General features: G+C 72.6%; 51 protein-coding genes and 1 riboswitch (1 of these 52 running past the window's edge). Of the genes, 7 read left to right on the top strand and 44 right to left on the bottom strand.

What is annotated here, in order from left to right:
* Positions 1 to 138 precede the first annotated feature (138 nt).
* The 13 genes from metK to pyrR all read right to left on the bottom strand — a co-directional run bounded on the left by metK (position 139) and on the right by pyrR (position 14587).
* Complete coding sequence (gene metK, locus ACFVHV_RS12970) at positions 139 to 1347, bottom strand: methionine adenosyltransferase (RefSeq protein ID WP_380351159.1); 1209 nt, start codon at positions 1345 to 1347, stop codon at positions 139 to 141.
* 152 nt (positions 1348 to 1499) lie between these two features.
* Complete coding sequence (gene coaBC / locus ACFVHV_RS12975) at positions 1500 to 2729, bottom strand: bifunctional phosphopantothenoylcysteine decarboxylase/phosphopantothenate--cysteine ligase CoaBC (protein WP_380351161.1); 1230 nt, start codon at positions 2727 to 2729, stop codon at positions 1500 to 1502.
* 234 nt (positions 2730 to 2963) lie between these two features.
* Entirely contained in the window at positions 2964 to 3230 is a 267-nt protein-coding gene (gene rpoZ, locus ACFVHV_RS12980) for a DNA-directed RNA polymerase subunit omega (protein WP_030240625.1), read from the bottom strand.
* A gap of 37 nt (positions 3231 to 3267) precedes the next feature.
* Positions 3268 to 3825, bottom strand: coding sequence for a guanylate kinase (gene gmk, locus ACFVHV_RS12985; RefSeq protein WP_359897418.1), 558 nt, complete (start codon positions 3823 to 3825; stop codon positions 3268 to 3270).
* 49 nt (positions 3826 to 3874) lie between these two features.
* Complete coding sequence (mihF, locus tag ACFVHV_RS12990; RefSeq protein ID WP_030056187.1) at positions 3875 to 4201, bottom strand: integration host factor, actinobacterial type; 327 nt, start codon at positions 4199 to 4201, stop codon at positions 3875 to 3877.
* A gap of 349 nt (positions 4202 to 4550) precedes the next feature.
* Positions 4551 to 5384 (bottom strand): orotidine-5'-phosphate decarboxylase, encoded by an 834-nt coding sequence (pyrF, locus tag ACFVHV_RS12995; protein ID WP_359897419.1) that lies wholly within the window; start codon positions 5382 to 5384, stop codon positions 4551 to 4553.
* Positions 5385 to 5416: 32 nt separating this feature from the next.
* Complete coding sequence (locus ACFVHV_RS13000) at positions 5417 to 6520, bottom strand: quinone-dependent dihydroorotate dehydrogenase (RefSeq protein ID WP_380351164.1); 1104 nt, start codon at positions 6518 to 6520, stop codon at positions 5417 to 5419.
* A gap of 141 nt (positions 6521 to 6661) precedes the next feature.
* Positions 6662 to 9970: a carbamoyl-phosphate synthase large subunit gene (gene carB / locus ACFVHV_RS13005; protein WP_359897422.1), complete on the bottom strand. Its 3309-nt coding sequence runs from the start codon at positions 9968 to 9970 to the stop codon at positions 6662 to 6664.
* Positions 9963 to 11120 carry a glutamine-hydrolyzing carbamoyl-phosphate synthase small subunit gene (carA, locus tag ACFVHV_RS13010; protein WP_359897424.1) on the bottom strand — a complete coding sequence of 386 codons (1158 nt, stop codon included), beginning with the start codon at positions 11118 to 11120 and terminating at the stop codon, positions 9963 to 9965. Before carA ends, carB begins: the two co-directional genes overlap by 8 nt.
* Positions 11117 to 11680 carry a hypothetical protein gene (locus tag ACFVHV_RS13015; protein ID WP_359897426.1) on the bottom strand — a complete coding sequence of 188 codons (564 nt, stop codon included), beginning with the start codon at positions 11678 to 11680 and terminating at the stop codon, positions 11117 to 11119. Before ACFVHV_RS13015 ends, carA begins: the two co-directional genes overlap by 4 nt.
* Positions 11680 to 12984: a dihydroorotase gene (locus tag ACFVHV_RS13020; protein ID WP_380351166.1), complete on the bottom strand. Its 1305-nt coding sequence runs from the start codon at positions 12982 to 12984 to the stop codon at positions 11680 to 11682. The genes ACFVHV_RS13015 and ACFVHV_RS13020 overlap by 1 nt, the downstream gene beginning before the upstream one ends.
* Positions 12981 to 13958, bottom strand: coding sequence for an aspartate carbamoyltransferase catalytic subunit (locus ACFVHV_RS13025; protein ID WP_359897430.1), 978 nt, complete (start codon positions 13956 to 13958; stop codon positions 12981 to 12983). The genes ACFVHV_RS13020 and ACFVHV_RS13025 overlap by 4 nt, the downstream gene beginning before the upstream one ends.
* Before the next feature lie 5 nt (positions 13959 to 13963).
* Positions 13964 to 14587 (bottom strand): bifunctional pyr operon transcriptional regulator/uracil phosphoribosyltransferase PyrR, encoded by a 624-nt coding sequence (gene pyrR / locus ACFVHV_RS13030; RefSeq protein WP_359897432.1) that lies wholly within the window; start codon positions 14585 to 14587, stop codon positions 13964 to 13966.
* A 331-nt stretch (positions 14588 to 14918) separates the two neighbouring features.
* On the opposite strand from pyrR, the gene ACFVHV_RS13035 reads away from it, so the two are divergent.
* On the top strand, positions 14919 to 15422 hold the full coding sequence (locus ACFVHV_RS13035) for a transcriptional regulator (RefSeq protein WP_030056198.1): 504 nt from the start codon (positions 14919 to 14921) through the stop codon (positions 15420 to 15422).
* Between the two features lie 153 nt (positions 15423 to 15575).
* On the opposite strand, the gene ACFVHV_RS13040 is transcribed toward ACFVHV_RS13035, so the two are convergent.
* The 6 genes from ACFVHV_RS13040 to ACFVHV_RS13065 form a co-directional block, all read right to left on the bottom strand.
* Positions 15576 to 16493, bottom strand: coding sequence for a hypothetical protein (locus ACFVHV_RS13040; RefSeq protein ID WP_359897434.1), 918 nt, complete (start codon positions 16491 to 16493; stop codon positions 15576 to 15578).
* 133 nt (positions 16494 to 16626) lie between these two features.
* Positions 16627 to 17451 (bottom strand): thioesterase family protein, encoded by an 825-nt coding sequence (locus ACFVHV_RS13045; RefSeq protein WP_359897436.1) that lies wholly within the window; start codon positions 17449 to 17451, stop codon positions 16627 to 16629.
* 142 nt (positions 17452 to 17593) lie between these two features.
* Complete coding sequence (gene nusB / locus ACFVHV_RS13050; RefSeq protein ID WP_359897437.1) at positions 17594 to 18031, bottom strand: transcription antitermination factor NusB; 438 nt, start codon at positions 18029 to 18031, stop codon at positions 17594 to 17596.
* 4 nt (positions 18032 to 18035) lie between these two features.
* Positions 18036 to 18599 (bottom strand): elongation factor P, encoded by a 564-nt coding sequence (efp, locus tag ACFVHV_RS13055; RefSeq protein WP_359897438.1) that lies wholly within the window; start codon positions 18597 to 18599, stop codon positions 18036 to 18038.
* A gap of 78 nt (positions 18600 to 18677) precedes the next feature.
* The gene (locus tag ACFVHV_RS13060; protein ID WP_359897439.1) at positions 18678 to 19784 is read right to left on the bottom strand and encodes an aminopeptidase P family protein; all 1107 of its coding nucleotides are present in this window, start codon (positions 19782 to 19784) and stop codon (positions 18678 to 18680) included.
* Between the two features lie 381 nt (positions 19785 to 20165).
* Complete coding sequence (locus tag ACFVHV_RS13065) at positions 20166 to 21281, bottom strand: HoxN/HupN/NixA family nickel/cobalt transporter (RefSeq protein ID WP_359897440.1); 1116 nt, start codon at positions 21279 to 21281, stop codon at positions 20166 to 20168.
* Between the two features lie 30 nt (positions 21282 to 21311).
* Positions 21312 to 21525: riboswitch (cobalamin riboswitch) on the bottom strand.
* An 82-nt stretch (positions 21526 to 21607) separates the two neighbouring features.
* Here ACFVHV_RS13065 and ACFVHV_RS13070 point away from each other — a divergent pair.
* Both ACFVHV_RS13070 and ACFVHV_RS13075 read left to right on the top strand, forming a co-directional pair.
* Positions 21608 to 21991, top strand: a complete 384-nt coding sequence (locus tag ACFVHV_RS13070) for a metalloregulator ArsR/SmtB family transcription factor (RefSeq protein ID WP_359897441.1) — start codon at positions 21608 to 21610, stop codon at positions 21989 to 21991.
* 58 nt (positions 21992 to 22049) lie between these two features.
* Positions 22050 to 23723: a hypothetical protein gene (locus tag ACFVHV_RS13075; protein ID WP_380351170.1), complete on the top strand. Its 1674-nt coding sequence runs from the start codon at positions 22050 to 22052 to the stop codon at positions 23721 to 23723.
* An 8-nt stretch (positions 23724 to 23731) separates the two neighbouring features.
* Here ACFVHV_RS13075 and ACFVHV_RS13080 read toward each other — a convergent pair whose 3' ends face one another.
* The 15 genes from ACFVHV_RS13080 to ACFVHV_RS13150 form a co-directional block, all read right to left on the bottom strand.
* Positions 23732 to 25738, bottom strand: coding sequence for an AAA family ATPase (locus ACFVHV_RS13080; RefSeq protein ID WP_380351172.1), 2007 nt, complete (start codon positions 25736 to 25738; stop codon positions 23732 to 23734).
* Positions 25739 to 25808: 70 nt separating this feature from the next.
* Complete coding sequence (locus tag ACFVHV_RS13085) at positions 25809 to 26135, bottom strand: putative quinol monooxygenase (protein ID WP_359897444.1); 327 nt, start codon at positions 26133 to 26135, stop codon at positions 25809 to 25811.
* Positions 26136 to 26272: 137 nt separating this feature from the next.
* Complete coding sequence (locus tag ACFVHV_RS13090) at positions 26273 to 27082, bottom strand: DNA-formamidopyrimidine glycosylase family protein (protein ID WP_359897445.1); 810 nt, start codon at positions 27080 to 27082, stop codon at positions 26273 to 26275.
* A 149-nt stretch (positions 27083 to 27231) separates the two neighbouring features.
* Complete coding sequence (locus tag ACFVHV_RS13095; protein ID WP_380351174.1) at positions 27232 to 27891, bottom strand: AAA family ATPase; 660 nt, start codon at positions 27889 to 27891, stop codon at positions 27232 to 27234.
* 280 nt (positions 27892 to 28171) lie between these two features.
* Positions 28172 to 28600, bottom strand: a complete 429-nt coding sequence (gene aroQ / locus ACFVHV_RS13100) for a type II 3-dehydroquinate dehydratase (protein WP_380351208.1) — start codon at positions 28598 to 28600, stop codon at positions 28172 to 28174.
* A gap of 8 nt (positions 28601 to 28608) precedes the next feature.
* Positions 28609 to 29700: a 3-dehydroquinate synthase gene (aroB, locus tag ACFVHV_RS13105; RefSeq protein WP_380351176.1), complete on the bottom strand. Its 1092-nt coding sequence runs from the start codon at positions 29698 to 29700 to the stop codon at positions 28609 to 28611.
* Positions 29693 to 30214: a shikimate kinase gene (locus tag ACFVHV_RS13110; RefSeq protein ID WP_380351178.1), complete on the bottom strand. Its 522-nt coding sequence runs from the start codon at positions 30212 to 30214 to the stop codon at positions 29693 to 29695. The genes aroB and ACFVHV_RS13110 overlap by 8 nt, the downstream gene beginning before the upstream one ends.
* Positions 30211 to 31395: a chorismate synthase gene (gene aroC, locus ACFVHV_RS13115; protein WP_380351179.1), complete on the bottom strand. Its 1185-nt coding sequence runs from the start codon at positions 31393 to 31395 to the stop codon at positions 30211 to 30213. The genes ACFVHV_RS13110 and aroC overlap by 4 nt, the downstream gene beginning before the upstream one ends.
* Before the next feature lie 236 nt (positions 31396 to 31631).
* On the bottom strand, positions 31632 to 32462 hold the full coding sequence (locus ACFVHV_RS13120) for a shikimate dehydrogenase (protein WP_380351181.1): 831 nt from the start codon (positions 32460 to 32462) through the stop codon (positions 31632 to 31634).
* Between the two features lie 42 nt (positions 32463 to 32504).
* Complete coding sequence (gene mltG / locus ACFVHV_RS13125; RefSeq protein ID WP_380351183.1) at positions 32505 to 34454, bottom strand: endolytic transglycosylase MltG; 1950 nt, start codon at positions 34452 to 34454, stop codon at positions 32505 to 32507.
* A gap of 208 nt (positions 34455 to 34662) precedes the next feature.
* Entirely contained in the window at positions 34663 to 35931 is a 1269-nt protein-coding gene (gene mltG, locus ACFVHV_RS13130) for an endolytic transglycosylase MltG (protein WP_380351185.1), read from the bottom strand.
* A gap of 148 nt (positions 35932 to 36079) precedes the next feature.
* On the bottom strand, positions 36080 to 36559 hold the full coding sequence (ruvX, locus tag ACFVHV_RS13135; RefSeq protein ID WP_380351187.1) for a Holliday junction resolvase RuvX: 480 nt from the start codon (positions 36557 to 36559) through the stop codon (positions 36080 to 36082).
* Positions 36559 to 39228, bottom strand: coding sequence for an alanine--tRNA ligase (gene alaS, locus ACFVHV_RS13140; RefSeq protein ID WP_380351189.1), 2670 nt, complete (start codon positions 39226 to 39228; stop codon positions 36559 to 36561). Before alaS ends, ruvX begins: the two co-directional genes overlap by 1 nt.
* A complete protein-coding gene (locus tag ACFVHV_RS13145; RefSeq protein WP_359897456.1) occupies positions 39228 to 39680 on the bottom strand; it encodes a DUF6167 family protein in 453 nt (150 codons plus the stop codon). Before ACFVHV_RS13145 ends, alaS begins: the two co-directional genes overlap by 1 nt.
* 4 nt (positions 39681 to 39684) lie before the next feature.
* A complete protein-coding gene (locus tag ACFVHV_RS13150) occupies positions 39685 to 40164 on the bottom strand; it encodes a DUF948 domain-containing protein (RefSeq protein ID WP_359897457.1) in 480 nt (159 codons plus the stop codon).
* A gap of 243 nt (positions 40165 to 40407) precedes the next feature.
* On the opposite strand from ACFVHV_RS13150, the gene ACFVHV_RS13155 reads away from it, so the two are divergent.
* On the top strand, positions 40408 to 42636 hold the full coding sequence (locus ACFVHV_RS13155; RefSeq protein ID WP_380351191.1) for an ATP-binding protein: 2229 nt from the start codon (positions 40408 to 40410) through the stop codon (positions 42634 to 42636).
* Positions 42637 to 42684: 48 nt separating this feature from the next.
* A complete protein-coding gene (locus ACFVHV_RS13160) occupies positions 42685 to 43011 on the top strand; it encodes a tetratricopeptide repeat protein (RefSeq protein ID WP_359897459.1) in 327 nt (108 codons plus the stop codon).
* A gap of 96 nt (positions 43012 to 43107) precedes the next feature.
* Here ACFVHV_RS13160 and rpsD read toward each other — a convergent pair whose 3' ends face one another.
* The 7 genes from rpsD to ACFVHV_RS13195 form a co-directional block, all read right to left on the bottom strand.
* Complete coding sequence (rpsD, locus tag ACFVHV_RS13165) at positions 43108 to 43722, bottom strand: 30S ribosomal protein S4 (protein ID WP_030240707.1); 615 nt, start codon at positions 43720 to 43722, stop codon at positions 43108 to 43110.
* A 309-nt stretch (positions 43723 to 44031) separates the two neighbouring features.
* The gene (locus ACFVHV_RS13170; protein ID WP_380351193.1) at positions 44032 to 45474 is read right to left on the bottom strand and encodes a replication-associated recombination protein A; all 1443 of its coding nucleotides are present in this window, start codon (positions 45472 to 45474) and stop codon (positions 44032 to 44034) included.
* Positions 45475 to 45530: 56 nt separating this feature from the next.
* Positions 45531 to 46349 (bottom strand): polyphosphate kinase 2, encoded by an 819-nt coding sequence (ppk2, locus tag ACFVHV_RS13175; protein ID WP_359897461.1) that lies wholly within the window; start codon positions 46347 to 46349, stop codon positions 45531 to 45533.
* A gap of 170 nt (positions 46350 to 46519) precedes the next feature.
* The gene (locus tag ACFVHV_RS13180) at positions 46520 to 47026 is read right to left on the bottom strand and encodes a GNAT family N-acetyltransferase (protein WP_380351195.1); all 507 of its coding nucleotides are present in this window, start codon (positions 47024 to 47026) and stop codon (positions 46520 to 46522) included.
* Positions 47027 to 47122: 96 nt separating this feature from the next.
* On the bottom strand, positions 47123 to 48913 hold the full coding sequence (gene aspS, locus ACFVHV_RS13185; RefSeq protein WP_359897463.1) for an aspartate--tRNA ligase: 1791 nt from the start codon (positions 48911 to 48913) through the stop codon (positions 47123 to 47125).
* A complete protein-coding gene (gene hisS / locus ACFVHV_RS13190; RefSeq protein WP_359897464.1) occupies positions 48910 to 50172 on the bottom strand; it encodes a histidine--tRNA ligase in 1263 nt (420 codons plus the stop codon). Before hisS ends, aspS begins: the two co-directional genes overlap by 4 nt.
* An 11-nt stretch (positions 50173 to 50183) precedes the next feature.
* Positions 50184 to 50891 (bottom strand): MBL fold metallo-hydrolase, encoded by a 708-nt coding sequence (locus ACFVHV_RS13195; protein WP_380351198.1) that lies wholly within the window; start codon positions 50889 to 50891, stop codon positions 50184 to 50186.
* Between the two features lie 250 nt (positions 50892 to 51141).
* Between ACFVHV_RS13195 and ACFVHV_RS13200 the strand changes: the two genes are divergently transcribed.
* Entirely contained in the window at positions 51142 to 51987 is an 846-nt protein-coding gene (locus ACFVHV_RS13200; protein WP_380351199.1) for a peptidylprolyl isomerase, read from the top strand.
* 265 nt (positions 51988 to 52252) lie between these two features.
* Positions 52253 to 53482 (top strand): DUF349 domain-containing protein, encoded by a 1230-nt coding sequence (locus tag ACFVHV_RS13205; protein ID WP_359897468.1) that lies wholly within the window; start codon positions 52253 to 52255, stop codon positions 53480 to 53482.
* 67 nt (positions 53483 to 53549) lie between these two features.
* Here ACFVHV_RS13205 and ACFVHV_RS13210 read toward each other — a convergent pair whose 3' ends face one another.
* The 3 genes from ACFVHV_RS13210 to secF form a co-directional block, all read right to left on the bottom strand.
* Complete coding sequence (locus ACFVHV_RS13210) at positions 53550 to 56060, bottom strand: RelA/SpoT family protein (RefSeq protein WP_380351201.1); 2511 nt, start codon at positions 56058 to 56060, stop codon at positions 53550 to 53552.
* Between the two features lie 96 nt (positions 56061 to 56156).
* Positions 56157 to 56708 carry an adenine phosphoribosyltransferase gene (locus ACFVHV_RS13215; RefSeq protein ID WP_359897469.1) on the bottom strand — a complete coding sequence of 184 codons (552 nt, stop codon included), beginning with the start codon at positions 56706 to 56708 and terminating at the stop codon, positions 56157 to 56159.
* A 47-nt stretch (positions 56709 to 56755) separates the two neighbouring features.
* Positions 56756 to 57671: the 3' portion of a protein translocase subunit SecF gene (gene secF / locus ACFVHV_RS13220; RefSeq protein ID WP_359897470.1), read on the bottom strand. Its footprint extends 173 nt past the window's final position; only the last 916 of its 1089 coding nucleotides appear in the window; its start codon lies beyond the right edge, outside the window; its stop codon occupies positions 56756 to 56758.

The following is a 57671-nucleotide window of genomic DNA, read 5'->3' on the forward strand; positions in this document are numbered from 1 at the left end:
AACACCCCGACCCACCCATACCCCAACGCGGGGCGCCCCCCCGCGGGGGGGGGGCGGCCCCCGCTTCAGGCGCTACGGGCGCACGGGCCGCGGGCGCGCGCCACTGGCGACGGGCCGCGGGCGCGGGCGCCGCGGACGTCAGTCCTGGACGGCGGCCTTCAGCTGCTCCACCCGGTCGGTGCGCTCCCAGGTGAACTCCGGCAGCTCACGGCCGAAGTGGCCGTACGCCGCGGTCTGCGAGTAGATCGGGCGCAGCAGGTCCAGGTCGCGGATGATCGCGGCCGGACGCAGGTCGAAGACCTCGGAGACGGCCTTCTGGATGGTGAGGACCGGCACGGTCTCGGTGCCGAAGGTCTCCACGAACAGGCCGACCGGCTCGGCCTTGCCGATCGCGTACGCGACCTGCACCTCGGCGCGGCGGGCGAGGCCGGCGGCGACGATGTTCTTCGCCACCCAGCGCATCGCGTACGCGGCCGAGCGGTCCACCTTGGACGGGTCCTTGCCGGAGAAGGCACCGCCGCCGTGGCGGGCCATGCCGCCGTAGGTGTCGATGATGATCTTGCGGCCGGTGAGGCCGGCGTCGCCCATCGGGCCGCCAATCTCGAAGCGGCCGGTCGGGTTGACCAGCAGGCGGTAGCCCTCGGTGGTCAGCTTGATGCCCTGCTCGGCCAGCGCCTTCAGCTCCGGCTCGACCACGAACTCGCGGATGTCCGGGGTGAGCAGCGACTCCAGGTCGATGTCGCTGGCGTGCTGGGTGGAGACGACGACGGTGTCCAGGCGGACGGCCTTGTCGCCGTCGTACTCGATGGTGACCTGGGTCTTGCCGTCGGGGCGCAGGTAGGGGATGGTCCCGTTCTTGCGCACCTCGGTCAGGCGGCGGGAGAGGCGGTGCGCCAGGGTGATCGGCAGCGGCATGAGCTCGGGCGTCTCGTCGGACGCGTAGCCGAACATCAGGCCCTGGTCACCGGCGCCCTGCTTGTCCATGTCGTCCTCGTCGCCCTCGACACGGGCCTCGTACGCGGTGTCGACGCCCTGCGCGATGTCGGGCGACTGGGCACCGATGGACACCGAGACGCCGCAGGAGGCGCCGTCGAAGCCCTTCTTGGAGCTGTCGTAGCCGATCTCCAGGATCTTGTCCCGGACGAGCTGGGCGATCGGCGCGTACGCCTTGGTGGTCACCTCGCCGGCCACGTGCACCTGGCCGGTGGTGATGAGCGTCTCCACGGCGACCCGGGACGTCGGGTCCTCCCGCAGGAGAGCGTCAAGGATGGTGTCGCTGATCTGGTCAGCGATCTTGTCGGGGTGTCCCTCGGTCACGGACTCCGAGGTGAACAGGCGGCGAGACACAGCGCTCCCTGGGGTTGCAGCGGCTGCTGACTGAAGTTCCCCGGGGCGACCCGGGGAACTCCGGAAAGACTTGATTCCTGGAGTCTAACGGTCTGGTTCCGCCGAACGTCACCCGCTTCAGGAATTCTCGACCGCCGCGCGAGCGGTTCCGATCAGTTGCCGCCCGTTTCCAGCCGCTTTGCGACCAGATCCCAGACCACGTCCGCGAGCGCCTCCTTCGGGCCCACCGGAACGGCCGTCTCACTGCCGTCCGAGCCCAGTACCACGGCCTCGTTGACGTCGGTGCCGAAGGCCTTGCCGTTGCCCACCTCGTTCACCACGAGCAGGTCACAGCCCTTGCGGGCGAGCTTGGCCCGACCGTTGGCGAGCACGTCGTCGGTCTCCGCCGCGAAACCCACCACGAGTTGACCCGAACGGGCCCGGTGGGCCGACAGTTCGGCCAGGATGTCCGGATTGCGGACCAGGGCGACGGGCGCCTGCTCGACGCCCTCGACCTTCTTGATCTTGCCGGTCGCGTACTCGGCGGGCCGGAAGTCCGCCACCGCCGCGGCCATCACCACGGCGTCCGCGTCCTTGACCGCCTTCAGCGCCGCCTCGCGCAGCCCCAGCGCGGTCGACACGTGCACCACGTCCACCCCGGCCGGGTCCGGCAGCTCGGCGTTGGCCGAGAGCAACGTCACCCGGGCCCCGCGCGCCGCGGCCGTCACGGCGAGCGCGTAGCCCTGCTTGCCGGAGGACCGGTTGCCCAGGTAGCGCACCGGGTCCAGCGGCTCGCGGGTGCCGCCGGCCGAGACCACCACGTGCCGGCCCGCCAGGTCGGTCGGCACCGCCCCGCCGCGGCGCAGCACGGCCCGGCAGGCCTCGAAGATCGCCGACGGCTCGGGCAGCCGGCCCTTCCCGGTGTCCTTGCCGGTCAGCCGCCCGACGGCCGGCTCCAGCACGATCACGCCCCGGCGGCGCAGCGTGGCCACGTTGTCCCGGGTGGCCGGGTGCTCCCACATCTCGGTGTGCATGGCGGGCGCCACCACGACCGGACAGCGGGCGGTGAGCAGGGTGTTGGTGAGCAGGTCGTCGGCGAGGCCGTGGGCGGCCTTGGCGATCAGGTCGGCGGTGGCCGGGGCGACCACCACCAGGTCGGCCTGCTGCCCGATCCGCACGTGCGGCACCTCGTGGACGCGCTCCCAGGTCTCGGTGGCGGCCGGGCGGCCGGACAGCGCCGCCCAGGTCGCCTCGCCGACGAAGTGCAGCGCGGCGGCGGTCGGCACGACGGTGACCTGGTGGCCGGACTCGGTGAAGCGGCGCAGCAGCTCGCACGCCTTGTACGCGGCGATCCCGCCGCTCACGCCGAGGACCACGCGGGGGGCGTCCGCACTCAGGGTCATCTACCGGCCTTTCTCCGCCTCGGGAACGCACAACGCATCGGGAACGCGTCGCGGCCGTGCCGCGAACGCGCCCACCCTACGGCCCCCCGGCCGGCCCCCGCACCGCGCCCTGCCCTCCGGCGAGCGCCGAAGGGTCGCCGGAGGGCGGCCGGGGAACACCCGAGGGCCGCCGGGAACGCCGAAGGGCCCGGCGGAAACGATTCCGCCGGGCCCTTCCGAAACTCTGCGACTGCCTCAGGCAGCCTCGATCGCCTCGGCGGTCAGCATGCCCGCGTTGATCTCGCGCAGCGCGATCGACAGCGGCTTCTCGTGCACGTGGGTGTCGACCAGCGGGCCGACGTACTCCAGCAGGCCCTCGCCGAGCTGGGAGTAGTACGCGTTGATCTGGCGCGCGCGCTTGGCGGCGTAGATCACGAGGCTGTACTTGGAGTCGGTGGCCTCGAGCAGCTCGTCGATCGGCGGGTTGATGATGCCCTCGGGCGCGGTCATGGAAGAGGACACGCTAAAACCTTCCGAAAGGGTGGAAAAGACAGACAGGTCAGGCTACACCGAGCAAGGCTAGCAGTTCGGCCGCTACCTGCTCGACGGAGGTGTTGACAAGGGTCGTGTCGAACTCGGGCTCGGCCGCGAGCTCGACCTTGGCCGCCTCCAGCCGCTTCTCGATCACGTCCTGCGGCTCGGTGCCCCGGCCGGTCAGCCGGCGGACCAGCTCGTCCCAGCTCGGCGGAGCCAGGAAGACCAGCTGCGCCTCGGGCATCGACTCGCGCACCTGCCGGGCGCCCTGGAGGTCGATCTCCAGGAGCACCGGCTCGCCGCGCTCCAGCTTCTCCTGCACGGCCGCGCGCGGGGTCCCGTAACGGTTCCCGGCGAACTCGGCCCACTCCAGCAACTCGCCGTTGGCGACCAGCTTGTCGAACTCGTCGTTGTCGACGAAGTGGTACTGGACCCCGTTCTTCTCGCCCGGCCTCGGGCGCCGGGTCGTCGCCGACACCGAGAGCCAGACCTCGGGGTGCATCTTCCTCATATGAGCGACGACCGTGCTCTTGCCGACCCCCGAAGGGCCGGAGAGCACGGTCAGCCGCGGACGCTCACTCATGCACCGATTATCCCGGATCGCGGGGGATCCTGGGACCACGGGGGCACGGTCAGGCGGCGCCACCGCCGAACTCCCGCTCCAGGGAAGCGATCTGGTTCGTACCGAGGCCGCGGACGCGCCGGCTCTCGCTGATGCCGAGGCGCTCCATGATCTGCTTGGCACGGACCTTGCCGACGCCCGGAAGGGACTCCAGCAGGGCCGAGACCTTCATCTTGCCGATGACGTCGTTGTCGGCCTTTCCGGCCTTGATCACCTCGTGCAGGGAGGCGCCGGAGTGCTTGAGCCGGTTCTTGACCTCGGCGCGCTCCCGGCGAGCCTCGGCGGCCTTGGCGAGCGCGGCGGTGCGCTGTTCAGGGGTAAGGGGCGGAAGGGCCACGCCGTTCACCTCAGGGTGTGGATGGATGGATTGAGCTAGGACTGGTTCGGTACCGAGGACACCGTCCGCAAGGGGAACCACAAGGCCCTGACCTGCGGGAGCCACCGAAATAGCGGCTCGCCGATGACCTATCGCCGGACACTACCCGGATTGCGGCGCCACGTCAGGAAAAGAACACGAAAAGTCCTGGTCAGCCAAGGCCGACCAGGACTTTCCAGGGCAAAATGACCGCGATTGCGAGACTTTGGCGGTGCCGATGTGACGGCGCTCACGTCGCTTCGACGGCCACCGCGCGGTCCTGCGGACACTCCGCAGGGTCACCGCGCGGCTACCTGAAGGACGGGTTCCGCTACTTGACGGCGTCCGCGAACTCGCCGACGAAGCGCTCCGCCGCCTCCCGAAGCGCCGGCACCGAGGGGCCGTGCCTGAGCACGTCCCGGCTGACGCTCGGCACCACGTTGATCACCGAGGCGCCGAACACCCGCGGCAGGTCGGCCATGGTCGCGCCCTGGGCACCGATCCCGGGGGCCAGCAGCGGGCCGTTGATGGCCAGTTCCACGCCCGCGTCGGCCAGCGTCGCGCCGACCACCGCGCCGAAGGAGCCGAGCGGCGCGGCGCCCTCGTTCTCGGCCGCCAGCTGACGCAGCACCGAGGCCGCGACCGGCTCGCCGTCCGCGCCCACCGCGCGCTGCACCTCGGCGCCCTCCGGGTTGGAGGTGAGCGCCAGCGCGAACACGCCGCAGCCCTGCTCCCGGGCCAGGTCCAGGGCCGGACGCAGCGAGCCGAAGCCCAGGTACGGGCTGACCGTCAGCGCGTCCGAGAACAGCGGGCTGCCCGGCGACAGGAAGGCCTCGGCGTACGCGGCCATGGTGGAGCCGATGTCACCGCGCTTGGCGTCCATCAGGACCAGCGCGCCGGCCGCCCGGGCCTCCTCGACGGTCTTCTCCAGCACCGCGACGCCCTTGCTGCCGAAGCGCTCGAAGAAGGCCGCCTGCGGCTTGAGCACGGCCACCCGGTCGGCCAGCGCCTCGACCACGGTGCGGCTGAAGGTCTCCAGCCCGGCGAGGTCGTCGCCGAGCCCCCAGGCGGCGAGCAGGGAGGCGTGCGGGTCGATGCCGACGCAGAGCTGGCCGCGGGTGTCGAGGGCCTGGCGCAGCCGGGCGCCGAACGGGGCGAGGGTCATGTCGTCTCTTTCCGGAGGGGTGGGGAGGGGGTTCAGGAGCTGCGCACGGCGCTGCCGACGGCGTCGGCCAGGCTGCGGAAGCCGCCCGCGCGGACCTTGGCGGACAGGCCCTTGTGGATCCGCCGGCACCAGAACGGGCCCTCGTAGATGAAGGCGCTGTAGCCCTGGACCAGGTCGGCGCCGTGGACGATCCGCTGCCAGGCGTCCTCGGCGGTCTCGATGCCGCCGACCGAGACCAGGGTCAGCCGGCCCTCGGTGCGGGCGCGCAGCCGCTGGAGCACCTCCAGGGCACGGGCCTTGAGCGGGGCGCCGGACAGGCCGCCCATGCCGATCTCCGCGACCCGCCCGGCGTCGGTGCGCAGGCCCTCGCGGCCGATAGTGGTGTTGGTGGCGATGATGCCGTCCAGGCCCAGCTCCAGGGCGAGGTCGGCGACCGCGTCGACGTCCTCGTCGGCCAGGTCGGGGGCGATCTTGACCAGCAGCGGCACGCGGTGGGCGGTGCTGCGGTCGGCGGCCTCGCGGACGGCGGCGAGCAGCGGCCGCAGGTGGTCCACGGCCTGGAGGTTGCGCAGCCCGGGGGTGTTCGGCGAGCTGACGTTGACCACCAGGTAGTCGGCGTACTTGGCCAGCCGCTCGGTGGACTTCACGTAGTCGGCGACGGCGTCGGCCTCCTCGACCACCTTGGTCTTGCCGATGTTGACGCCGATCACGGGGGTGGAGCTGGTGTGCGGGCGGGCGGCCAGCCGGGCCGCGACCCGGGCCGAGCCCTGGTTGTTGAAGCCCATCCGGTTGATCAGCGCGCGGTCCTCGACCAGGCGGAACAGCCGGGGCGCCGGGTTGCCGGGCTGGGGCTCGCCGGTGACGGTGCCGATCTCGACGTAGTCGAAGCCGAGCATCGACAGGCCGTCGATGCCGACGCCGTTCTTGTCGAAGCCGGCCGCCAGGCCGAACGGGCCGGGCAGTTCGAGGCCGAGGGCGCGGGCGCGCAGGGCCCGGTCGCGCGGGGCGAGCACCAGCCGCACCAGGGTGCGCAGGCCGGGCACCGAGGAGCCGAGGCGGATCCAGAAGAAGGCGAGGTGGTGGGCCTTCTCGGGGTCCATCTTCTTGAAGACCAGGTCGAACAGAAGCTTGTACAAGGGTGGTTCAACTCCCGGAGCGGAGAGAGCAGACGGGCGCGGGCGCCGCCCGTCGGAGGAAGGGTGGCGGTGGGTGACGGGCGGGGCGGTCATGGCAGTGGGGGGCACCCGGCTGTTCCGGTGCCCCCCACTGCGGTGGTGCTACTTGCGGCCGGCGTTGATCAGCTCGGCGTGCTCCTGGAGCGACATCACCCCGACCTCGTCGCGCAGCAGCGCGTCCATGCCCTGCACGGCCGCGCCCATCGCCTGGACGGTGGTCAGGCAGGGCACCGCGCGGGCCACGGCCGCGGTGCGGATCTCGTAGCCGTCGAGGCGGCCGCCGGTGCCGTACGGCGTGTTGATGATGAGGTCGACCTCACCGTCGTGGATCAGCTGGACGATGGTCCGCTCGCCGTTCGGGCCCTCGCCCTCGCTGTGCTTGCGCACCAGCGTGGACGGGATGCCGCCGCGCTGGAGCACCTCGGCGGTGCCGGCGGTGGCGAGCACCTCGAAGCCGAGGTTGACCAGCGCGCGGGCCGGGAAGACCAGGTTGCGCTTGTCCCGGTTGGCCACCGAGACGAAGACCTTGCCCTTGGTCGGCAGCGCGCCGTACGCGCCGGACTGCGCCTTCGCGTAGGCGGTGCCGAACACCTTGTCGATGCCCATGACCTCACCGGTCGAGCGCATCTCCGGGCCGAGCACCGTGTCCACCCCGCGGCCGTGGATGTCGCGGAAGCGGCTCCACGGCATCACTGCCTCCTTGACCGCGATCGGCGCGTCGGCGGGCAGCGTGCCGCCGTCGCCCTCGGCCGGGAGCAGGCCCTCGGCGCGCAGCTCGGCGATGGTGGCGCCGAGCGAGATCCGGGCGGCGGCCTTGGCCAGCGGCACGGCGGTCGCCTTGGAGGTGAACGGGACGGTGCGGGAGGCGCGCGGGTTGGCCTCCAGCACGTAGAGGATGTCGCCGGAGAGGGCGAACTGGATGTTGATCAGACCGCGGACGCCGACACCGCGCGCGATGGCCTCGGTGGAGGTGCGCAGGCGCTTGATGTCGTGGCCGCCGAGGGTGATCGGGGGCAGCGCGCAGGCGGAGTCGCCGGAGTGGATGCCGGCCTCCTCGATGTGCTCCATGACGCCGCCGAGGTAGAGCTCGGTGCCGTCGTAGAGCGCGTCGACGTCGATCTCCACCGCGTCGTCGAGGAAGCGGTCGATGAGCACCGGGTGCTCGGAGATCAGGCCGGCGTGGCGCTCCAGGTAGGAGGCGAGCGAGGCCTCGTCGTAGACGATCTCCATGCCGCGGCCGCCGAGCACGTAGGACGGGCGGGCGAGCACGGGGTAGCCGATCTCGTCGGCGATCGCCTTGGCCTCCTCGAAGGAGAAGGCGGTGCCGTGCTTGGGGGCCGGCAGGCCGGCGTCGCGCAGGACGCGGCCGAAGGCGCCGCGCTCCTCGGCGAGGTCGATCGCCTCGGGCTGGGTGCCGACGATCGGCACGCCGTTGTCCTTGAGCGCCTGGGCCAGGCCCAGCGGGGTCTGGCCGCCGAGCTGGACGATCACACCGGCGAGCGGGCCGGCCTGCTGCTCGGCGTGGACGATCTCCAGCACGTCCTCCAGGGTGAGCGGCTCGAAGTAGAGCCGGTCGGAGGTGTCGTAGTCGGTGGAGACGGTCTCCGGGTTGCAGTTGACCATGACGGTCTCGTACCCGGCCTCGGCGAGCGCGAAGGAGGCGTGCACGCAGGAGTAGTCGAACTCGATGCCCTGGCCGATGCGGTTCGGGCCGGAGCCCAGGATGATCACGGCGGGCTTGGTGCGCGGGGCGACCTCGTTCTCCTCGTCGTAGGACGAGTAGAAGTACGGGGTCTTGGCGGCGAACTCGGCGGCGCAGGTGTCGACGGTCTTGAACACCGGGCGGATGCCGAGGGCGTGGCGCACCTCGCGGACCACGTCCGGCTTCAGGCCGCGGATCTCGCCGATCTGCTGGTCGGAGAAGCCGTGCCGCTTGGCGTGGCGCAGCAGGTCGGGGGTGAGCTCGGCGGCCTCGGCCAGCTCGCCGGCGATCTCGTCCAGCAGGAAGAGCTGGTCGACGAACCACGGGTCGATCTTGGTGTACTCGAAGACCTCCTCCGGGGTGGCGCCGGCCCGGACGGCGTCCATCACGGTGTTGATCCGGCCGTCGGTCGGCACGACCGCCTTGGCCAGCAGCTCCGCCTTGTCGCCGACGGGGCCGGTCCAGGAGAACTGGGAGCCCTTCTTCTCCAGCGAGCGCAGCGCCTTCTGCAGCGCCTCGGGGAAGTTGCGGCCCATGGCCATGGCCTCGCCGACGGACTTCATGGTGGTGGTCAGGGTGGCGTCGGCGCTCGGGAACTTCTCGAACGCGAACCGCGGCACCTTGACGACGACGTAGTCGAGGGTCGGCTCGAAGGAGGCCGGGGTCTGCTCGGTGATGTCGTTGGGGATCTCGTCCAGGGTGTAGCCGACGGCCAGCTTGGCGGCGATCTTGGCGATCGGGAAGCCGGTGGCCTTGGAGGCGAGCGCCGAGGAGCGGGAGACCCGCGGGTTCATCTCGATGACGATGACCCGGCCGTCCTCGGGGTTGACCGCGAACTGGATGTTGCAGCCGCCGGTGTCGACGCCGACCTCGCGGATGACGGCGATGCCGATGTCGCGCAGGATCTGGTACTCGCGGTCGGTGAGGGTCATCGCCGGGGCGACGGTGATCGAGTCACCGGTGTGCACGCCCATCGGGTCGAAGTTCTCGATGGAGCAGACGACCACGACGTTGTCGTTCTTGTCGCGCATCAGCTCCAGCTCGTACTCCTTCCAGCCGAGGATGGACTCCTCCAGGAGCACCTCGGTGGTCGGCGAGAGGGTCAGGCCCTGGCCGGCGATGCGGCGCAGGTCCTCCTCGTTGTGGGCGAAGCCGGAGCCGGCGCCGCCCATGGTGAAGGAGGGGCGCACGACGACCGGGTAGCCGCCGAGCGTGTCGACGCCGGCCAGCACCTCGTCCATGGTGTGGCAGATGACCGAGCGGGCGGACTCGCCGTAGCCGATCTTGGCGTTGACGGCCTCGACGACGCCCTTGAAGAGCTCGCGGTCCTCGCCCTTGTTGATCGCCTCGACGTCGGCGCCGATCAGCTCGACGCCGTACTTCTCCAGCGTGCCCGCCGCGTGCAGCGAGATCGCGGTGTTGAGCGCGGTCTGGCCGCCCAGGGTCGGCAGCAGCGCGTCGGGGCGCTCCTTGGCGATGATCTTCTCGACGAACTCCGGGGTGATCGGCTCGACGTAGGTGGCGTCGGCGATCTCCGGGTCGGTCATGATCGTGGCCGGGTTGGAGTTGACCAGCACGACCCGCAGGCCCTCGGCCTTGAGGACCCGGCAGGCCTGCGTACCCGAGTAGTCGAACTCGGCGGCCTGGCCGATCACGATCGGGCCGGAGCCGATCACCAGGACGGACTTGATGTCACTGCGCTTAGGCACGCTGGCCCTCCATGAGCTTCACGAAGCGGTCGAACAGGTAGGCGGCGTCGTGCGGACCGGCGGCCGCTTCGGGGTGATACTGCACGCTGAAGGCGGGGACGTCGAGTGCCTGCAGGCCCTCGACCACGTCGTCGTTGAGGCAGACGTGGGAGACCTCGACCCGCCCGTAGGGGGTGTCGCTCACCTTGTCCAGCGGGGCGTTCACGGCGAAGCCGTGGTTGTGGGCGGTCACCTCGACCTTGCCGGTGGTGCGGTCCTGCACCGGCTGGTTGATGCCGCGGTGGCCGTACTTGAGCTTGTAGGTGCCGAAGCCCAGGGCGCGGCCGAGGATCTGGTTGCCGAAGCAGATCCCGAAGAACGGGGTCCCGCGCTCCAGCACGCCCTGCGCGACGGCGACCTGGTGGTCGGCGGTGGCCGGGTCGCCCGGGCCGTTGGAGAAGAAGACGCCGTCCGGGTTGACGGCGTAGACGTCCTCCAGGGTGGAGTTGGCCGGCAGCACGTGCACCTCGATGCCGCGCTCGGCCATCCGCTGCGGGGTCATCGCCTTGATGCCGAGGTCCAGCGCGGCGACGGTGAAGCGCTTCTCACCGATCGCGGGCACCACGTACGGCTCGGTGGTGGCGACCTCGGCGCACAGGTCGGCGCCCTTCATCTCGGGCGACTGCTGCACCCTGGCGAGCAGGGCGGCCGGGTCGGCCAGCGCCTCGCCGGAGAAGATGCCGCAGCGCATCGCGCCGCGCTCGCGCAGGTGGCGGGTCAGCGCGCGGGTGTCGATGCCGCTGATGCCGACGACGCCCTGGTTGACGAGCTCCTCGTCGAGCGGGCGCAGGGAGCGCCAGTTGGAGGCGACCCGGGCGGGGTCGCGCACCACGTAGCCGGCGACCCAGATCTGCTTGGACTCGTCGTCCTCGTCGTTCCAGCCGGTGTTGCCGATCTGCGGGGCGGTCATCACGACCACCTGGCGGTGGTACGACGGGTCGGTGAGGGTCTCCTGGTAGCCGGACATGCCGGTGTTGAAGACCGCCTCGCCGAAGGTCTCGCCGATGGCGCCGTAGGCCTGTCCGCGGAAGGTCCGGCCGTCCTCCAGGACGAGCACGGCAGGCACTCGTTCCCGCCGTTGGCGCTGCGTGGTGGGGGCAGGTGCGGTCATTGCGCGGCCTCTTCCGTCTTCGTCTTCGTACGTGTTGCGAGTAGAGCGATCGCCTCGACCCAGGCGGCGTGCTCGTCGGGGTGGTCGGCCCGGAAGCCGGAGTCCAGCTCGGTGCCCTCGTGCGCCCAGCTGACGACGAGCAGCCCGGAGGGGACGACCTTGCCGGCGATCCCGGAGTCCGTGCGGGCACCGGTCAGGTGCTCGGCCGGGATCCAGAAGTCGACGTCACCGGGGCGCTGCACCAGCAGGCCGTCCTCGCCGAGGGTGAGGTCGGCGCGGCTGCGGGTGCCCAGGCCGTGGGCGACGACCCGGTCGAGCCAGTTCCCGGCGGTGGTCGTGCCGTGGTACCGGCCGCTGGTCTCCAGGATGGTGCGCCCGGCGCGGTCCGGCACGGCCGGCAGCGGCGGGATGCCGGACTGCAGGGTGCGCCGCCAGTTCCAGCCCTGGCGCATCAGCCAGTAGACCAGGCCGATCACGATCAGCAGGCCGATGGACCAGCCGATGTAACCGGGCCAGTCGGTGACCTTCGCCTGCTCCTGGGCGAGCGTGGCGTGGAGCATCACTCCGTGCCGCCCTGCTCGGCGAGCTCCCCGGCCAGCACGGTGGCGCGCCCGCGCAGGAAGGTGGCGTGCACCCGTCCGGGCAGGTCCAGGCCCTTGTAGGGGGTGTTGCGGCTGCGGGTGGCGAAGCTGTCCGGGTTCACGGCTCCACGGTACGCGGGATCGAACAGCACCAGGTTGGCGGGCTCACCCACCGAGATCGGCCGGCCGTGGCCGCTGAGACGGCCGATCCGGGCCGGGCGGTGCGACATCCGGTCCGCGACGGCCTCCCAGTTCAGCAGGCCGGTGTCGACCATGGTCTGCTGCACGACCGACAGCGCGGTCTCCAGGCCGACCATGCCCATCGCGGCCACGGCCCACTCGCAGTCCTTGTCCTCGGCCGGGTGCGGCGCGTGGTCGGTGGCGACGGCGTCGATGGTGCCGTCGGCCAGCGCCTTGCGCAGCGCCTGGACGTCCTCGGCGGTGCGCAGCGGCGGGTTCACCTTGTACACCGGGTCGTAGGTGCGGACCAGCTCGTCGGTGAGCAGCAGGTGGTGCGGGGTCACCTCGGCGGTGACGTCCCAGCCCTTGGACTTGGCCCATCGGACGATCTCGACCGAGCCGGCGGTGGAGAGGTGGCAGACGTGCAGCCGGGAGCCGACGTGCGCGGCGAGCAGCACGTCGCGGGCGATGATCGACTCCTCGGCGACGGCCGGCCAGCCGCCGAGCCCGAGCTCGCCAGAGACCTGGCCCTCGTTCATCTGGGCGCCCTCGGTCAGCCGCGGCTCCTGGGCGTGCTGGGCGACGACGCCGTCGAAGGCCTTGACGTACTCCAGGGCGCGGCGCATCAGCACCGCGTCGTCCACGCACTTGCCGTCGTCGGAGAAGACCCGGACGCCCGCGGCGGACTCGTGCATCGCGCCGAGTTCGGCGAGCTTCTTGCCCTCCAGGCCGACGGTGACGGCGCCGACCGGCTGCACGTCGCAGTAGCCGGACTCCTGGCCGAGCCGCCAGACCTGCTCGACCACGCCGGCGGTGTCGGCCACCGGGGTGGTGTTGGCCATCGCGTGCACGGCGGTGAAGCCGCCCATCGCGGCGGCCCGGGTGCCGGTGAGCACGGTCTCGGCGTCCTCGCGGCCGGGCTCGCGCAGGTGGGTGTGGAGGTCGACCAGGCCGGGCAGGGCGATCAGCCCGGTGGCGTCGATCTCGATGTCCGCCTCGACCGTCAGGCCGGTGCCGATCTCCTGGATCACGCCGTCGGCGAGGTGGAGGTCCTGCGGGTCGCCGCCCAGGATCTTGGCGTTGCGGATCAGGTAGCTGGTCACTGGGCGGTCTCCACGGAGTCGGTGCGGGTGGTGTCGGCGAGGGTGGCTCCGCCGAGCAGCAGGTACAGGACGGCCATCCGGACGGAGACGCCGTTGGCGACCTGCTCGATGGCGGTGCAGCGCGGCGAGTCGGCGACCTCGGCGGTGATCTCCATGCCGCGGACCATCGGGCCGGGGTGCATCACGATCGCGTGGTCCGGCAGCTGGGCCATCCGGCGGCCGTTCATGCCGTAGCGGCGGCTGTACTCGCGCTCGGTGGGGAAGAACGCGGCGTTCATCCGCTCGCGCTGCACCCGCAGCATCATCAGCGCGTCCGTCTTGGGCAGCACGGCGTCGAGGTCGTAGCTGATCTCGCAGGGCCAGTTCTCGACCCCGATCGGCAGCAGCGTGGGCGGGGCGACGAAGGTGACCTGCGCGCCGAGGGTGTTCAGCAGGTGGACGTTGGATCGGGCGACCCGGCTGTGCAGGACGTCGCCGACGATGGTCACGTGGCGCCCGGCCAGGTCGTTGCCGCTGCCCGGGTTGAGGTGGCGGCGCATGGTGAAGGCGTCGAGCAGCGCCTGGGTGGGGTGCTCGTGGGTGCCGTCACCGGCGTTGATCACACTGCCGTGCAGCCAGTCGGACTGGGCCAGCCGGGCCGGCGCGCCGGAGGCGTGGTGGCGGATGACCACCGCGTCGGCGCCCATCGCCTGGAGGGTCAGCGCGGTGTCCTTCAGGCTCTCGCCCTTGGAGACCGAGGAGCCCTTGGCGGAGAAGTTGATGACGTCGGCCGAGAGGCGCTTCTCGGCGACCTCGAAGGAGGTCTTCGTCCGGGTGGAGTCCTCGAAGAAGAGGTTGACGACGGTGCGGCCGCGCAGCGTGGGCAGCTTCTTCACGGCCCGGCCGGAGAGCTGGGCCAGCTCCTCGGCGGTGTCCAGGATCAGCAGCGCGTCGTCGCGGCTGAGATCGGCGGCGGAGACGAGGTGGCGCTTCACGCGGGTTACTCCGGGAGGTGCGGTTCGGAAGACTGGGGTGCCAGGGCCTGCGAGCTGCGGGCGGCGAAGTCGCGGTCGCCGACCAGGACGGCGTCCACGCCGTCGCTGTCGGACAGGCGCACCTGAACGGCCTCGCGCAGCGAGGTGGGGAGGTTCTTGCCGACGTAGTCGGCGCGGATCGGCAGCTCGCGGTGGCCGCGGTCGACCAGGACGGCGAGCTGGACGGCGCGCGGGCGGCCGATGTCGTTCAACGCGTCGAGCGCGGCGCGGATGGTCCGGCCGGAGAAGAGCACGTCGTCGACGAGGATGACGAGCTTGCCGTCGATGCCGCCGGGCGGGATCTCGGTGTGCTCCAGGGCGCGGGCGGGCTTCAGCCGCAGGTCGTCCCGGTACATGGTGATGTCCAGGGTGCCCAGCGGGATCTCGCGCCCGGTGATCTGGGCCAGCCGGCCGTGCAGGCGGCGGGCGAGGTGGACGCCCCTGGTGTGGATGCCGAGCAGCACGACGTCCTCCGCGCCCTTGGCGCGCTCGACGATCTCGTGCGCTATCCGGGTGAGGACCCGGGCGATGTCCGTGCCGTCCAGCACCTGGTGCGGTGCCCGGGGCGTCGGTTCATGGTGTGTGGTCATGCCGAAGCGGACCTCCTTCCCCGCCTCACGGGACGGGTCTTAAAGGATGTCTGGGGACTGCCCCCGCCGACCGGGCGCGGGCTTCGGGCCATCCTAGCAGCGCGCCGGATCGCAAACAGACGGCCATCATTCCGCTTCCCGGGGTTAACACTCCGGACGCGCCGACGATGCGGGCCATTCGCACGACTGCCCCATTCGGCTTGACGCAACTACCTTACTCTACGTAACCTCACAGTGAGTTACGAGACGGACGTCGGACCCACCGGTAACGGCGTCGGCAATCGCCCGTGACCCACCACTGAACGCGAAGCAATCTCGTCCGGGGAGATCAATGTCCAGCGACTACGCGAAGCAACTCGGAGGCAAGCTCCGAGCGATCCGCACTCAGCAGGGTCTCTCCCTGCACGGTGTCGAGGAGAAGTCCCAGGGGCGCTGGAAGGCAGTCGTCGTCGGCTCGTACGAGCGCGGTGACCGTGCGGTCACCGTGCAGCGGCTGGCCGAACTGGCGGAGTTCTACGGCGTCCCGGTGCAGGAGCTGCTGCCCGGCGGTACGCCCGGCGGCGCGGCCGAGCCGCCGCCGCGCCTGGTCCTCGACCTGGAGAGACTGACCCAGGTCCCTTCGGAGAAGGCCGGCCCGCTGCAGCGCTACGCGGCGACCATCCAGAGCCAGCGCGGTGACTACAACGGAAAGGTGCTGTCGATCCGTCAGGACGACCTGCGCACCCTGGCCGTCATCTACGACCAGTCGCCGTCGATCCTCACCGAGCAGCTGATCTCCTGGGGCGTGCTGAACCCCGACGCGCGCCGCGCGGTGCGCGAGGAGGACGCGAGCTGAGGCTCGCCGCACCGGCTCCCGCCGGCGGATCCAGGGACGACCCGGCCTGATTTCCGGTCGTACCCGCAAGCAGAAACGTCACGGCGCGGCTCCCCTGACCGGGGGCCGCGCCGCGGTGTCGGGGCCCCGGGACGGGGCCCCGCGGCGGAGCCGTCAGCAGACCGTTCCCAGGCCGTAGCCGGGCTGCGCCGCCACGCCGTCCAGCCGGACCGGCCGCTCGGCCGGCGCCCACTCCTGCCCGCCGCTCGACCAGGCCCAGGAGGCCTGCAGGTACTCCCCGCAGGAGGCGGCCGAACCCTGCGAGCCGTGCAGCACCGCGACGCCCGGCAGCTCCAGGGCCAGCCCGGTGCAGAGCACCGCGCAGACCAGCTCCAGGTCCTCGTCGTTGATCCGGACCACGCCGTCCTCCCACTGGAGGACCCGAGCCGCGGCGGTCAGCTTCCCGCCGGGCGCGTCCACCCGCAGGCGCAGCTCGTACACGCCGGCCCCCGCGCCGACCAGCATCCGGCGGAACACCTCGCCCCCGCGCTGGTAGGCGGCGCGCACCCAGGCGGCGTGCTCCTCGTCGGGCGCGCCCGCGCCCCCGTACAGGCCCCCGTCGAGCAGCAGGTCGGCGTGGCAGAGCGTCAGCCCGTTCTCCCGGGCGCGCACCAGGCGGGGCACGAAGTCCCCGGCCAGCTCCTCGCCCTGATAGGCCAGCAGCTGGGTCTGCAGGGCCGGGTTGACCAGGTAGCGGTCGCGGGCGGCGGGCTCGGCCGGGTCCAGCCCGTGCAGCACGCAGAACTCCTCGAAGTCCTGCGGGTGGAACATCCGGGCCCGGACGGTGTCGAACCGCTCCAGCGCCTCGGCCAGCAGCTCGGCGGTGTCGGCCAGGTAGCGCTCGTGGTCGGGGGCGTCGGAGATCCCCCAGGCGCGGGCCCGGGCGAAGTCCGCGGCGTTGGTCAGCACCCCGATGACAAAAGCCTGCTCGGCGCCGCCGGCCCGCTGTGGCCGGTGCGACGCCCGCACCGCGGGCCGCGAGCCGCCGGCGGTGCAGTCGGAGTTACGGCGGGCGCGACCCTTTTGACTCATCGGTGGCTCCTGGCTTCGGGGGTTGACGGTCCGCGGCACGCTCGCCGCTGACCGTCTTCCTCCCCATCCGCGCGCGCCGCACACGTACGGCGTGTCACAGGAATGTAACCACCGGTAATGCGGGGCCGCCGGGTCAGGCCCGGGGCGCCCGGGCCAGCTGGCGGGACTGCGCGACCAGGCGGCCGGACTCGTCCCAGACCTCCGCGTCCTCCTCGAAGTAGCCGCCGGCCAGGTTGCGGGTCGCGTGGGTGACCCGCAACCAGCCGGGCACGGGCCTGGCGCGCAGGTGGACGGTCAGCTCGATGGTGGGCGCCCAGCCCGGCATGCCGAGGTCGAAGGTGACCGGCGGCAGCGCGTCGGCGACCAGCAGGAGCAGCAGCGGGTCGGGCTCGCGGCCGTCGGCGAGCCGGAACCAGCCCTGGATCCGCCCGTTGCCGGAGGGCTGCCCGAGCGCCCAGCCGATGGTGGCCGGGTCCAGCCGCAGGTCGAACCGCTCCAGCAGGGCGGCCTGGGCGATCAGCTCCTTGGGCGCGTGCTCGACGCCGATGCACTGGTCCGGCGGCGGCAGCTGCGGCGGCCGCGCACTGGTGCGCACCTCGCCGTCGGCGGTGGCGAGGTCGCCGTGGCTGGCCACCACCCGCAGCCGCTCGACGCCGTCCTGGCTGAGCGAGGCGGTGCCGGTGGACAGGCCGCGGCCGGTGCGCAGCACCTCGGTGCGGACGGTGGCCGGGCCGGGGGTGGAGGCGGACAGGTAGTAACCGCTGATCGACACCGGGTCCGGGTGGGTGCCGTGCTCCAGCGACAGCGCGTGTCCGGCCACCGCGAGCAGCAGTCCGCCGTTCACCCCGCCGCCGATCTGCCAGCCGGCGCCGAGCTCGGCGTCGTAGCGGCCGGCCTCCTCGGGATGCCTGGTCAGGGCGATGCCCTGGTCGAACTCGCTGCGGATCGCGGTGGTCATCTGGGGGGACCTGCCCTTCACGCGTGGTTCCGGACGTCAAGTTACTGACAAGTAGGGCCCCACCCTACGCCGACCGGGTGAAACGCGGAACGGCCGCCGGACACCTGTTCGGGTCCGACGGCCGTCCACGACGTCCACCTGTCTACCGGCGGATGCTCGGCTTCAGCTCCAGGAAGCGGGCGAGCATGCCGTTGACGAAGGCCGGGGAGTCGTCCGTGGAGAACTCCTTGGCGATCTCGACGGCCTCGTCCAGGACGACGGCGTCCGGGACGCCGTCCTCCCAGATCAGCTCGTAGGCACCGAGCCGCAGGACGTTGCGGTCCACGATCGGCATCCGGTCGAGCGACCAGCCGACGGAGTACTGCTCGATCAGGTCGTCGATGCGACGAGCGTGCTGGACGTACCCCTCGATGAGCTCCATGGTGTACTCACCGACCTGCGGGGTGCCCTCGTCGGGCCTGGGCTCGCGGGCGCGGGCCACCCAGTCGGCGAGGACCTGCTGCGGGTCGACCCCGCGGTGGTCGGCCTCGAAGAGGATCTGGAAGGCCCTGGTGCGGGCCTTGCTGCGTGCGGCCGACACGGACTTACTTCACCCGGCCGAGGTAGCTGCCGTCGCGGGTGTCGACCTTGACCTTCTCACCCTTGGTGACGAAGAGCGGCACCTGGATCTCGGCGCCGGTCTCCAGGGTGGCCGGCTTGGTGCCACCGGTGGAGCGGTCGCCCTGGACGCCCGGCTCGGTCTCGGCGATGGTCAGCTCGACCGCGGCCGGGAGCTCGATGTAGAGGACCGAGCCCTCGTTCTGCGCGACGAGGGCCTCGAAGCCCTCCAGCAGGTACTTGGCGGCGTCGCCGACGACCGACGGCTCGATGGTCAGCTGGTCGTAGGTGTCCATGTCCATGAACACGAAGTTCTCGCCGTCCTTGTACGAGAACTGCATGCCGCGCTTGTCGACGTTGGCGGTCTCGACCTTGGTGCCCGCGTTGAAGGTCTTGTCGACGACCTTGCCGGTCAGGACCTCCTTGAGCTTGGTACGCACGAAGGCCGGGCCCTTGCCGGGCTTGACGTGCTGGAACTCGACGACGGACCAGAGCTTGCCGCCCTCCAGCTTGAGGACCATGCCGTTCTTGAGATCGTTCGTGGAAGCCACGGGCGCACTAACTCCTGTATAGCTGTCAAGGAACCAAGGGATTGCGTCCTGCCTCCCACGGCCCCCGGGGGGCCGCGGTCACAGGGCGAGGAGCTCCTTGGTGGTGATGGTGAGCAGCTCGGGCCCGCCCTCTTCGAGGGGGCGCACGACGAGCGTGTCCTCGATCCGGACGCCGCCCCTGCCCGGGAGGTGGACCCCCGGACCGACGGTGACCGGCACGCGGCTGTCCAGTTTACCCATGTCCGACGGACCGAGGCGCGGCGCCTCCCGGATCTCCAGCCCGACGCCGTGGCCCACCGGGTGCGGGGAGGCCTCGGTGTGGCCGGCCGCCTCCAGGACCTGCCGGGCGGCCCGGTCGGGCACGCACTGCTCCACGCCCGGCCCGAGCGCCTCCCGCCCGGCCCGCTGGGCCCGGAAGACCAGCCGGTGCAGCTCCACCTGCCAGGGCGCGGGGGCCGCGCCGATCACGAAGGTGCGGGCGGTGGAGACGCCGTAGCCGCGGTACTGGGCGCCCATCACCACGGTCAGGAAGTCGCCCTCCTCCACCCGGCGGTCGGTGGGCTGGTGGGCGGCCTGGCCGGAGTGGCTGCCGGTGCCGACCGAGACCGGGAAGGCGGCCCGGTCGGCGCCGTGGTCGATCATCCGGCGCTCCAGCTCCATCGCCAGGTGCCGCTCGGTGCGGCCGACCAGGATCGACTCCAGCAGCTCGCCCAGCGCCTGGTCGGCGATCTCGGCGGCGATCCGCAGGTCGGCGATCTCGTGCTCGTCCTTGACCACCCGCAGCCGCTCGACCGTCTGGGCGAGGTCCACCAGCCGGGCCCCCTCGGTCAGGCCCCCCACCGCCCGGTGCCGGGTGACGGTCAGGTCGTGCTCCTCCACCGCCAGTCCCGACACCCCGGACCGCGCGGCGACGGCCGCGACGGCCAGCGCGGAGTCCGACCCGGCCGCCACCGGCAGCCGGGTGACGTCCGGGGCGATCAGGTGCTCCCCGGAGTCGTCCGGCGGCAGATCGTCCGGCAGCGCGAGCAGCGCCCGCTCCCTGGTCAGCAGCAGGCTCGCCCCGCAGGGCGCGCAGCCCGTCAGGTACCGCACGTTCGCCGCGCGGGTGATCAGCGCCGCATCGGCCCCGGCCGCACTGCAGTGCTCCCTCACCCGCTCCCGCCGCCCCGCGTACGCATCCGCCATGCGTCGAGCCTACGAACCCCCGGCCCGAAGCGCCCGCCGAGCACCCCCGGCAGAACCCCCAATACCCCTTGCGCGCCCCCCTGCGCGACCGCGGCACCGTCCCCCTCGGGCCCTCACCCCGCCCCCCACGCAGCGTGCCGCCGAGGGGGCCCCGCACCCCCGGCGGCCCCTCGGACCCCTACCGGTCGCTACGCTCCGTCACGGATATGTCACTTCCGGTCGTGTGCGAGTGCGACCCGGTCGCCGGCCGGCACGTCGACTTCCGTGAGGAGCGCCGGCCCGGGGCGCACCAGGCCCCCCGGAACGCGCACGGCGCCTCCCCACCGCGGGGAGGCGCCGTTCCGGCGTGCGCGGGCAGGCCGCCGCTCGCGGCCGGGTGGCTCAGGAGCCCTCGGGCGTCCAGCGCTTCTCGACCCCGGCGAGCTTCCAGTACCCGATCGCGATCGCCCAGACGACCACGAACAGCCCGGCGATGGCGTAGCCGACGTTGTCCAGTGAGATGTCGGCGATGAAGCCGGTGACCGGGTCGGTCAGATCGAGCTTCTCGTGCAGCACCCCGACCAGCTCGATGGTGCCGATGACGAAGGCCACCGCGATCGACAGACCGGTGATGGTCAGGTTGTAGTACACCTTCCGCACCGGGTTGGCGAAGGCCCACTGGTACGCGAAGTTCATGAACGTCCCGTCCAGGGTGTCGAACAGGCTCATCCCGGCCGCGAACAGCAGCGGCAGGCAGACGATCGCGTACCAGGGCAGCCCGGAGGCGGCGCCCGAGCCGGCCATCACCATCAGGGTGACCTCGGTCGCGGTGTCGAAGCCCAGCCCCAGCACCATGCCCACCGGGAACATCTGCCCGGGCCGGGTGATCGAACGGGTCGCCCGGTTCAGCACCCGGGCCATGAAGCCGCGCGAGTCGAGGTGGGCCTCCAGCTCCTTCTCGTCGAACTTCCCGGCCCGCATCGATCGGAACACCCTGAGGATGCCGAGCAGCGCCGCCAGGTTGAGCGCGCCGATCAGGTAGAGGAACACGCCGGAGGTGGTCGTCCCGATCACGCCGAGCCACTTGTGGGTGGCCGACTCGTCGTCCATCAGGGTGTTCGCCAGCTGCGCGCCGCCCGCCACCAGGGCGGCCATCAGCACCACCATCGAGGAGTGCCCGAGGGCGAACCAGAAGCCCACCGAGACCGGCCGCTTGCCGTCCGCCATCAGCTTTCTGGTGGTGTTGTCGATCACCGCGATGTGGTCGGCGTCGAAGGCGTGCCGCATCCCGAGGGTGTACGCGGTGATACCCAGGCCCACCCCGAAGACCTGGGTACCGACCGCGTACTTCTCGGGTGCGACCAGGAAGATCAGCGTGCCGAAGGCCACCACGTGCATGGCCACGATCACCGCCATCAGCCCGGCGGTACGGACGGTGTCCTCGCGCCGCCACTGGAAGCTGGGCAGCGCGGAGGGGGCCGGTTCGGCCCCGGCGGCAACGGTTTCGGGCAGGGTCATCTGCGGATCACGCTCCAGCACCTCGTGGAAAACCTCGTGAGATGCCGTGGCCGGTCTCCTGGCTGACGGGACACCCGCACCCGCCTTCCCAAGCGCACGAGGCGCCCAGTGGCTCCATGGGTACGGACGACGTTCCTCCGCGGACGGAGGAACGACCCGATCACAGTGGCGAGGGCCGCTCCGGGCTGGGACCCCTGAGGGTCCGTCACCGGTCTTCCCGAGCACCACGGCGGGGAACACCGTAGGGGTCACGCCCCGACCCGTGCAAGGTTGCGCACCTGCGCAGGTGTCCAGGATCACAGACCGCCGCCTGCGAGAATGTCCGCATGCATCTCGTACCGGCCGACCGCGCGGGCCACCGCACCATCGACGGGCACCGGGTCTGCGAGGCCATCGCCGCGATCGGCGACCCGGCCCACGTCCGGTCCTGGGCCGAGCGGTTCTCCCTGCTCGCCGACCCCGGCCGGCTCGCCCTGCTGCTCGCCCTCCACCGGGCCGGGCCGCTCGCCGTCACCGACCTCGCGGTCGCCACCGGCATGCGCGACCCCGCCGTCTCCCAGGCCCTGCGGCTGCTCCGCACGGCCGGCGTGGTCACCGGCGACCGGGACGGACGCGTGGTGCGCTACCAGCTCGTGGACGAGGCCATGCGCCCCCTCCTCGACGAGTGCGCCGCCGGTGAACACCACGAGCCCACCGCGGCCACGGGCTGACCCACTGGCCCGGCCCCGGAACCGCGCCGCGGCCGGAGCGGATGAGTACGATCATGACGTGCCGTCCCGCCCCCACGCCTGGCCCGCCGACCGGTGGAACACCCGACCGGTCAGGGCCCGCGTGCTGGCGGTCGCCCGCACCCTCACCTCGGCCACCCGGGTCCTGGACGTCCTGACCCTGCTGAACCCGGACGGCATCGACCGGTACTTCACCGTCAACCCCGGCTCCGCCTTCGCCGACCGCGCCCTGGACGAGTACCTGCACGGCCTGCCCGGCTTCACCGTGCTGGACTGGGAGGACGCCGTCAGCCGCCGCTTCGACCTGGCCGTCGCCTGCGCCGTCCACTCCTCCATGCACCGGCTGGACGCCCGCCTCGTCGTCCTCCCGCACGGCGTCGGCTACAACCGGCTGGTCACCGAGTCCACCGGCGACACGGTCACCGCCGCCGGTCTGTCCCGCAACGAACTCACCCACCGCGGACGGGTGTTCGTGGACGTCCTCGGCCTCTCCCACCCCGAGCAGCTGGACCGGCTGCGGGTCTCCTGCCCCGAGGCGCTGGACGTCGCCCGGGTGGTCGGCGACCCCTGCTTCGACCGGATGCTCGGCAGCCGGCGCTCCCGCGACGGCTACCGCGCCGCACTCGGCGCCACCGGCGGCCGACGGCTCGTCGTCGTCAGCTCCACCTGGAGCGAGCACTCCTTGTTCGGCCGCCGCCCGGACCTCCCCCGGCGGCTGGTCCGCCGGCTCCCCGCCGACGAGTACACGGTCGCCGTCGTCCTGCACCCCAACGTGTGGAGCCGCCACGACCCCGAGGCGCTGCTCGACGACGCCCGCCGGATGGGCCTGCGCCTGATCCCGCCCCACCAGGGCTGGCAGGCCGCGCTCGTCGCCGCCGACTGCGTGATCGGCGACCACGGCTCGGTCACCGTCTACGGCGCCGCCCTGAACCACCGCACCCTGCTCGTCGCCACCGGCGCCGCCGAACTCGACCCCCGCTCCCCCGGCTACGCCTTCGGCCAGGCAGCGCCCGTCCTCGACCCGGACGGGGACCTCGCCGCCCAGGTCGAACAGGCCCTCGCCCGGGACCCGGCCGACCTGAGCGCGATCACCGACCGCTCGCTCGCCCACCGCGGCGAATCCGCCCGGCTGCTGCGCCCGCTGCTGCACTCCTTCCTGGCCGGGCTGGACGAGCCCGGGGACGAACCGGCCCTGCCGCCCTACCCCAGGCCGGCCCCGTGCCCCGGCACCGTCGACCGGCCCACCGCCTACGACGTCGAGGGCCGGAGCGAGGGCACCGAGGTCAGCCTGCGGCGCTACCCCTTCGACCCGCACGACCACGCCCCGCGCGGCTTCCACGCCCTCACCGACGAGCACCCGGGCGACGCCCTGCGCTACACCGCCGAGGTCCTGGCCCGCACCGAGGTGCACGCCGAACGCCCCGCCGCCCGCTGGCTCGCCGACTCCGCCGCCGAACTCCCCGGCCTCGCCGTCGCGGTGGCCGCCCTCGGCCCGGCCCGCCACCTGCTCCGACTGCGCGCCGGCCTGCTGCTGGAGGCCCGCGCCGAACCGGACTGGACCTGCCCCGACCCCGCCGTCGACCCGCTGCTGCTCGGCTCCGCCGTGGCCTGCTGGCTCGCCGACGGCGGCGACCCGGCCGGCCTCCCCCGGCACGGCCTCACCGTCCGCACCGGCGAGCACCGCACCCGGGTGTCCTTCCGTACCGGCCCCTGAGAAGGGCGCTACTCCGGCAGCTCCCGCAGCCGCGCCCGGCTGCGCTCCGCGAGCTCCGCGTCGTCCAGCTCCTCGGCGAGGGCGAGCAGCAGGGTGTGGGCCTGCGCCTCCTTCGCGTACTGGCCGCGCTCCTCGGCCCGCCGGGCGCAGTCGCCCGCGTGGACGGCGGCGAGCTCCGGCTGCCCGAGCGCCCGGTGGGCCCGGGCGCGGACCAGCGGCAGCTTCATCAGCATGTCCTCGTCCCGCGTCCGCTCGGCCTGCGCGGTGGCCTCGGCCAGCCGGGCCAGCGCCTCCTGCGCGCGGCCGTCGGCGATCAGCGCCTGCGCCAGGTTGTAGCTCTGGACGATCTCGCCGTGCTCGTCGCCCCGGTTCGCCGCCAGAGCCAGCGTGAACCGCCGCACCGCGTCGCCCGGGCGGCCGTCGGCCAGGCAGAGCAGACCGTCCGTCTCGTGGAGCACCCCCACCACCCGACGGTCGGTCACCAGCGGGACCTGCTCCGCGGCGAGCGCCAACTGCTCGGCGGCGAGCCGGTATTCCTTGCGGTCGAAGTGGGCCCGGGCGAGCTGGTTGCGCATCCGGACCACGGCGGCCGGCTGGTTGTCCCACTGGGCCGACTCGATGCCGAGCCGGTGGGTGGCGATCCAGTCCTGGTAGAGCCTGCGGTCGTGGTACAGCAGCCAGAGCGACTCGCACAGCCGCCACACCTCGCCGTGCCACCCCTGCCGGGCCGCCTCCTCCACCACCGCGCGGAAGTTGGCCCGTTCCGCGTACAGCCACTCCAGGGCCGCGGTGTCGGAGGCGAAGCCGGGCAGGTCGTCGCCGCTCGGGTCCTGCAGGCGGAGCCTGCTCCCGGCCATCGCACGGTCGGCGACCGAGGCCCGGCCCCGGTAGTACGCCACGACGGCGGCGAGGAGTTCCCCGCGGCCGGCCAGTTCCCGGGTCCGGCCGTAGGCGTGCAGCCGCACCACGTCGTGGGCCCGGAAGCGGTCCTCGCGGTCGCCGTCCAGCACCTCGTCCAGCACGTGGACGCCCCGCAGCTCCCCGATCGCCTGCCCGGCCCGCTCGACGCCGACCGCACGCGCCAGTTCGGCGGAGACGAAGGGGCCGGGGTGCACGCCGATCAGGTGGTAGAGCGCCCGGCCCGGCGCCGACAGCCGCTCGTAGACCAGGTCGTAGGTCGCGCCGAGATCGCTCTCCTCGTCCTCCAGCATCGCCAACCTGCCCTCCCGGTCGTGGAGTTCGGCCACCACCCGGCCGACCGGCAGGTGGTCCCGGTCCAGCAGCTGGCTCCCGACCGCGTTCAGCGCGAGCGGCAGCCCGCCGCACAGCTCGACCAGTTCCGCCAGTTCCCCGTCGGTGCCCCGCCCCGGGCCCACCCAGCCGCGCACCAGCTCGGCGCCCGCCCTCGCGCTCAGCGGGCCGAGCCGGCGCACCACGGCACCGTCCGTCCGCAGCGCGGGCAGCCGCCGGCGGCTCGCGACCACCACCAGCCCGCAGGACGGGAGCAGCGCACGGACCTCCGCGGCGTGCTCGACGTTGTCCAGGAAGAACAGGCACCGGCGCTCGGCGGTGGCGGTGCGGAACGCCGTGAACCGCTCGGCCTCCGCGGCCGGGGGCTCGGTGCCGAGGGCGCGCAGGAATCCGGCCAGCAGCTCGGGGAGGTCCACCCCGCCCTGGTGCCGGTAGGCCTTCAGGTCGGCGTAGAGGTCCCCGCCCGGGAAGTGCTCCCGGTGCTCCTCGGTGAACCTGGCGATCAGCTCGGTCTTCCCGACCCCGCCGAGGCCGGTGAACACCACGACCCCGAGTCCGCCCTCCACGACCCGGCCCAAGGCCTCGGTCAGCGCGGCGAGTTCCGGCTCCCGGTTGACGAACGGGCCGTGCGGGGACCGGATCTGATGCGGCCTCGGCACCGCCCGCGGCTGGTGCAGGTGCAGCGCCCCGATGCTCCCGGCCTGCACCACGTGGCCGCCCACCGTGGCCCCCGACACGGTGTTGGCCACCTCGTGCCGCTCCATCCGCCTGCTCCCTCCGGCCGGTCGGCCCCAGCCTACGGGCTGGGCACCCGGCCGGAGGGGCACTCGGAGGTCACCGGGGGGTGATCTCGCCCATCTCCGCCCAGCCGTCCAGGCCGGGGATCTCGGTCGAGACGATCCGCGGCTTGGCGGCCACCGCGTACGACAGCTCCTCCATGGCCTTGGCGAAGTGCGCGGACTCCACGTGCTCCTTGCCCGCGTCGCCGTCGCGGAACGCCTCGACCAGGACGAACTCGTTGGGGTCGTCGACGCTGCGGGACCACTCGAAGAAGAGGTTGCCGGGCTCCTGGCGGGTGGCCCGGGTGAACTCGTCGACCAGGCCCAGCCACTCGTCGGCGCGCTCGGGGCGGACCGGGAACTTGACCGTGATGAAGATCATGGGACTTCCTTTCGCTCCACGTTCACACGTGGCCGTGCGGACAGGGGCGCGCGGCTCGGCGCGCTCGACGTCCATCGTCGCAGCTCAGAAGGGCTGTCCACGACACGGGGGCAGCACGCGTCACGATCGGGCGCCCGTCACGCCGACTGGCAGCCCGGGCACCAGAAGAGGTTGCGGGCGGCGTGCGCCTCCGTCCGCACGTCGGTGCCGCAGACCAGGCAGGGCATGGCGGCCCGCCGGTAGACGTACACCTCGCCGCCGTGGTCGTCCACCCGGGGCGGGCGGCCCATCGCCTCGGGGGTGTGCTCCGGGCGGACGGTGTCGATCCGGCCGGCGGTGACGCCCTCGCGCATCAGGGCGACCAGGTCGGCCCAGACCGCGTCCCACTCCCGGCGGGTGAGGTCGCGCCCGGCCCGGTGCGGGTCGATGCCGTGGCGGAACAGCACCTCGGCCCGGTAGACGTTGCCCACCCCGGCCAGCACCTTCTGGTCCATCAGCAGTGCCGCGACGGTCGTGCGGCTGCCCGATATCCGGCGCCAGGCGGCCTCCGGGTCGGCGTCGGCGCGCAGCGGGTCGGGGCCCAGCCGGGCGGCGACGGCGGCCTTCTGGCCCTCGGTGACGAGCGCGCAGGTGTTGGGGCCGCGCAGGTCGGCGTAGCCGTCCTCGTTCTCCAGCCGCAGCCGGACCAGCCCGACCGGCTCGGGCGCCGGGCCGGTGCCGAAGGTGAAGCCGCCGTAGAGGCCGAGGTGGACGTGCACCCAGGCGCCCTCCTCGAAGCCGAGGAAGAGGTGCTTGCCGGTGGCCTCCGCACCGGTGAGCAGCTGCCCGTCGATCACCTTGGCCTCGTCGGCGAACCGGCCCTGCGGGCTGGAGACCCGCACCGGGCGGCCGCCGAAGGCCTTCCGGTTCTCGGTGGCGAGGCGGTGGATGATGTGGCCTTCGGGCACGGGCGTCGGCTCCTCCGGGCGCGGCGACATGACCCGTCCATCATCGCAGCCGGCTCCGACAGCTCCGCGACGCCGCAGGCCGGCGGACCGGGAAGGGCGCGGCCCGGCGGACCGGGAAGGGCGCGGCTCCGCGGGGCCGGGGCGGCGGTTCAGCGGACCGGGATGCCCATCAGCCGGGCCAGGATGACGCGGTCCAGCTCGGCGGCCGTCCCGGCGACGTCCAGGGCGGAGTTGTCGATGATCGGCAGCCCGGAGTTGTACCAGCCGGCCATCCGCCCGTGGATGCGGGCGACCTCCTCGTCCCCGAGACGGCGGTTGCCGCTGCGCCGGGCGTTGCGGTGCAGGACGGAGTCCAGGCTGGGCAGCAGGACGACCGGGATCATGCCGGGGCCGATGTGCCGCTTCCAGCCGCCGAGGCCGATCGCCGGGCGGTCCGGGAAGACGGCGTCGTCGATGATGCAGGAGATGCCGTTGGCCAGGTAGTTGCGGCACGCGAAGCCGCAGGTGCGGCGGGCCAGCCGGTACTGCGCCTCGGAGGCGTTGTTCCAGCCCGACTGCGGGTTCGCGAAGCCGGACTGCACCCACTCGCGGACGTCGTCCAGGCTGATGTGCGCGGTCGGGGTGGGCCGCCGCTCGGCCCAGTGGCGGGCGACGGTGGTCTTGCCGGCCCCGGCCGGTCCGATCAGCAGGACGGCGATCGGCCCGGTGGCCGCGTGCTGCCGCGGCGGGTGGGTGGGCAGTTGGACGGGCGCGCCGGACGGCAGCACGAAGTGCCCGGTGCCGCCGGCGGGCACCGGGGCGCTCGGCACGGGTGCGGCCGCGGGGGCCGGGGCGGAACGGGCGACGGGCCCGGGAGCGGCGGGGGCCGCGGGCGCCGGCCGGACCGGCGGGGACGGAGGGGCGAGCGGCGCCCCCGACGACGTCCCCCGTGTCCCGCCCCCCGGCGGCACCGGTGGAGCGACGGGACGCGGCGGGACCTGCCCACCTCCGGCGTACTGCGTCACGGCACCTCCCGACACCTCTCAGCGGGGACACTACACGGCGGCCCGGCGGCCGGCACAGTCCGCCGCCGGGCCACCGCCCGTACCCTCAGCGGGTGGTGAGCCGCTCGGCCAGCGCGCGCAGCGCCAGCTCGTAGGAGCCGAGCCCGAAGCCGGCGATGGTGCCGGAGGCCACCGCGGCGATCACCGAGGTGTGCCGGAAGGCCTCCCGGGCGTACGGGTTGGAGATGTGCACCTCGATCAGCGGCGCGGTGCGCTGGGCCGCGGCGTCCCGCATCGCGTACGAGTAGTGGGTGAACGCGCCGGGGTTGATCACCACCGGCACCTGCCCGTCGGCCGCCTCGTGCAGCCACTCCACCATCTGCTGCTCGGAGTTGGTCTCGTGCACCTCGACCTCGAAGCCGAACTCCTTGCCCAGCGCGGTGCAGCGCTCGACCAGTCCGGCGTACGAGGTGGCGCCGTAGACGTCCGGCTCCCGGCTGCCCAGCCGGCCCAGGTTGGGGCCGTTGAGCACCATCACCCTGGTCACGCCGAGACCTCCGCGTACGCGGCGACCAGCAGCGACGGGTCGGGGCCCTCCAGCACCGAGGTCTTGCCCAGGCCGTCCAGCACGATGAAGCGGATCAGGTCGCCGCGCGACTTCTTGTCGATCTTCATCGCGTCCAGCAGCTTCGGCCAGGCGTCCGCCCGGTAGCTCAGCGGCAGGCCGACCGAGGCCAGCACGGTGCGGTGCCGGTCGGCCGTCTCGTCGTCCAACCGCCCGGCCAGGCGGCCGAGTTCGGCGGCGAAGACCATGCCGATGGAGATCGCGGCGCCGTGCCGCCACTTGTACCGCTCGTTGCGCTCGATGGCGTGGCCGAGGGTGTGGCCGTAGTTGAGGATCTCGCGGCGGCCGGACTCCTTGAGGTCCCCGGAGACCACGTCGGCCTTGACCTGGATGGCCCGGCGGATCAGCTCGACGGTGTGCGGCCCGGCCGGCGTCCTCGCGCCCTCCGGGTCGGCCTCGATCAGGTCGAGGATGGCCGGGTCGGCGATGAAGCCGCACTTGATGACCTCGGCCAGGCCGGAGACGTAGTCGTGCTTGGGCACGGTCTCCAGGGTGCCGAGGTCGGCCAGCACGCCCACCGGCGGGTGGAAGGCGCCGACCATGTTCTTGCCCTCGGCGATGTTGATGCCGGTCTTGCCGCCGACGGCCGCGTCGACCATGCCGAGCAGCGTGGTGGGCATGGAGATCCAGCGCACCCCGCGCAGCCAGGTGGCGGCGACGAAGCCGGCCAGGTCCGTGGTGGCGCCGCCGCCGAGGCCGACGACGACGTCGCTGCGGGTGAAGCCGGTCTGCCCGAGCACCGACCAGCAGTACGCGGCGACCTCGACGCTCTTGGATTCCTCGGCGTTGGGCACCTGCAGCGCGATGGCCTCGTAGCCCTCGCCGACCAGGTCGTCGCGGATCGCGTCGGCGGTGGCGGCCAGCGCCTCCGGGTGGATGATCGCGACCCGCTTGGCCCGGGTGCCGATCAGCGGCGCCAGCTCACCGAGCAGCTGGTGCCCGATCAGCACGTCGTACGGGTCGTGGCCGGCGCTGCCGCCGACGTGGATCCTGACGGTGGTGTCAGTCATGGGGGGTCTTCAGCTCCAGTGCTTCCAGTACGGCGTCCGCGACCTGCTCCGGGCTGCGCCCGGCGGTGTCGACCACGGCGGTGGCCACCTCCAGGTAGAGGGGGCGGCGGGCCTCCATCAGCTCGCGCCAGCGGGCCCGCGGATTGACGGCCAGCAGCGGGCGCGGGGCGTCCAGGCCGACCCGCTTGACGGCGTCGGCGAGCGGCACCTCCAGGAGGACCACCGGCAGCTCGTGCAGCAGCGCGCGGGTGGCCTCGGCCAGCACCGCGCCGCCGCCGAGCGCCAGGACCCCGTCGTGCCCCTCGGCGGCCGCGCGCACGGCCGCCGCCTCCAGCGCGCGGAAGTGCGGCTCGCCCTCGTCGACGAAGATGTCCGGGATGGGCTTTCCGACGGTCGCCTCGATGTCGGCGTCGGTGTCCCGGAAGCCCACGCCCAGGCGCTCGGCCAGGACCCGCCCGACGGTGGACTTGCCACTGCCGGGCGGGCCGACCAGCACCACAACGGGACTGGTCATCGGATGATCAGGTTGTCGAGGTAGCTCTGCACGTTGCGGCGGGTCTCGGAGACGTTGTCGCCGCCGAACTTCTCGTTCACCGCGTCCGCCAGCACCAGCGCGACCATCGCCTCGGCGACGATGCCCGCGGCCGGCACCGCGCAGACGTCCGAGCGCTGGTGGTGCGCCTTGGCCGGCTCGCCGGTGCGCACGTCCAGGGTCTGGAGCGCCCGCGGCACGGTGGCGATCGGCTTCATCGCGGCGCGCACCCGCAGCACCTCACCGGTGGACAGGCCGCCCTCGGTGCCGCCGGAGCGGCCGGAGGTCCGCTTGACGCCCTCGGCGGTCGGGACGATCTCGTCGTGCGCCTTGGAGCCCGGCACCCGGGCCAGCTCGAAGCCGTCGCCGACCTCGACGCCCTTGATCGCCTGGATGCCCATCAGCGCGGCGGCCAGCCGCGCGTCCAGCCGGCGGTCCCAGTGCACGTGCGAGCCGAGGCCCACCGGCACGCCGTACGCCAGCACCTCGACCACGCCGCCCAGGGTGTCGCCGTCCTTGTGGGCCTGGTCGATCTCGGCGACCATCGCCTTCGAGGCGTCGGCGTCCAGGCAGCGCACCGGGTCGGCGTCCAGTCGCGCCTCGTCCGAGGGCAGCGGCACCACACCGGCCGGCGCCTTGGCCGCGGCCAGCTCGACCACGTGGCTGACGATCTCGATGCCGGCCACCTCGCGGAGGTACGCGCGGGCGACGGCGCCCAGCGCGACCCGGGCGGCCGTCTCCCGGGCGCTGGCGCGCTCCAGGATCGGCCGGGCCTCGTCGATCGAGTACTTCTGCATGCCGGCCAGGTCGGCGTGGCCGGGCCGGGGGCGGGTGAGCGCCTCGTTGCGGGCCAGGCCCGCCAGCACCTCGGGGTCGACCGGGTCGGCCGACATGACCTGCTCCCACTTCGGCCACTCGGTGTTGCCGACCATGACCGCGACCGGGCTGCCCATGGTCAGACCGTGCCGGACGCCGCCGAGGAAGGTCACCTCGTCCTGCTCGAACTTCATCCGCGCCCCGCGGCCGTAACCGAGCCGGCGGCGCGCCAGCGCGTCGGCCACCACAGCGGTGGTGACCGGTACACCGGCGGGCAGGCCTTCCAGCGTCGCGACGAGTGCGGGGCCGTGCGACTCCCCCGCCGTCAGCCAGCGCAACGTACCCAACGGAGCTCCTTCATCAGCGGACCGGACCTCGGCACCGCCGGGGCCCGCCCCGGGCGTGCCTTGTGCCTGAATCCTTTCATGCCCCAGCAGCACCTGGGGGCACAGTCCGCGTGCCGGACGGCAACCGGCCACCATCCGGCCGGGAACCACCCGGGGAACCGGCCGCAGGACGGGCCCGGCACCCGGCCGGAGGACCGGGCCCGCGACCGGTGCCCCCGCCACTCGGCGCGGGGGGCTCAGTGCCCGGCGAGCGCCTTCTCCCCCGCCTCGCGCATCGCCGCCAGCGGCCCGGGCGTCCGCCCGGTGAAGGCCTCGCTCTGCAGCACCGCCTGGTGCACCAGGAGGTCCAGCCCGCCCAGGACGGTCGCCCCGCGCCCGGCACAGGCGGCGGCCAGCGCCGTCGGCCACGGGTGGTACAGCACGTCGAACAGCGCGCCCGGCTCGGCGGGCAGCTCGTCGGCGAAGACGTCCGTCGCGCCCACCGGCGTGGTGGAGACGGTCAGCGGCCGGGCCAGCGCCTCGGCGCCGCGCTCCCAGTCGGCGGTGCGGACGGCCACGCCCAGCCGCTCGCCCAGCTCGGCCATCTCCCGGGCCCGCTCGGCACTGCGCACGTAGACCGTCACCTCACCGGTGCAGATCTGGGCGAGTGCGGCCAGCGCCGAGGAGGCGGTGGCCCCGGCGCCCAGGACGGCCGCCTCGGGCACCTCGGTGATCCCGCGCTCGCGCAGCGCGTTGACCAGCCCCGGAACGTCGGTGTTGTCCCCGGTGCGCCGACCGTCGGCGGTGAACACCACGGTGTTCACCGCGTCCACCGAGCGGGCCGTCGCGCTGACCTCGTCGAGCAGCGGGATGACCGCCCGCTTCAGCGGCATGGTGAGCGACAGCCCGGCCCACTCGGCCTCGTCCAGCGCGGCGACGAACCCGGGCAGCCCGGCCTCGTCGACCTCGAAGCGGTCGTAGCGCCAGCCGTCCAGTCCGAGCGCCGCGAAGGCGGCCCGGTGCAGGTCCGGCGAGAGCGAGTGGGCGATCGGCGAACCGAGAACGGCCGCCCGGTGCTTGCTGGTCAACGCTGCCTCTCCGCGAACTGGCGGACTGTCGTCCGGCCGTGGCTACTTCTTGGTGGTGCAGTGACCGCGCGCCTCGTCGAAGCCCTGCCCCGCCGACTGGCAGTACTCCTTGACGTTGGCGTAGTGCTCCTTGCTCGTCTCGGCGAACCGGGTCTGGGTCGGGGACATCGCGATGAAGTACAGCCACTTCCCGTCCGCCGGGTGCAGCGTCGCGTTGAGCGCGTCGTCGCCGGGGTTGGAGATCGGACCGGGCGGCAGGCCCGGGTTGATGTAGGTGTTGTACTTGTTGGACGCGTCGTCCATGTCCTTCTTGTCGAGGTCCTTGCGGTTCAGCGAGTACTGGAGCGTGGTGTCCATGCCCAGCCGGTGGTTGATCTCGCCGCCGGCCGCCAGCCGGTTCTGGATGGTCTTGGCCATCTTGGCGAAGTCTTCCGGGTTGTTGCCCTCGCGCTGGAGGATGCTCGCCTCGATGAGCACCTCGTAGCCGGTCTTCAGCCCCACCGAGGCGGCCTGGGCGTCCAGGCCTGCGTACTTCTCGGTGGCGTTCTTCACCATCTGCTTGAGCAGGTCCTCGGGCTTCATGCCCTCGGCGATGTTGTAGCGGGTCGGCCAGAGGAAGCCCTCGATGTTGCCGTTGGCGTACGGCGGCAGGCCGAGGTCGTTGACCTGGGCCTTGGCGACGCCCGCCGTGGTGCCCGCCTGCAGCTTCAGCTTGGTGTCGATGAGGGTGTAGATCTCGGTGGAGTTCTTGCCCTCGGGGACGACGATCGCCGCGCCGCCCGCCTGGGCGAGCAGCTCCTTGAGCGCGGCCGCGGCCGGCATCTCCTTCTTCAGCCCGTAGTAGCCGTACTGGATGGTGCCGCACTTGGGCTCGGCCTTGCAGGCCGCGGAGAACGCGTCGACGCTCTTGACCACGCCGGCGTTCTTCAGCGCCAGGCCGATCTGCCCGCCGACCGCGCCCTTCTTGACCTCGACCTGGACGGAGCCGGTGCCCTCGCCGGTGAAGTCCTCCGGCGGGCCGAAGTGGCTCTGGTAGAAGCCGTAGCCCCACCAGCCGGCCCCGCCCACGGCGCCGAGCAGCACCAGCGCGACCAGCAGACAGGCGCCGCCGTTGCGGCGGCCCGACTTCTTGCCCTTCTCCTTGCGCTTCTTCTGGGCCTCGCGGGACTCGTCCTGCTCCCCGAGGAAGCCGGCTTCCCCGGCCTCGGCGTGCTCGTCGAGGTAGCCGTCGTCCTCGTGACGGACGTCCTGCTGGCGGACGTCCTGGTGGCCGTCCCACTCGTCCGTCCCGGCCTCGCGCGGGGCACCGACCGGGTCGGCGCCGGCCTCCAGCGCGGCGGCCTCGGCCTCCCAGTCGATCCCGTCCGGGCCCGGGCCGGAGGCCGGCGCGGGCGCCGGGGCCTCCGGCTGCTGCCGCCGCCGTCGCCGCGGCGTCTGCTGCTCCTGCTGGGGAGCCTGCTGGGACTGGTCCTGCTGGGGCTGGGCGTGCTGCTGGGGCAGGGGCACCTGCTGCTGAGGGATCTGCTGCTGGGGGGCCTGCTGCTGGGCGGCCTGCTGGCCGCCGGGGAAGCCCTGCTGGTAGCCCTGCTGCGGCATCGGCACCTGCTGCTGGGGCATCTGCTGCTGCGGGTAGCCCTGCTGCACCTGCTGCTGCGCGTACCCCTGCTGGGGGTAGCCCTGCTGCGGCACCTGCTGGGGGTAGCCCTGCTGACCGCCCGGGTAACCCTGCTGCGGCATCTGCGCCTGCTGCTGCTGCTGCGGATAGCCCTGCTGCGCCATCATCTGCTGCTGCATCTGCGGCGTCATCTGCTGCTGGGCGTACCCCTGCTGCACGTCCCCGTACTGCTGCTGGGCCGCCTGGCCCTGCTGCGGGTACTGCTGCTGCCACTGGCCGTCCTGCTGGCCGGGGACCGGCTGCCGGCCGTCGTACCCGGGATCACCGGGGTGCCACGGCTCGCCCTGGGGGCCGTAGCCCCCACCCAGATCGGTCATCGATCCCCTTAACCGACGGTGACGACCGGAGGATCAAACCGGCCGTCCGGGACGACGCGGTCCCGGCTGATTCTCGAACCGGCGTGCTAGCGCAGCGCCTGGAGGGAGACGTTACCGTACCGCAGCCTTACCCCCGCCCGGGCGGACGCACGGTCAGTGAGCGATCTCACCGACGGCACACAACACCGTTACGCTGCCCCCGACACCGTCACGGCGCCCCCGCACCGGACCCGGACGGCGCCCCGGCCCCGCCCGCGCCCCCCGGACCGGAGGGCGCCGGGGAGGACGGGCCCGCGTCCGGGGCACTGGGCCTGGCCGCCGCCCGGTTGGCGTTGAACTCGGCCACGTTGCGTTGCTGAACGTCGAAGCTGTCGGTGAAGCGGGTGTCCCCCGGTTTCACGGTGACGAAGTACAGCCAGTCCCCTGGCGTCGGGTCCAGCGCGGCCAGGATCGCCTGCCGCCCGGGGTTGGAGATCGGGCTCGGCGGCAGCCCGGGGTGCAGGTAGGTGTTGTACGGGGAGTCCAGCCTGGTGTCGGTCACCGAGGTGTTCAGGGTCGAGCGGCCGAGCGCGTAGTTGATGGTGGAGTCCAGCTGCAGGGGCATGCCCTTGGCCAGCCGGTTGTAGATCACCCGGGCCACCTTGCCCATGTCCTCGGTGTTGTCGGCCTCGCCCTGGACCATGCTGGCCACGGTGATCAGCCCGTACACGCTCTGCCCGAGGTTCTGCGCGACCACGGTGGCGTCGTCCCGGCCGAACTCCCGGCCGGCCCGGTCCACCATCTGCTTCAGCAGGTCGAAGGCGGTGGTGCCCTCGGTGACGCTGTACGTCGCCGGGAAGAGGTAGCCCTCCGGGCTGCCGTTGGTGAAGTCGGGCAGGCCGAGTTCGGCGCCCTGGTCCTGGGCGGTCTTCTGGGCGGTGCCCGCGGGCAGGTTCAGCTTCCGGTCGATGGCCGCGTAGATCTGGTAGCCGCGCCAGCCCTCGGGGATGGTCAGGCCGTTGGCGTTGGCCGGGTCGATCAGGATCGCCAGCGCCGCCGCGGCCGACATCTTCTGCTTCAGCGTGTACGTCCCGGGCTGGATCCGCCCGGCCGCCGCCGCGCTGCCCTTCGCGGCCCGGGTGAAGGCGAGCGAGCTGGCCACCACCCCGTTGCGGACCAGCGCGGAGGCGATCTGGGAGAGGCCGGCGCCCTCCGGGACGGAGACCTGCACGCTGCCGGTGCCCTGCCCGGCGAAGTCGGCGGCGGCCGGGGGTTTGCGCTGCGCCTGGAGCCAGGTGTAGCCGGTCAGCCCGATCCCGCCGAACACCGCGATCAGCGCGAGTGCGGTGAGCCCGCAGGCCAGCCCGTTGCGCCGTCGGTGCGGATCCGGCGCATCGAAGCGCGGGCGGGGCGCGCCCGGCGGACGGCCCTCCGGTTCCAGCACCGGCGCGCCCAGATGCCCCGGCGTGAGCCCCGGGTGGAAGTCCTGGTCGGTCATGGCTCGCGCCCCCTCGGCGGTCCCGGATCGATCCGGATCAATATGAATCGATACGAATCGATCCATAACGGACACGGAAGCGAACGAAAAAGGGTCCGTGCGGACGCGTCCGCACGGACCCCTCAAACGGGACGTTAGATCAGACCGGTCAGCCGACCGCCTCGACGCTCTCACCGGGCGGGCGTCCGCTCACCCGTTCGGACTCAAGGGCGGTCTGGAGGATCACCACCGCGGCGGCCTGGTCCACCACCGAGCGGCCCTTCTTCGCCTTGACCCCCGAGGCGCGCAGCCCGTGGGTCGCGGTGACGGTCGACATCCGCTCGTCCACCAGCCGCACCGGCACCGGGTAGAGCCGGGCGGCCAGCCGGGCCGCGTACGCCCGGACCTTCTCCGCCGCCGGGCCCTCCTTGCCGCTGAGCGAGCGCGGCAGCCCGACGATCACCTCCATCGCGCCGTACTCGTCGACGATGGCGGCGATCCTGGCCTGCGACTTCACCCCGGCCGGGACGGTCTCCACGGGCGTGGCGAGCACCCCGTCGGGGTCGCAGGACGCGACCCCGATCCGGGCGTCCCCGACGTCGACGGCGATCCGCCGCCCACGCCGGAAGGTCCTCTCCTCCTGCTCCATCAGCTGGCGCGCTCCGCGACCAGGCCGCGCACCGCGGCGATGGCCTCGCCGACCGCGGCCGGGTTGGAGCCGCCGCCCTGGGCGACGTCGTCCTTGCCGCCACCGCCGCCGCCGAGGGTCTTGGCCGCGGTCCGGACCAGCTCGCCGGCCTTGATGCCGCGGCCGCGGGCGTCCTCGTTGGTGGCGATGACGGTCAGCGGGCGGTCATTGGCCACCGTGAAGGCGGCGACCACGGCCGGGCGCGAGCCGAGGCGGCCGCGCACGTCCAGGACCAGCTTGCGCAGCTCGTCCGCGCCCACGCCGTCGGCGACCTGCGCGGCGACCACGGCGATGCCGTGCACGTCCTCGGCCGAGTCGGCCAGACCCGCCGCGGCGGCCAGCACCTTCTCGGCGCGGAAGCGCTCGATCTCCTTCTCGGCGTCCTTGAGCTTGGCGAGCATGCCCGAGATCTTCTCCGGCAGCTCCTCCGGGCGGCCCTTGACCAGCTCGGTGAGCTGGGCGACCACGGTGTGCTCACGGGCCAGGAAGCGGTACGCGTCGGTGCCGACCAGCGCCTCGACGCGGCGCACGCCGGAGCCGATCGAGGACTCGCCGAGCAGCTTCACCAGGCCCAGCTGGGCGGTGTTGCCGACGTGGGTGCCACCGCACAGCTCCTTGGAGAAGTCGCCGATGGTCACGACCCGGACCTCGTCGCCGTACTTCTCGCCGAACATAGCGATGGCGCCGGCCTTGCGGGCCTGGTCCATCGTCATGACCTCGGCGGTGACCTCCAGCTCGCGGCCCAGCACGTCGTTGATCTTCTGCTCGACGTCGACCAGCACGCTGCCCGGGACGGCGGCGGGCGAGCCGAAGTCGAAGCGGAAGCGGCCGGGGGCGTTCTCGGAGCCGGCCTGGGCGGCCGTCGGGCCGAGCGCGTCGCGCAGCGCCTGGTGGGTCAGGTGGGTGGCCGAGTGGGCCCGGGCGATCGCCCGGCGGCGCTCGATGTCGATCGTGGCGTACGCCGAGGCGCCCAGCACGACCTCGCCGAACAGCACCCCGCCGGAGTGCACCACGACGCCCGGGACGGGCTGCTGCACGTCGCGGATCTCCACCACCGCGCCGGACTCCAGCCGGATCCGGCCCTGGTCGGCGAGCTGGCCGCCGCCCTCGGCGTAGAACGGGGTGCGGTCGAGGATGATCTCGACCTCGTCGCCCTCGGAGGCGGCCGGCGACGGGACGCCGTCCACCAGCAGGCCGACCACGGTGGCCTCGCCCTCGGTGAGGGCGTAGCCGGTGAAGACGCTGGCGCCGGACTTGTCGGCGACCTCGCGGTACGCGGCGACGTCGGCGTGGCCCATCTTCTTGGCCTTGGCGTCCGCCTTGGCCCGGTCCCGCTGCTCCTGCATCAGGCGGCGGAAGCCGGACTCGTCCACCTGGAGGCCCTGCTCCTCGGCCATCTCCAGGGTGAGGTCGATCGGGAAGCCGTAGGTGTCGTGCAGCTTGAACGCCTGCTCGCCGGAGAGCACCGCGCCGCCGGCCTGCTTGGTCTCGGTGACCGCGACGTCCAGCAGGTTGGTGCCGGCCTTCAGGGTCTGGAGGAAGGCGCCCTCCTCGCCGACGACGACCGTCTCGATGCGCTTGCGGTCGCTCTCCAGCTCGGGGTACTGCGGGGCCATCGCCTTGATCGCGACGTCGATGAGCTCCTTGGCCACCGGCTCGGTGGCGCCCAGCAGGCGCATGTTGCGGATGGCGCGGCGCAGGATGCGGCGCAGCACGTAGCCGCGGCCCTCGTTGCCGGGGGTGACGCCGTCGCCGACCAGCATCAGCGCGGTGCGGATGTGGTCGGTGACCACGCGCAGCGAGACGTCCGACTTGTGGTCGGCGCCGTAGGTGTGGCCGGTGAGCTCGGCGGCGCGGTCGAGGATCATCCGGCTGGTGTCGATCTCGAAGAGGTTGTCGACGTCCTGCAGGATGGCGGCGAGGCGCTCCAGGCCGAGGCCGGTGTCGATGTTCTTGCTCGGCAGGTCGCCGAGGATCTCGAAGCCGTCCTTGCCGTCGCCGTGGCCGCGCTCGTACTGCATGAAGACCAGGTTCCAGATCTCCAGGTAGCGCTCGCCGTTGACGGCCGGGCCGCCCTCCTCGCCGTACGCGGGGCCGCGGTCGTAGTTGATCTCCGAGCACGGGCCGCACGGGCCGGGGACGCCCATCGACCAGAAGTTGTCCTTCATGCCCAGGCGCTGGATGCGCTCCGAGGGCACGCCGATGACGTCACGCCAGATCTGCTCGGCCTCGTCGTCGTCCTTGTAGACGGTGATCCAGAGCTTCTCCTTCTCCAGGCCGTAGCCACCGTCCGCGACGGGGGTGGTGAGCAGGTCCCACGCGAACTTGATGGCTCCTTCCTTGAAGTAGTCGCCGAAGGAGAAGTTGCCGCACATCTGGAAGAAGGAGCCGTGCCGGGTGGTCTTCCCGACCTCCTCGATGTCCAGGGTGCGCACGCACTTCTGGACGCTGGTGGCGCGCGAGAACTGCGGCTTGACCTCGCCCAGGAAGTAGGGCTTGAACGGCACCATGCCGGCGTTGACGAGCAGCAGGGTGGGGTCGTCGGCGACCAGGGACGCCGACGGAACGACGGTGTGGCCGCGCTCCTCGAAGAAGCGCAGCCAGCGGCGGCGGATCTCAGCCGACTCCATTAGTGGTCCTTCCGGTTCGGGGTGCCGCCCCGCGGCGGCAGGGCGCGGCGGGGCGTTTCTTCAGTGGTCCGGGGGGTGGTGCGGGAGCTGCGGGACGGAGGCAGGGCGGCGGCCGGGCTACCGGGCGCCGCCGAGATAGCTCGGTACTGCGGCTCGCCGGAGGGGGGCAGCGCGGAACGCTTCCCCAGGAGGGACCGGCGGTCGCCGCGGGGCTCCGCCACTGCGGTGCCGTGCAGCCCGAGGTCGTCCTTCAACTGCTCCTCGCGCTCGGCCATGCCGGCCTGCACGTCCCGGGCGAACTGCTTGGCCAGGTCGCCCAGGTGCAGCGCGCCGCGGGCGGCGGTGCCGGAGAGGCTGTCCGGGGTGAGCCGGTGCACGGCCTCGTTGGCCTTGTTCATGGCCCAGACGGTGGCGCCGGCGCCGACCGCCATCCAGAAGATGCGTCGCACCATGCCGTCAGCCCCTCACCGCGCGCCGGACCCGGGAGAACAGGCCGCTCCTGGGCGCGGTCGCGGCGCGCACCTCGGCCCGGATCAGCCTGGCCAGCTCCTCGCGCTCGCCGGCCTGCGCCGGCACCGGCGGCAGGCCGCCCTGCTGCCGGGCGACGGCCTTGCGCACGCCGTAGCTGAACGCCGCGACCTTCACCAGCGGTCCGCCCAGGGTGGCGGCCACGGTGGAGGAGAGCGCGTTGGCGTTGGCGGCGGCGTCCTGCACGTTGGCGGTGATCTCGTCGACCCGCTCCAGCTGCTCGTTGGCGCTGCGCACCGCGGCGCCCGCGTCGGTCAGCAGCGGAACGGCCTGTTCGGTGACCGCGGAGACCAGGACGGCGGCCTCCTTGAGCACCCGCGAGAGGCGGACCAGCACCACGGCGAGCAGGGTGACCAGGACCGCCCAGAACACGGCGACGAGCAATCCGGCCAGCTCTCCCACGGACACCTTTGCGCGCTCCCTCGCCTTGCAGTTCTCCTGGGCCTGTCAGACAGGCCCCAGCAGGAAACCCTATCGCGCCCGGGCCCGGTTTCCGGACCGGGTTGTTCGCCCGGCGATCCGGTCGGGTGTGCGATCCGCGCGCGTAACCTACCGATCGGTCACCTCGTTCTGCCTGGCAGGCCGTCGCCCGTACGGCCCGACGCACGTCCGGACCCCGACCGGTCCGGCCTGGAGCACGGGGAGCAGCCTTTGGCCGGGGACTGGACAGCACCGCGCGGGGAGCCCGCGGCGGGGCCGCACGGGCCGGAGCCCGGCCGGCTGCCGGCCGAGGTGACCGGCTTCGTCGGGCGGCGGGGCGAACTGGCGGAGCTGGCCGGGCTGCTGGACTCGGCCCGGCTGGTGACCGTCACCGGGCCGGGCGGCGTGGGCAAGAGCCGGCTGGCCCTGCGCGCGGCGGCCCGGGCGGCCGACGCCTTCCCGGACGGCACCTGGCTGGTGGAGGTGGCCCCGGTGCAGGACCCGCTGCTGCTCGGCCACGCCGTCCTGGAGGCGCTGCGGCTCGCCGACGGCTCCGCCCGTCCGCCGCTGGACGTCCTGATCGAGCGGCTGGAGGGCCGGCGCCTGCTGCTGGTGCTGGACGGCTGCGAGCACCTGGTGGAGGCCTGCGCCGAGCTGTCCGACGCGCTGCTGCGGGCGCTGCCCGGCCTGCGGCTGCTGACCACCAGCCGCACCACCCTGCGGGCCTCGGGCGAGCACCTGCTGGCCCTCACGCCGCTGCCGGTCGGCCCGGCGCCCTCCGGCCCGGTGCGGCCGGACGCGCTGCCGGACGCGGTACGGCTGTTCGTCGAGCGGGCCGGGGCGGTGCTGCCGTCCTTCGAGGTGACGGAGGCCAACGCGGAGGCGGTCGGGTTGCTCTGCCGCCGGCTGGACGGCATCCCGCTGGCCCTGGAGCTGGCCGCCGGCCGGCTGCGCGCGCTGTCGGTGGAGCAGGTCACCGCCCGGCTGGACGACCGTTTCCGGCTGCTCACCTGCGGCTCCCGGACGGCCCTGCCGCGGCACCGGACGCTGCGCACGACGGTCGGCTGGAGCCATGAGCTGTGCACCGTGCAGGAACGTTTACTCTGGGCCCGCCTCTCGGTCTTCGCCGGCGGTTTCGACCTGGAGGCCGCCGAGTACGTCTGCGCCGGCGAGGGCATCGAGGCCGAGGAGGTCCTCGACCTGCTCGACGAGCTGGTCGCCCAGTCCGTGGTGCTGCGCGAGGACAGCGCCTTCGGCGTGCGCTTCCGGCTGCTGGACACCCTGCGCGAGTACGGCGGCCAGTGGCTGCGCGCCGCCGGCGATGAGCAGCGGCTGCTGCGCCGCCACCGGGACTGGTACCTGGGCGTCGCCACCTGGGGCGAGGTCGAGTGGTTCGGCCCCCGGCAGGCGGAGACCGCCGAGCGCACCGGGCTCGCCCACGGCAACCTGCGCGCGGCGCTGGAGTTCTGCCTCGCCGAGCCGGGCGAGGAGCAGATCGCCCTGCTGCTGGCCGGCACGCTCTGGTTCTACTGGATCGGCTGCGGCCACCTCGGCGAGGGCCGGCACTGGCTGGACCGCGCGCTCGCGCTGGACCGCGAGCCCACCGAGGCCCGGGCCAAGGCCCTCTGGGTGACCGGCTACATGGCCACCCTCCAGGGCGACCTCGGCTTCGCCCGCCCGGCACTGGAGGAGTGCCGCCGCCAGGCGCTGGACACCGGCGACGACCGGGCGCTGGCCTACGCCGTCCACCGCCAGGGCTGCGTCGCCCTGGTCGGCGACGACCCCGACCGGGCCGCCGAACTGTTCGAGGAGGCGCTCTGGCACTACCGGACCATCGGCGAGCTCAACAGCAACGTGGTGATGGCCATGCTGGAGCTGGGCCTGGCCCACCTCTTCCAGGGCGATCCGGACAGCGGCGAGCTCTGGTTCGGCCAGGCCCGCGAGCTGTGCGAGGAGCACGGCGAGCAGTGGGCCTACGGGTACGTGCTCTACGCGATGGCGTACTCGCACTGGCTGGACGGCGCCGTGCAGCCCGCCCGGGTGCTGGCCCGGGAGTGCGTGCGGCTGAACCACCTCTTCCGCGACCTGCTCGGCATCGTGCTGGGCATCGACCTGCTGGCACTGCTGGGGACCGAGCCGAGCGGACCGGGCGAGCCGGGCGACCTGCGCGAGGCCCGGGTGCTGCAGGGGGCCGCGCACCGGATCTGGCGCACGGTCGGCAACCCGTTCCTGGGCTCGCGGAACTTCTTCGGCCCGCACCAGGAGTGCGCCGAGCGGGCCCGGGCCGGGCTGACCGCCCAGGAGTACGAGGAGTGCTACGAGGCCGGGACCCTGCTGGACCTGGACGCGGCGGTCGCCCGGGCGCTCGGTGGCGGGGGCCGGGCGCAGGGCCCGGAAACGGCGCGGGGCCCCCGCTCGGTGCCGCCCGCGCCGGCGCCCTCGACGGCGCGGAATAGTTGAAACTTGCCGATTGCTTGAGGAGGCAAGGAACTGCCCGGAAGGAGCATCATGGCCGTCCACAACGCCGCCAACGAGTACCGCATGGCGAAGTTCTACTTCGATTCCAAGGCGTACACCGACGCGGCGCGCACGCTCGAAGGTGTCCTCGCCGAGGAGCCGACCAACCTCTCCGTCCGGATGCTGCTGGCCCGCAGCTACTTCCACTCGGCCCAGCTCCGCCGCGCCGAGGCCGAGCTGCTGCGGATCCTGGAGGCCGACCCGGCCGAGGACTACGCCCGGCTGATGCTCGGCCGCACCCTGGAGCGCCAGGGCCGGCCCGAGGAGGCCCGCCCGCACCTGCGGCTGGCCGCCGCGATGACCGGCGAGAGCATCTGACGGCAGCGGGAAGGACAGCGCGGAAAAGGGGCGAGCCCCCGTCGCCTCGAAAGGCGGCGGGGGCTCGCTCGTGGTGTCGCGAAGAGCGGAACCGGGTCAGCGCGAGTAGTACTCGACGACCAGCTGCTCGTCACAGATCACCGGGACCTCCTTGCGCTGCGGCGCACGGTCCAGGCGGAAGGCCAGGGCCTTCAGGTTGACCTCGAGGTACTTCGGGGTCTGGCCCTCACCCGCGTAGCCACCCTCACGGGCGACCTGGAAGGGGACCTTCTCCTTGGAGCGCTCGCGGACGGTGACCACGAAGCCCGGCTTCATCTGGAACGACGGCTTGTTGACCTTGCCGCCGTTGACCTCGATGTGGCCGTGGACGACCATCTGGCGGGCCTGGTAGATGGTGCGGGCGATGCCCGAACGCAGCACCAGCGAGTCCAGACGGGTCTCCAGGTCGGCGACGAGCGCCTCGCCGGTCTTGCCCTCGGCCTTCTTCGCGCGGTCGAACGCGCGCGCCATCTGCTTCTCGCTCAGGTCGTACTGGGCGCGCAGACGCTGCTTCTCGAGCAGACGGACCTTGTAGTCCGAGTTCTGCTTGCGGCCACGGCCGTGCTGGCCGGGCGGGTACGGGCGGGCCTCGAAGTACTTGACGGACTTCGGGGTCAGCGGCACGCCGAGCGCACGCGCGATCTTGACCTTGGGACGCTTCTGGTTCGCCATGAACCAAACCTTCCTTGCTTACGAATACGGCTTCACCAGGTGTTGACGGAGGTCGCATCTCGCGACCCGGAGACAACCCATCGCCGAGGCGATGCGGTCAGCCGCTCTCCGGAGCCGGGCACGAAAGTGCTGGTCACACGGACCGGCCCAGAATCTGGGCCGCCCGCGACACCGAAACGGTGCGCGACGCTCCTGGTGCGGGCCCCTCGGAGGGGGCCTACGGCCGGTGCCCCGCTGGTGCGGCCGGTCGGTGGGGTCTCCCCCGCCGCCGTCCCGGGACATGGCACTCCGACCGAGTATACCGGTGGATCACTCGCCCTTTTCCCCGGGCTGCTCCTCGGCCTTCTGCTCCGGCTTCGCGGGCGCCTTCCCGTCCTTCTTCCCGGCCTTGCCCTCCACCCTGCGCTCCCCCCGCAGCCGCCCGCGCGTCCACTCCACCACGTCCGCGTACCGGGCCTCGCCGCCGCGCCTGGTCGGCCGGTAGTACTCCTTGCCGTGCACCGCGTCCGGCGCGTACTGCTGGGCGGCGATGCCCTCCGGCAGGTCGTGCGGGTACCGGTAGCCCTGGCCGTGGCCGAGCTTGCCCGCGCCGCCGTAGTGCGCGTCCCGCAGGTGGGGCGGGACGGCGCCCGCCAGGCCCTGCCGGACGTCCGCCAGCGCCGCGTCGATCGCCAGGTAGGCGGCGTTGGACTTGGGCGCCAGGGCCAGCGCGATGGCCGCCTGGGAGAGGATGATCCGGGCCTCCGGGAAGCCGATCAGGGCCACCGCCTGGGCCGCCGCCACCGCCGTCTGCAGGGCCGTCGGGTCGGCCAGTCCGACGTCCTCGCTGGCCGAGATCATCAGCCGGCGGGCGATGAACCGCGGGTCCTCCCCCGCCTCGATCATCCGGGCCAGGTAGTGCAGGGTGGCGTCCACGTCGCTGCCGCGGATCGACTTGATCAGCGCGCTCGCCACGTCGTAGTGCTGGTCGCCGTCCTTGTCGTAGCGCACCGCCGCCTGGTTGACCGCCGTCTCGGTGGTGGCCAGCGTGATGCTCGGCTCGCCCTTCTCCAGCGCCGCACCGGCCGCCGCCTCCAGGGTGGTGAGCGCCCGCCGGGCGTCCCCGCCGGCCAGCCGCACCAGGTGGTCCTCGGCCTCCGCGGACAGCTCCAGCGCGCCCTCCAGGCCGCGCTCGTCGGCCACCGCGCGGCGCAGCAGCGCCCGGATGTCCTCGTCGGTCAGCGACTCCAGGGTGAGCAGCAGCGAGCGGGACAGCAGCGGGGAGATCACCGAGAAGTACGGGTTCTCGGTCGTCGCCGCGATCAGGGTCACCCAGCGGTTCTCCACGGCCGGCAGCAGCGAGTCCTGCTGGGCCTTGGAGAAGCGGTGGATCTCGTCCAGGAAGAGCACCGTCTCCCGGCCGGACATCCCGACCGCCCGCCGGGCGCCGTCGATCACCGCCCGGACCTCCTTGACCCCGGCGGTGATCGCGGACAGCTCCACGAAGCGGCCCTCGACCGCCTGGCTGATCACGTGCGCCAGGGTGGTCTTGCCGGTGCCGGGCGGCCCCCAGAGGATCACCGAACTGGTCGCCGCCGGGCCCCGCGAGCCCGCGACCAGCCGGCGCAGCGGCGAGCCGGGCTTCAGCAGCTGCCGCTGCCCCGCCACCTCGTCCAGGGTGCGCGGACGCATCCGTACGGCCAGCGGCGCCCGGCCGGGCTCCCTGCTCTGGCGTTCCTCGGCTGCGGCGGTGAAGAGGTCCGGTTCGTCCACACCGGAAGCCTATGCGAGGCCCCGGACAGCCCGGCAAGGCACGCGACGGGCCCGGCCTACTCCAGCCCGGCGGCGTGGTCCGGGACGTACTTCTGCAGGTCGCGCGGGGGCCGCTGGTAGCCGCGCGACGCGGGGCGGGGCGGCAGTTCGACCTGCCGGGCCCTGATCTCGCGGTACGGCACGGTGGACAGCAGGTGGGCGATCATGTTGATCCGGGCCCGGCGCTTGTCGTCGCTCTCCACCACGTGCCAGGGCGAGTCCGGGGTGTCGGTGTGGATGAACATCTCGTCCTTGGCCCGCGAGTAGTCCTCCCAGCGGGTGATCGACTCGACGTCCATCGGGGAGAGCTTCCAGCGCTTCATCGGGTCGCCCAGGCGGTCCCGGAAGCGCCGCTCCTGCTCGGTGTCGCTCACCGAGAACCAGTACTTGCGCAGCAGGATGCCCGACTCGGTCAGCATCCGCTCGAAGGTCGGGCACTGGTGCAGGAACTGCCAGTACTCCTCGTCGCTGCAGAAGCCCATCACGCGCTCGACGCCCGCGCGGTTGTACCAGCTGCGGTCGAACAGCACGATCTCCCCGGCGGCCGGCAGGTGCTCGACGTACCGCTGGAAGTACCACTGGGTCTTCTGCCGTTCGGTCGGCGTGGGCAGTGCCGCGACCCGGGCGATGCGCGGGTTCAGGTACTCCGTCACCCGCTTGATCGCTCCGCCCTTTCCGGCGGCGTCACGTCCCTCGAAGACCACCACCAGCCGGGCGCCCTCGGCCCGCACCCACTCCTGGAGCTTCACCAGCTCCTCCTGGAGCCGCAGCAGCTCCCGCTCGTACGGCTTCCTGGCCAGTTTCCCCGGCTTCCCGGTCCGCCGCTGCTCGGCCACCCTCGGGTCCTCCGTTCGGTCGAATGCTGATGAGCATTCACCGTAGGCGCCGGCGGCCGGATCCGCAGGTCGGCGAGGCCGTGGCGACCGGGCCGGTCTCGTGGACCGGCCCCGGGAGAGGCGCCCGAGGGAGCGGCGCTCGGGGTGGGGCAGGAGCCCGGAGGCAGGCTCTATACGGCGACGAAGGGCTCGGGGTAGCGGCAGAGCCCGCGCGGGGCGCCGTCGTACGCCGCCAGCGGCAGCGCCTGGAAGTACGCCTCCGGCACCTCGAACGGGCCGGAGACCTGGTGCCGCCCGGCCGGCGCGAAGCCGAACCGCCCGTAGTACTCCGGATCGCCGAGGACGACCACGAGCTTCTCGCCCGCCTCCTCGGCCGCCGCCAGCGCGGCCCGGACGACCAGCTCGCCGACGCCCCGGCGCTGCCACTCGGGCGCCACCGCGACCGGCGCGAGCGCCAGCGCCTTGCCGTCGCCGACCCGCAGCCGGGTCAGCAGCGCGTGGCCGATCACCAGCCCGGCACCGTCGACCGCCACCACGGACAGCCCGGGCAGCCAGGCGGGATCGCGGCGCAGCGCGTCCACCAGGTCCGCCTCGTCCGGCCCCGGGAACGCGGCCATGTGGACGCGTCTGGTCGCCGGGACGTCGTCCGGACATTCGACTCTCGTTGTGACCTGCATTGAGTCAACCCTCCCTGTGTCACACACCGTTGTGGACCGGCCCCGGACGACGGGCGAGCCGTCCGGGGCCGTTGCAGGTTAGCGGATGACGCGACGTCAGGACTTGGGCTGAGCCTCGCCCTTGGCGTCCTCGCGGACCTTCGGCTGGGCGTCCACGCCGGCCTCGCGACGCTGCGCCGGGGTGATCGGGGTCGGGGCGCCGGTCAGCGGGTCGCCGCCGGTGGACGTCTTCGGGAAGGCGATGACGTCCCGGATGGTGTCGTACCCGCCCAGCAGCGTGACGATGCGGTCCAGGCCGAAGGCGACGCCACCGTGCGGCGGCGGGCCGTAGTTGAAGGCGTCCAGCAGGAAGCCGAACTGCGAGGCCGCCTCCTCCTCGGAGAGGCCGATCGCGTCGAACGCCCGCTTCTGCACGTCGCGCTGGTGGATACGGATCGAACCGCCGCCCAGCTCCGAGCCGTTGAGGACCAGGTCGTAGGCGTTGGAGAGCGCCGAGCCCGGGTCGGTGTCGAAGGTGTCCAGCGACTCCGCGGTCGGGGCGGTGAACGGGTGGTGCACCGCGTGCCAGCCCTGGAACTGTCCCTTGTCGTCCTCGATCGGCTCGAACATCGGGAAGTCGACGACCCAGAGGAAGGCCCACTGGGACTCGTCGATCAGCTCGCAGCGGCGGCCGATCTCCAGACGGGCGGCGCCGAGCAGCTCCTGCGAGGCGCGCTCCTTGCCGGCCGCGAAGAAGATCGCGTCGCCGTTCTTGGCGCCGGCGGCGGCGGCGAGGCCGGCCAGGTGCTCCTCGGAGAGGTTCTTGGCGACCGGGCCGCGCAGCTCGCCGGTCTCGGCGTCGATGAGCACGTAGGCGAGGCCGCGGGCGCCGCGCGCCTTGGCCCAGTCCTGCCAGGCGTCCAGCTGCTTGCGCGGCTGCGAGGCACCGCCGGGCATGACCACGGCGCCGACGTACGGGGCCTGGAAGACGCGGAAGTCGGTGCCCTTGAAGTACGCGGTCAGGTCGGTGAGCTCCTGGCCGAAGCGGACGTCCGGCTTGTCCGAGCCGTAGCGGCCCATGGCGTCCGCGTAGGTCATCCGCGGCAGCGGGTTGGGGATCTCGTAGCCGTGGACCTCGCGCCAGACGGAGCCGATGATCTTCTCGCCGAGGGCCAGGATGTCCTCCTGGTCGACGAACGAGGCCTCGATGTCCAGCTGGGTGAACTCCGGCTGCCGGTCGGCGCGGAAGTCCTCGTCGCGGAAGCAGCGGGCGATCTGGTAGTAGCGCTCCATGCCGGCCACCATCAGCAGCTGCTTGAACAGCTGGGGCGACTGCGGCAGGGCGTACCAGTGGCCGGGCTGGAGGCGGACCGGGACCAGGAAGTCGCGGGCGCCCTCGGGGGTGGAGCGGGTGAGGTACGGCGTCTCGATGTCGAGGTAGTCGTTCTCCTCCATCACCCGGCGGATGATGTTGTTGACCTTGGAGCGCAGGCGCAGGCCCTTGGCCGGGCCCTCGCGGCGCAGGTCGAGGTAGCGGTAGCGGAGGCGGACCTCCTCGTTGACCGTGCCCGGCTCGTACTCGGCGACCGGGAAGGGCAGCGGGGCGGCCTCGGAGAGCACCTCGATCGCGCTGACGACGACCTCGACCGCGCCGGTCGGGATGTCCGGGTTCTCATTGCCCTCGGGGCGGACCCGGACGTCGCCGACGACCTTGACGCAGTACTCGGCGCGCAGGCCGTGCACCGAGTCGAGGTCGCGGACCACGATCTGCACGGTGCCGGAGGCGTCGCGCAGATCGATGAAGGCGACGCCGCCGTGGTCGCGGCGGCGGGCGACCCAGCCGGCCAGGGTGACGGTGGTGCCTGCGTGCTCCGGGCGGAGCGTGCCCGCGTCGTGCGTGCGGATCACAGCTGCTTCTCCTTCAGGGTGGTGACGAGTGCGTCGAGGGCGACGGGGGCCTGTTCGCCGGTGCTCAGGTCCTTGAGCTGGACGACGCCCTCGGCGAGGTCCCGGTCCCCGGCGATCAGGGCGAAGCGGGCGCCGGACCGGTCGGCGGACTTCATGGCGTTCTTGATGCTCTTGACGCCGAAGGCGAGGTCGGTGGCGACGCCGGCCCGGCGCAGCTCGACCACCTTGGCGAACAGGATGTTCTTGGCCTCCTCGCCGAGCGCGACGGCGTAGACGGAGGTGGCGGCCGGCAGGTCGAGGTCCACGCCCTCGGCCTCCAGGGCCAGGAAGGTGCGGTCCACGCCGAGGGCCCAGCCGACGGACGGCAGCGCGGGGCCGCCGATCATCTCGGACAGGCCGTCGTAGCGGCCGCCGCCGCCGATGGCGGACTGGGCGCCGAGGCCGTTGTGCACGAACTCGAAGGTGGTGCGGGTGTAGTAGTCCAGGCCGCGGACCAGCTTCGGGTCGTCGACGAAGGCGACGCCGTTGGCGGTGAGCAGCTCGCGGACCTTCTCGTCGTACGCCTTGCACTCCTCGCACAGGTAGTCGCGGAGCATCGGGGCGTCGGTGAGCTGGGCCTGAACCGACTCGCGCTTGTCGTCGAGGACGCGCAGCGGGTTGATCTCGGCGCGGCGGCGGGTCTCCTCGTCCAGGTCCAGGCCCGAGAGGAACTCGATCAGGGCGGCGCGGTAGACCGGGCGGCACTGCTTGTCGCCGAGGCTGTTGAGCAGCAGCGAGTAGTTGCCCAGGCCCAGCGAGCGGAAGGCGTCGTCGGCCAGGATGATCAGCTCGGCGTCCAGCGCCGGGTCCTCGGCGCCGATCGCCTCGGCACCGACCTGGGAGAACTGGCGGTAGCGGCCCTTCTGGGCGCGCTCGTAGCGGTAGTACGAGCCGGAGTACCAGAGCTTGACCGGCAGGTTGCCCTGCTTGTGCAGGTTGGCCTGGAGGGCGGCGCGCAGCACCGAGGCGGTGCCCTCCGGGCGCAGCGCCAGCTCGTCGCCGCCCTTGGTGGTGAGGGTGTACATCTCCTTGGAGACGATGTCGGTGGACTCGCCGACACCGCGGGAGAACAGCTTCACGTCCTCGAAGACCGGGGTCTCGACGTAGCCGTAGCCGGCCCGGCGGGCGGGTGCGGCGATGCGCTCGCGGATCGCCAGGAACGTCGCGGAGCTGGGGGGCAGCAGGTCGTAGGTGCCCTTGGGGGCGGTGAAGGTGCTCAACTTCTCTTCCGTCACATTCCTCGTCGCGGGAAAGCCGGGGCGCCGGCCGCCCCCGCTGCCTGTCGGAGGTAGGGGTTGGTGGCGCGCTCGCGGCCGATGGTGGTCTGACCGCCGTGGCCGGAGAGGACCACGGTGGAATCGTCGAGGGGCAGGCACACCCGGGCCAGCGAGTTCATGATCGCCGCGCTGTCCCCGCCCGGGAGGTCGGTACGCCCGATGGAGCCGGCGAACAGCAGGTCGCCCGAGAACAGCACCGGGGGGAGGTCCTCGGCACCGGGCGTCCGGAAGGTCACCGACCCCCCGGTATGGCCCGGGGCGTGGTCCACGGTGAGCTTCAGGCCGGCCAGCTCCAGCACGCTGCCGTCGGTGAGCTCGCGCACGTCGTCGGGCTCGCCGACGGTGAGCTCGCCCATCAGCTGGGTGCCCAGGGAGCGGCCGAGCGCCTTCTCCGGGTCGGACATCATGTACCGGTCCTCGGGGTGGATCCAGGCCGGGACGCCGCGGGCGCCGCAGACCGGGACCACCGAGGCCACGTGGTCGATGTGGCCGTGGGTGAGCAGCACGGCGACGGGCTTCAGCCGGTGCTCGCGGACCATGTCCTCGACGCCGCGGGCCGCCTGGTGGCCGGGATCGACGATGACGCACTCCTCGCCCGCCGCCGGGGCGACCAGGTAGCAGTTGGTGCCCCAGGCTCCAGCGGGGAATCCGGCGATGAACACGCGCGTCCTTCGGGTGTGCGGCGGTCGGCTGCGGCGGCTACCAGTGGTGATCGCTGCCAGTGGTGATGTAGGTGCAGCCTACCGGCGCCGCGGGTCCGGTTGCGAACCAGATAGGGGTGACGGGGCGCCGCGGCCCGGCAGGTTCACCGGGTTCTTACAGGCCCGGTCCCTACACTTGGCCGCCGAGGGATGCGATGATCCGCTCCGGAATCCATCCACTTTTCCCGCACATCCGTAGGAGACACGGCCGGTGGTCAGCAGCGAACAACGGCGGCGGCAGCTCGCCCGAGACAAGTACGAGCGCCAGTTGGAGCGCCGGGTCGCGGCCGCGGCCGCACGCAGGCGGCGCAACACGATCCTGGGCGCCTCGCTCGCCGTCGTGGTGCTGGCCGGCGGTGGCACCCTGATCGCCACCGGCGCGTTCAGCTCGGACGACAAGGGCGACAAGAAGGCCTCGGCGAACAGCGCCCAGGCGGCGCCGACCAGCACCGACGAGCCGTCCACCCCGACCCGCAAGCCGGTCGAGGGCTGCGCCGCCCCGGCGCCGGGCGCGCCCAACGGCAAGCAGTGGCAGGCCGAGCCGGCCATGACGGTCGACCCGGGCGGCTCGTACGCCATGACGCTGGACAGCAACTGCGGCAAGGTGACGATCGCGCTGGAGGCCGCGAAGGCCCCGCACACCGTGAACTCCTTCGCCTTCCTGGCCGGCGAGCAGTACTTCGACCACACCAAGTGCCACCGGCTCACCACCGACGGCATCTTCGTGCTCCAGTGCGGCGACCCGACCGCCAGCGCGACCGTCCCGGGCGGCACCGGCGGCCCCGGCTACAAGTTCGCGGACGAGAACCTGACCGGCGCGACCTACCCGGCCGGCACCGTGGCGATGGCCAACTCCGGCCCGGGCACCAACGGCAGCCAGTTCTTCCTGGTCTACAAGGACACCAAGCTGCCGCCGAACTACACCCCCTTCGGCAAGATCACCGGGGGCCTGGACGTGGTGCAGAAGATCGCCGCCGCGGGCACCCTGGAGGGCTCGCCGGACGGCCACCCGATGGCCGACGTCACCTTCAACTCCGTTACGGTGGCGAAGGGTTGACCTACTCCGGGGCCCTGCGGGGGCGGCCTGCGCGCCGTCCCCGCAGGGCCCCGGACCGAAATCGCCCGGCCCGGATGCGGACAGCACCGGTCCCGGTCGCCTATGTTGGCGTTGTATAGGGTGCCCGCACCCGCCTGGCCGTCACCCTCGGCAGCAAGGCACGGCGGACGGGGACGGCGGACTCTTTCGGTCCGTCGCACATCAACTGTGGACGACGGACGCGCGCCGCCCCGGCGCGGGCGCGACGTCATGTGGAGGACGCGCTATGAGCAGCGACCCGTGGGGCCGTGTGGACGAGCAGGGCACGGTCTACGTCAGGACGGCCGACGGTGAACGCGTCGTCGGTTCCTGGCAGGCCGGCTCGCCCGAGGAGGCCCTCGCCTACTTCGAGCGCAAGTACCAGGGCATCGAGGTGGAGATCGGCCTGCTGGAGAAGCGGGTGCGCACCACCGACCTGGCCGCCAAGGACGCCCAGACCGCGCTGGAGCACCTGCGCGCCCAGGTGGTCGAGGGACACGCGGTCGGCGACCTGGAGGGCCTGGCCAAGCGGCTGGACACGCTCGCCGGCGAGATCGAGAGCCGGCGCGAGGAGCGCAAGGCCGCTCGCGCCAAGGCCCAGGACGAGGCCCGTACGGCCAAGGAGGCCCTGGTCACCGAGGCCGAGCAGCTCGCCGAGTCGACCCAGTGGCGGGAGGCCGGGGACCGGCTGCGCGCCCTGGTGGACACCTGGAAGGGCCTGCCGCGGCTGGACCGCAAGAGCGACGACGAGCTGTGGCACCGCTTCTCGCACGCCCGCTCGGTCTTCTCCAAGCACCGCAAGGCGCACTTCGCCACCCTGGACGCCGAGCGCGAGAAGGCGCGGCAGACCAAGGAGGCGCTGGTCACCGAGGCCGAGGCGCTGTCCTCGTCCACGGAGTGGGGCAGCACCGCGGCCGCCTACCGCGACCTGATGGCGCGCTGGAAGTCCGCCGGCCGGGCCCAGCGGGACATCGAGGACGAGCTGTGGGCGCGGTTCCGCGGCGCCCAGGACGTCTTCTTCCAGGCCCGCTCCTCGGTGTTCAGCGAGCGGGACGCCGAGCAGGTGGAGAACCAGAAGCTCAAGGAGGCGCTCGCCGCCGAGGCCGAGGCGATCCTGCCGATCACCGACCTCAAGACCGCCAAGGCCGCGCTGCGCGAGGTCAACGAGCGCTGGGAGGCCATCGGCCACGTGCCGCGCGAGGTCCGTCCGAAGCTGGACGGCCGGCTGAACACGGTCGAGCGGGCCATCCGCGAGGCCGAGGACGCCGAGTGGAAGCGCTCCAACCCGGAGGCCAAGGCCCGCGCGGCCGGCATGGTGGGCCTGTTCCAGGCCAAGGCCGACAAGATCCAGGCCGACCTGGACAAGGCCCGCGCGGCCGGCAACGCGTCCAGGACCGCCAAGCTGGAGTCCGAGCTGGCCGGCGTGCAGACCCTGCTGGAGCAGGCGCACCGGAGCCAGGAGGAGTTCAGCGGCTGACCGCCCCGAGCGCTGAACGGCGAAGGCCCCCGGGAACGCTCCCGGGGGCCTTCCGCGTACCCGCGCGCTACTTGCGGGCGGAGGTGACGCGGTAGACGTCGTACACGCCCTCGACGCCGCGCACCGCCTTGAGCACGTGGCCCAGGTGCTTCGGGTCGCCCATCTCGAAGGTGAAGCGGCTCATCGCCACCCGGTCCCGGGAGGTCTGCACCGCCGCCGACAGGATGTTGACGTGCTGGTCGGAGAGCACCCGGGTGACGTCCGAGAGCAGCCGGGAGCGGTCCAGCGCCTCGACCTGGATGGCCACCAGGAAGACCGAGGACTGGGTGGCCGCCCACTCGACGTCGATCATGCGCTCCGGCTGCTGGCTCAGCGCCTCCACGTTGACGCAGTCGGCGCGGTGCACCGAGACGCCGTTGCCGCGGGTCACGAAGCCGACGATCGGGTCGCCGGGCACCGGGGTGCAGCAGCGGGAGAGCTTGACCCAGACGTCCTCGACGCCCTTGACGATCACGCCCGGGTCGCCCTTGGCCCGGCGGCGCACCGCGCGGCGGTTGTCGTGGGTCGGGGTGGCGGTCTCCGCCAGGTCCTCGGTCGCCCCCTCCTCGCCGCCGAGCGCCTGCACCAGCTTCTGCACGATGTTCGGCGCGGCGACGTGGCCCTCGCCGATCGCGGCGTAGAGCGAGGAGATGTCGGGGTAGCGCATCTCGTGGGCCAGGGTGACCAGCGAGTCGCCGGTCAGGATCCGCTGGATCGGCAGGCCCTGCTTGCGCATCGCCCGGACGATCGCCTCCTTGCCGTGCTCGATCGCCTCCTCGCGGCGCTCCTTGGAGAACCAGGCGCGGATCTTGTTGCGGGCGCGCGGGGACTTGACGAAGCCCAACCAGTCCCGGGAGGGTCCGGCGTTCTCCGCCTTGGAGGTGAAGACCTCGACGGTGTCGCCGTTCTCCAGGGTCGACTCCAGCGGCACCAGCCGCCCGTTGACCCGGGCGCCTATCGTCCGGTAGCCGACCTCGGTGTGCACCGCGAAGGCGAAGTCGACCGGGGTGGCCCCGGCCGGCAGGGCTATCACGTCACCCTTGGGGGTGAAGACGAAGACCTCGTTGCTGGCCAGGTCGAAGCGGAGCGACTCCAGGAACTCGCCCGGGTCGGCGGTCTCCTTCTGCCAGTCCAGCAGCTGCCGCAGCCAGGCCATCTCGTTGACGGCGCCGGCCTTGTCCTCCTTGCGGACCTGGGTCGGGGTGTCGGTGCGGACCTTGGACGCCCCGGCCACCGCGCGCTGCTTGTACTTCCAGTGCGCGGCGATGCCGTACTCGGCCCGCCGGTGCATGTCGAAGGTGCGGATCTGCAGCTCGACCGGCTTGCCCCCGGGACCGATCACCGTGGTGTGCAGCGACTGGTACATGTTGAACTTGGGCATCGCGATGTAGTCCTTGAACCGCCCCGGCACCGGGTTCCACCGCGCGTGGATGGTGCCCAGCGCCGCGTAGCAGTCGCGGACGGTGTCGACCAGGACCCGGATGCCCACCAGGTCGTAGATCTCGGCGAAGTCCCGGCCCCGGACGATCATCTTCTGGTAGACCGAGTAGTAGTGCTTCGGCCGGCCGGTGACGGAGGCGGTGATCCGGGCGCCGCGCAGGTCCGCCTGGACCTGGTCGATGACGGTCGCCAGGTACTCGTCCCGCTTGGGGGCGCGCTCGGCGACCAGCCGGACGATCTCGTCGTACATCTTGGGGTAGAGGATCGCGAAGGCGAGGTCCTCCAGCTCCCACTTGATGGTGTTCATGCCCAGCCGGTGCGCCAGCGGGGCGTAGATCTCCAGCGTCTCGCGGGCCTTCTTCTCCTGCTTCTCCCGCTTGAGGTAGCGCATCGTGCGCATGTTGTGCAGGCGGTCGGCGAGCTTGATCACCAGGACCCGCGGGTCCTTGGCCATCGCCACGACCATCTTGCGGACGGTCTCGGCCTGTGCGGCCTCGCCGAACTTGACCCGGTCCAGCTTGGTGACGCCGTCCACCAGCAGGGCCACCGAGTCGCCGAAGTCCTTGCGCAGGGTCTCCAGGCCGTAGTCGGTGTCCTCGACGGTGTCGTGCAGCAGCCCGGCCATCAGGGTCGGGGCGTCCATGCCGAGCTCGGCCAGGATCGTCGCGACGGCCAGCGGGTGGGTGATGTACGGGTCGCCGCTCTTGCGCTTCTGTCCGCGGTGCCACTTCTCGGCCACCGCGTACGCCTTCTCGATGTCGCGCAGCAGCGCCGGGTCGGCCTTGGGGTCGTTCGCCCGGATCGAGCGGAACAACGGCTCCAGGACGGGGTTCAGCACGCTGGAGCGCTGGCCGCCGAGGCGGGCCAGGCGGGCGCGCATGCCGCCGGTGGAACCGCGGCCGGACGGGCCGAGCGAACGCGAGGAGGTCGGCGCCGGGCGTGCCGGGGTGGCCCCCGAGGGCGTGGGACGGTCTTCGGGGGCGGCCGCTGCGGCCGTGGGCACAACCTCGTCGGGCAAGGACAACTCCTCGGGGCACCGGGGCCGGCCCCTGCCGGGGCCCGGACGTTCGGGGACAACCGGGAGGGGATGAATCTTCATGGTACCGAGCCGGGCGCCGGGGTGTTCATCCGGCCGGGCCAGGAAACGGAAGGACGGCGGTCGGATGTTCCGACCGCCGTCCTCCTGACGTATCCGTCAGACCGTGACCAGCGTCTCCAGCGGAGCGCCGCCCAGGTGCCCGGCCAGCCGCTCGCGGCCGTCCAGGAAGCCCAGCTCCATCAGCACCACGACGCCCGCCAGCTCGGCCCCGGCCTCCTTCACCAGGTCCAGCGAGGCGCCGATGGTGCCACCGGTGGCCAGCACGTCGTCCACCACCAGCACCCGCTCACCGGGCGCGAAGGCGTCGCACTGCACCTCCAGCGTCGCCGAGCCGTACTCCAGCTCGTACGAGCGCCGGAACACCTCGCCGGGCAGCTTGCCCTGCTTGCGGATCGGCACGAAGCCGAGCCCGGCCGCGAAGGCCGCCGGGGCCGCCAGCACGAAGCCGCGCGCCTCCAGGCCCACCACCTTGGTCGCACCGAGCTCCGCGGCCCGGTCCGCCAGCGCCCGGGTGAGGGCGCCGAAGGCCTCGGCGTCGGCGAGCAGCGGCGCGATGTCCTTGAACAGCACACCCGGCTTCGGGTAGTCCGGGACGTCCCGGATCCGGCTGTTCAGCAGCTCGGCCAGTGCGGTGTCGGCGGTGGTCACGGTGGTGTCCTTCACGGTCTGGTGGGGCCCCGGGGTCGTGGTCGGGGTCAGCGCTTGGTGGACGGACGGCCCTTGGCACGGGAGGTGCCGGCCGAGCGGCCACGCTGTCCGACCATACCCGCAGGCTGCTCCTCGCCCGTCGGCTCCTCGTCCGCGGCCTCGGCCTTGGCGGCCGCGGCGGCGCGGTGCTGGAGGACCCGCTTGCGCAGCGCCTTCATATCCGGCTGCTCCTCCTTGAGCTGCGCCAGCAGCGGGGTGGCGACGCAGATCGAGGAGTAGGCACCGGCCGCGAGGCCGATGAACAGCGCGAGCGAGATGTCGTTCAGGGTGCCGGCGCCCAGGAGGCCGCCACCGATGAACAGCAGTGCGGCGACCGGAAGCAGTGCCACCACGGTGGTGTTGAGCGAGCGCACCAGGGTCTGGTTGAGGCCCGCGTTCGCGGCCTCGCTGTAGGTGAGCTTGTTCTGCTTGGTGAGCCCCTTGGTGTTCTCCTTCACGGTGTCGAAGACGACGACCGTGTCGTAGAGCGAGTACCCGAGGATGGTCAGGAAGCCGATCACCGTACCCGGGGTGACCTCGAAGCCCACCAGGGCGTACACGCCGATGGTGATCAGGAGGTCGTGGATGAGGGCGACCAGGGCGGACACCGCCATCCGCCACTCGAAGGCGATCGCCAGGTAGACCGTCACCAGGACCATGAAGACGATCAGACCGGTGAGTGCCTTCTGGGAGATCTGCTTGCCCCAGCTGGGGCCGATCACCTGGGCCTCGACGGTGTCCAGCGGCACGTCGAGCTTCTGCGAGAGCTCGGCGCGGATCTGGTCGGAGCTCTTCGGCTCCTCGGTGCTGACCTGGATGCGGATCTTGCCGTTGTCGGTCGACTGCACCAGCGGGTGCGAGGAGACGACCCCGTCCGCGGTTTCCTGTGCCTGGGAGACCGTCAGGCCGGGCTTGGCCACGGTG

The organism is Kitasatospora sp. NPDC127116 (assembly GCF_042677365.1).
Taxonomy (GTDB): Bacteria; Actinomycetota; Actinomycetes; order Streptomycetales; family Streptomycetaceae; genus Kitasatospora; species Kitasatospora lactacystinica.

Coding starts and splice junctions, on each gene's coding strand:
- coaBC (WP_380351161.1), bottom strand. CDS start 2,729: ATGACCCTGAGTGCGGACGCCCCCCGCGTGGTCCTCGGCGTGAGCGGC.
- gmk (WP_359897418.1), bottom strand. CDS start 3,825: ATGAGTGAGCGTCCGCGGCTGACCGTGCTCTCCGGCCCTTCGGGGGTC.
- pyrF (WP_359897419.1), bottom strand. CDS start 5,384: ATGACCCTCGCCCCGTTCGGCGCCCGGCTGCGCCAGGCCCTCGACACC.
- carA (WP_359897424.1), bottom strand. CDS start 11,120: ATGACCGCACCTGCCCCCACCACGCAGCGCCAACGGCGGGAACGAGTG.
- ACFVHV_RS13015 (WP_359897426.1), bottom strand. CDS start 11,680: ATGCTCCACGCCACGCTCGCCCAGGAGCAGGCGAAGGTCACCGACTGG.
- pyrR (WP_359897432.1), bottom strand. CDS start 14,587: ATGACCACACACCATGAACCGACGCCCCGGGCACCGCACCAGGTGCTG.
- ACFVHV_RS13035 (WP_030056198.1), top strand. CDS start 14,919: ATGTCCAGCGACTACGCGAAGCAACTCGGAGGCAAGCTCCGAGCGATC.
- ACFVHV_RS13040 (WP_359897434.1), bottom strand. CDS start 16,493: ATGAGTCAAAAGGGTCGCGCCCGCCGTAACTCCGACTGCACCGCCGGC.
- ACFVHV_RS13045 (WP_359897436.1), bottom strand. CDS start 17,451: ATGACCACCGCGATCCGCAGCGAGTTCGACCAGGGCATCGCCCTGACC.
- ACFVHV_RS13060 (WP_359897439.1), bottom strand. CDS start 19,784: ATGGCGGATGCGTACGCGGGGCGGCGGGAGCGGGTGAGGGAGCACTGC.
- ACFVHV_RS13065 (WP_359897440.1), bottom strand. CDS start 21,281: ATGACCCTGCCCGAAACCGTTGCCGCCGGGGCCGAACCGGCCCCCTCC.
- ACFVHV_RS13070 (WP_359897441.1), top strand. CDS start 21,608: ATGCATCTCGTACCGGCCGACCGCGCGGGCCACCGCACCATCGACGGG.
- ACFVHV_RS13080 (WP_380351172.1), bottom strand. CDS start 25,738: ATGGAGCGGCACGAGGTGGCCAACACCGTGTCGGGGGCCACGGTGGGC.
- ACFVHV_RS13085 (WP_359897444.1), bottom strand. CDS start 26,135: ATGATCTTCATCACGGTCAAGTTCCCGGTCCGCCCCGAGCGCGCCGAC.
- aroQ (WP_380351208.1), bottom strand. CDS start 28,600: ATGGTGCTCAACGGCCCCAACCTGGGCCGGCTGGGCAGCCGGGAGCCG.
- aroB (WP_380351176.1), bottom strand. CDS start 29,700: ATGACTGACACCACCGTCAGGATCCACGTCGGCGGCAGCGCCGGCCAC.
- ACFVHV_RS13110 (WP_380351178.1), bottom strand. CDS start 30,214: ATGACCAGTCCCGTTGTGGTGCTGGTCGGCCCGCCCGGCAGTGGCAAG.
- mltG (WP_380351183.1), bottom strand. CDS start 34,454: ATGACCGATCTGGGTGGGGGCTACGGCCCCCAGGGCGAGCCGTGGCAC.
- mltG (WP_380351185.1), bottom strand. CDS start 35,931: ATGACCGACCAGGACTTCCACCCGGGGCTCACGCCGGGGCATCTGGGC.
- ruvX (WP_380351187.1), bottom strand. CDS start 36,559: ATGGAGCAGGAGGAGAGGACCTTCCGGCGTGGGCGGCGGATCGCCGTC.
- alaS (WP_380351189.1), bottom strand. CDS start 39,228: ATGGAGTCGGCTGAGATCCGCCGCCGCTGGCTGCGCTTCTTCGAGGAG.
- ACFVHV_RS13145 (WP_359897456.1), bottom strand. CDS start 39,680: ATGGTGCGACGCATCTTCTGGATGGCGGTCGGCGCCGGCGCCACCGTC.
- ACFVHV_RS13160 (WP_359897459.1), top strand. CDS start 42,685: ATGGCCGTCCACAACGCCGCCAACGAGTACCGCATGGCGAAGTTCTAC.
- rpsD (WP_030240707.1), bottom strand. CDS start 43,722: ATGGCGAACCAGAAGCGTCCCAAGGTCAAGATCGCGCGTGCGCTCGGC.
- ACFVHV_RS13180 (WP_380351195.1), bottom strand. CDS start 47,026: ATGCAGGTCACAACGAGAGTCGAATGTCCGGACGACGTCCCGGCGACC.
- ACFVHV_RS13205 (WP_359897468.1), top strand. CDS start 52,253: ATGAGCAGCGACCCGTGGGGCCGTGTGGACGAGCAGGGCACGGTCTAC.
- ACFVHV_RS13210 (WP_380351201.1), bottom strand. CDS start 56,060: ATGAAGATTCATCCCCTCCCGGTTGTCCCCGAACGTCCGGGCCCCGGC.